At 67.3% G+C, this 54,575-nt stretch carries 57 protein-coding genes and 2 riboswitches (2 of these 59 only partly in view); of the genes, 37 read left to right on the top strand and 20 right to left on the bottom strand.

What is annotated here, in order from left to right:
* A protein-coding gene (locus AC1RMY_RS12435) for an electron transfer flavoprotein-ubiquinone oxidoreductase (RefSeq protein WP_492864826.1) crosses the window boundary here: on the bottom strand, window positions 1–853 show its 5' portion. 827 nt of this gene lie to the left of the window's left edge; only the first 853 of its 1,680 coding nucleotides appear in the window; the start codon lies at window positions 851–853; its stop codon lies off the left edge, out of view.
* 178 nt (window positions 854–1,031) lie between these two features.
* Here AC1RMY_RS12435 and AC1RMY_RS12430 point away from each other — a divergent pair, with 178 nt between their 5' ends.
* Both AC1RMY_RS12430 and ypfJ read left to right on the top strand, forming a co-directional pair.
* Window positions 1,032–1,880: a uracil-DNA glycosylase gene (locus AC1RMY_RS12430; protein ID WP_492864824.1), complete on the top strand. Its 849-nt coding sequence runs from the start codon at window positions 1,032–1,034 to the stop codon at window positions 1,878–1,880.
* A gap of 75 nt (window positions 1,881–1,955) precedes the next feature.
* Window positions 1,956–2,843 (top strand): KPN_02809 family neutral zinc metallopeptidase, encoded by an 888-nt coding sequence (gene ypfJ, locus AC1RMY_RS12425; protein ID WP_492864822.1) that lies wholly within the window; start codon window positions 1,956–1,958, stop codon window positions 2,841–2,843.
* 39 nt (window positions 2,844–2,882) lie between these two features.
* On the opposite strand, the gene AC1RMY_RS12420 is transcribed toward ypfJ, so the two are convergent.
* Both AC1RMY_RS12420 and AC1RMY_RS12415 read right to left on the bottom strand, forming a co-directional pair.
* The gene (locus tag AC1RMY_RS12420) at window positions 2,883–3,722 is read right to left on the bottom strand and encodes an amino acid ABC transporter substrate-binding protein (protein ID WP_492864821.1); all 840 of its coding nucleotides are present in this window, start codon (window positions 3,720–3,722) and stop codon (window positions 2,883–2,885) included.
* 142 nt (window positions 3,723–3,864) lie between these two features.
* A complete protein-coding gene (locus AC1RMY_RS12415; RefSeq protein ID WP_492864820.1) occupies window positions 3,865–4,371 on the bottom strand; it encodes a hypothetical protein in 507 nt (168 codons plus the stop codon).
* A gap of 214 nt (window positions 4,372–4,585) precedes the next feature.
* On the opposite strand from AC1RMY_RS12415, the gene AC1RMY_RS12410 reads away from it, so the two are divergent.
* The 4 genes from AC1RMY_RS12410 (at window position 4,586) to AC1RMY_RS12395 (ending at window position 8,604) form a co-directional block, all read left to right on the top strand.
* Entirely contained in the window at window positions 4,586–5,707 is a 1,122-nt protein-coding gene (locus AC1RMY_RS12410) for a PA0069 family radical SAM protein (RefSeq protein WP_492865308.1), read from the top strand.
* Window positions 5,708–5,900: 193 nt separating this feature from the next.
* Complete coding sequence (rnhB, locus tag AC1RMY_RS12405) at window positions 5,901–6,512, top strand: ribonuclease HII (RefSeq protein ID WP_492864818.1); 612 nt, start codon at window positions 5,901–5,903, stop codon at window positions 6,510–6,512.
* A gap of 173 nt (window positions 6,513–6,685) precedes the next feature.
* Window positions 6,686–7,891, top strand: coding sequence for a site-specific DNA-methyltransferase (locus AC1RMY_RS12400; protein WP_492864816.1), 1,206 nt, complete (start codon window positions 6,686–6,688; stop codon window positions 7,889–7,891).
* Window positions 7,892–7,989: 98 nt separating this feature from the next.
* Window positions 7,990–8,604, top strand: a complete 615-nt coding sequence (locus AC1RMY_RS12395) for a LysE family translocator (RefSeq protein WP_492864815.1) — start codon at window positions 7,990–7,992, stop codon at window positions 8,602–8,604.
* Between the two features lie 12 nt (window positions 8,605–8,616).
* Here AC1RMY_RS12395 and mutY read toward each other — a convergent pair whose 3' ends face one another.
* Complete coding sequence (gene mutY / locus AC1RMY_RS12390; RefSeq protein WP_492864813.1) at window positions 8,617–9,702, bottom strand: A/G-specific adenine glycosylase; 1,086 nt, start codon at window positions 9,700–9,702, stop codon at window positions 8,617–8,619.
* 163 nt (window positions 9,703–9,865) lie between these two features.
* On the opposite strand from mutY, the gene AC1RMY_RS12385 reads away from it, so the two are divergent.
* Window positions 9,866–10,345, top strand: a complete 480-nt coding sequence (locus tag AC1RMY_RS12385; RefSeq protein ID WP_492864811.1) for a VOC family protein — start codon at window positions 9,866–9,868, stop codon at window positions 10,343–10,345.
* Between the two features lie 26 nt (window positions 10,346–10,371).
* On the opposite strand, the gene AC1RMY_RS12380 is transcribed toward AC1RMY_RS12385, so the two are convergent.
* Window positions 10,372–11,034 (bottom strand): TetR/AcrR family transcriptional regulator, encoded by a 663-nt coding sequence (locus AC1RMY_RS12380; protein ID WP_492864809.1) that lies wholly within the window; start codon window positions 11,032–11,034, stop codon window positions 10,372–10,374.
* A gap of 81 nt (window positions 11,035–11,115) precedes the next feature.
* Between AC1RMY_RS12380 and AC1RMY_RS12375 the strand changes: the two genes are divergently transcribed.
* Entirely contained in the window at window positions 11,116–11,856 is a 741-nt protein-coding gene (locus AC1RMY_RS12375) for an SDR family NAD(P)-dependent oxidoreductase (protein ID WP_492864807.1), read from the top strand.
* Window positions 11,857–12,004: 148 nt separating this feature from the next.
* On the opposite strand, the gene AC1RMY_RS12370 is transcribed toward AC1RMY_RS12375, so the two are convergent.
* Window positions 12,005–12,202 carry a hypothetical protein gene (locus tag AC1RMY_RS12370; RefSeq protein WP_492864805.1) on the bottom strand — a complete coding sequence of 66 codons (198 nt, stop codon included), beginning with the start codon at window positions 12,200–12,202 and terminating at the stop codon, window positions 12,005–12,007.
* A 232-nt stretch (window positions 12,203–12,434) separates the two neighbouring features.
* Between AC1RMY_RS12370 and AC1RMY_RS12365 the strand changes: the two genes are divergently transcribed.
* The 8 genes from AC1RMY_RS12365 (at window position 12,435) to AC1RMY_RS12330 (ending at window position 20,201) form a co-directional block, all read left to right on the top strand.
* The gene (locus tag AC1RMY_RS12365; protein WP_492864803.1) at window positions 12,435–12,914 is read left to right on the top strand and encodes a DUF721 domain-containing protein; all 480 of its coding nucleotides are present in this window, start codon (window positions 12,435–12,437) and stop codon (window positions 12,912–12,914) included.
* 146 nt (window positions 12,915–13,060) lie between these two features.
* Complete coding sequence (locus AC1RMY_RS12360; protein ID WP_492864801.1) at window positions 13,061–13,681, top strand: DsbA family protein; 621 nt, start codon at window positions 13,061–13,063, stop codon at window positions 13,679–13,681.
* Window positions 13,682–13,840: 159 nt separating this feature from the next.
* Complete coding sequence (locus tag AC1RMY_RS12355; RefSeq protein ID WP_492864799.1) at window positions 13,841–17,296, top strand: chromosome segregation SMC family protein; 3,456 nt, start codon at window positions 13,841–13,843, stop codon at window positions 17,294–17,296.
* Between the two features lie 258 nt (window positions 17,297–17,554).
* The gene (locus AC1RMY_RS12350) at window positions 17,555–17,905 is read left to right on the top strand and encodes an AtpZ/AtpI family protein (protein ID WP_492864797.1); all 351 of its coding nucleotides are present in this window, start codon (window positions 17,555–17,557) and stop codon (window positions 17,903–17,905) included.
* A gap of 46 nt (window positions 17,906–17,951) precedes the next feature.
* A complete protein-coding gene (locus AC1RMY_RS12345; protein WP_492864795.1) occupies window positions 17,952–18,713 on the top strand; it encodes a F0F1 ATP synthase subunit A in 762 nt (253 codons plus the stop codon).
* A gap of 63 nt (window positions 18,714–18,776) precedes the next feature.
* On the top strand, window positions 18,777–19,004 hold the full coding sequence (locus AC1RMY_RS12340) for a F0F1 ATP synthase subunit C (RefSeq protein ID WP_043231023.1): 228 nt from the start codon (window positions 18,777–18,779) through the stop codon (window positions 19,002–19,004).
* 91 nt (window positions 19,005–19,095) lie between these two features.
* On the top strand, window positions 19,096–19,713 hold the full coding sequence (locus tag AC1RMY_RS12335) for a F0F1 ATP synthase subunit B family protein (RefSeq protein ID WP_492864793.1): 618 nt from the start codon (window positions 19,096–19,098) through the stop codon (window positions 19,711–19,713).
* An 11-nt stretch (window positions 19,714–19,724) separates the two neighbouring features.
* Entirely contained in the window at window positions 19,725–20,201 is a 477-nt protein-coding gene (locus AC1RMY_RS12330) for a F0F1 ATP synthase subunit B family protein (protein ID WP_492864791.1), read from the top strand.
* 379 nt (window positions 20,202–20,580) lie between these two features.
* On the opposite strand, the gene AC1RMY_RS12325 is transcribed toward AC1RMY_RS12330, so the two are convergent.
* Window positions 20,581–21,831: a L,D-transpeptidase family protein gene (locus AC1RMY_RS12325; RefSeq protein WP_492864789.1), complete on the bottom strand. Its 1,251-nt coding sequence runs from the start codon at window positions 21,829–21,831 to the stop codon at window positions 20,581–20,583.
* 29 nt (window positions 21,832–21,860) lie between these two features.
* On the opposite strand from AC1RMY_RS12325, the gene AC1RMY_RS12320 reads away from it, so the two are divergent.
* Together AC1RMY_RS12320 and AC1RMY_RS12315 are read left to right on the top strand one after the other, a co-directional pair.
* Window positions 21,861–22,271 carry a type II toxin-antitoxin system Phd/YefM family antitoxin gene (locus AC1RMY_RS12320; protein WP_492864788.1) on the top strand — a complete coding sequence of 137 codons (411 nt, stop codon included), beginning with the start codon at window positions 21,861–21,863 and terminating at the stop codon, window positions 22,269–22,271.
* Complete coding sequence (locus tag AC1RMY_RS12315) at window positions 22,268–22,753, top strand: type II toxin-antitoxin system VapC family toxin (RefSeq protein WP_492864786.1); 486 nt, start codon at window positions 22,268–22,270, stop codon at window positions 22,751–22,753. Before AC1RMY_RS12320 ends, AC1RMY_RS12315 begins: the two co-directional genes overlap by 4 nt.
* On the opposite strand, the gene gcvPB is transcribed toward AC1RMY_RS12315, so the two are convergent.
* From gcvPB to AC1RMY_RS12285, 6 genes are all read right to left on the bottom strand, one after another.
* Window positions 22,699–24,273, bottom strand: a complete 1,575-nt coding sequence (gene gcvPB / locus AC1RMY_RS12310) for an aminomethyl-transferring glycine dehydrogenase subunit GcvPB (RefSeq protein ID WP_492864785.1) — start codon at window positions 24,271–24,273, stop codon at window positions 22,699–22,701. The two genes, AC1RMY_RS12315 and gcvPB, sit on opposite strands and share 55 nt — an antisense overlap.
* The gene (gcvPA, locus tag AC1RMY_RS12305; protein ID WP_492864783.1) at window positions 24,273–25,613 is read right to left on the bottom strand and encodes an aminomethyl-transferring glycine dehydrogenase subunit GcvPA; all 1,341 of its coding nucleotides are present in this window, start codon (window positions 25,611–25,613) and stop codon (window positions 24,273–24,275) included. Before gcvPA ends, gcvPB begins: the two co-directional genes overlap by 1 nt.
* Window positions 25,614–25,770: 157 nt before the next feature.
* Complete coding sequence (gene gcvH, locus AC1RMY_RS12300; RefSeq protein ID WP_492864781.1) at window positions 25,771–26,145, bottom strand: glycine cleavage system protein GcvH; 375 nt, start codon at window positions 26,143–26,145, stop codon at window positions 25,771–25,773.
* Window positions 26,146–26,186: 41 nt separating this feature from the next.
* The gene (gcvT, locus tag AC1RMY_RS12295; protein WP_492864780.1) at window positions 26,187–27,347 is read right to left on the bottom strand and encodes a glycine cleavage system aminomethyltransferase GcvT; all 1,161 of its coding nucleotides are present in this window, start codon (window positions 27,345–27,347) and stop codon (window positions 26,187–26,189) included.
* A 51-nt stretch (window positions 27,348–27,398) separates the two neighbouring features.
* Window positions 27,399–27,509, bottom strand: a riboswitch (glycine riboswitch).
* Window positions 27,510–27,609, bottom strand: a riboswitch (glycine riboswitch).
* Between the two features lie 108 nt (window positions 27,610–27,717).
* Window positions 27,718–28,341 carry a hypothetical protein gene (locus AC1RMY_RS12290; RefSeq protein WP_492864778.1) on the bottom strand — a complete coding sequence of 208 codons (624 nt, stop codon included), beginning with the start codon at window positions 28,339–28,341 and terminating at the stop codon, window positions 27,718–27,720.
* Entirely contained in the window at window positions 28,338–28,847 is a 510-nt protein-coding gene (locus AC1RMY_RS12285; RefSeq protein WP_492864776.1) for an invasion associated locus B family protein, read from the bottom strand. The genes AC1RMY_RS12290 and AC1RMY_RS12285 overlap by 4 nt, the downstream gene beginning before the upstream one ends.
* Window positions 28,848–29,268: 421 nt before the next feature.
* On the opposite strand from AC1RMY_RS12285, the gene coxB reads away from it, so the two are divergent.
* From coxB to AC1RMY_RS12225, 12 genes are all read left to right on the top strand, one after another.
* Complete coding sequence (coxB, locus tag AC1RMY_RS12280) at window positions 29,269–30,153, top strand: cytochrome c oxidase subunit II (RefSeq protein WP_492865306.1); 885 nt, start codon at window positions 29,269–29,271, stop codon at window positions 30,151–30,153.
* A 91-nt stretch (window positions 30,154–30,244) separates the two neighbouring features.
* Window positions 30,245–31,876 (top strand): cytochrome c oxidase subunit I, encoded by a 1,632-nt coding sequence (ctaD, locus tag AC1RMY_RS12275; protein ID WP_492864774.1) that lies wholly within the window; start codon window positions 30,245–30,247, stop codon window positions 31,874–31,876.
* A 145-nt stretch (window positions 31,877–32,021) separates the two neighbouring features.
* A complete protein-coding gene (locus AC1RMY_RS12270) occupies window positions 32,022–32,969 on the top strand; it encodes a heme o synthase (protein ID WP_492864773.1) in 948 nt (315 codons plus the stop codon).
* Window positions 32,966–33,139, top strand: coding sequence for a cytochrome c oxidase system small membrane protein (locus AC1RMY_RS12265; RefSeq protein WP_492864771.1), 174 nt, complete (start codon window positions 32,966–32,968; stop codon window positions 33,137–33,139). The genes AC1RMY_RS12270 and AC1RMY_RS12265 overlap by 4 nt, the downstream gene beginning before the upstream one ends.
* On the top strand, window positions 33,139–33,759 hold the full coding sequence (locus AC1RMY_RS12260; RefSeq protein ID WP_492864769.1) for a cytochrome c oxidase assembly protein: 621 nt from the start codon (window positions 33,139–33,141) through the stop codon (window positions 33,757–33,759). Before AC1RMY_RS12265 ends, AC1RMY_RS12260 begins: the two co-directional genes overlap by 1 nt.
* Before the next feature lie 52 nt (window positions 33,760–33,811).
* Window positions 33,812–34,669 carry a cytochrome c oxidase subunit 3 gene (locus tag AC1RMY_RS12255; RefSeq protein ID WP_492864767.1) on the top strand — a complete coding sequence of 286 codons (858 nt, stop codon included), beginning with the start codon at window positions 33,812–33,814 and terminating at the stop codon, window positions 34,667–34,669.
* 66 nt (window positions 34,670–34,735) lie between these two features.
* Complete coding sequence (locus AC1RMY_RS12250; protein WP_492864765.1) at window positions 34,736–35,113, top strand: DUF983 domain-containing protein; 378 nt, start codon at window positions 34,736–34,738, stop codon at window positions 35,111–35,113.
* On the top strand, window positions 35,110–35,886 hold the full coding sequence (locus tag AC1RMY_RS12245; protein ID WP_492864764.1) for an SURF1 family protein: 777 nt from the start codon (window positions 35,110–35,112) through the stop codon (window positions 35,884–35,886). The genes AC1RMY_RS12250 and AC1RMY_RS12245 overlap by 4 nt, the downstream gene beginning before the upstream one ends.
* 87 nt (window positions 35,887–35,973) lie before the next feature.
* The gene (gene thrC / locus AC1RMY_RS12240; protein WP_492864762.1) at window positions 35,974–37,389 is read left to right on the top strand and encodes a threonine synthase; all 1,416 of its coding nucleotides are present in this window, start codon (window positions 35,974–35,976) and stop codon (window positions 37,387–37,389) included.
* Window positions 37,386–38,735 carry a M16 family metallopeptidase gene (locus tag AC1RMY_RS12235; RefSeq protein ID WP_492864760.1) on the top strand — a complete coding sequence of 450 codons (1,350 nt, stop codon included), beginning with the start codon at window positions 37,386–37,388 and terminating at the stop codon, window positions 38,733–38,735. The genes thrC and AC1RMY_RS12235 overlap by 4 nt, the downstream gene beginning before the upstream one ends.
* Before the next feature lie 8 nt (window positions 38,736–38,743).
* Entirely contained in the window at window positions 38,744–39,343 is a 600-nt protein-coding gene (locus AC1RMY_RS12230; RefSeq protein WP_492864758.1) for a GNAT family N-acetyltransferase, read from the top strand.
* Window positions 39,344–39,432: 89 nt separating this feature from the next.
* A complete protein-coding gene (locus tag AC1RMY_RS12225; RefSeq protein ID WP_492864756.1) occupies window positions 39,433–42,375 on the top strand; it encodes an EAL domain-containing protein in 2,943 nt (980 codons plus the stop codon).
* 254 nt (window positions 42,376–42,629) lie between these two features.
* Here the strand turns inward: AC1RMY_RS12225 and AC1RMY_RS12220 are convergent, their stop codons facing one another.
* Window positions 42,630–43,241, bottom strand: coding sequence for a YqgE/AlgH family protein (locus AC1RMY_RS12220; RefSeq protein ID WP_492864754.1), 612 nt, complete (start codon window positions 43,239–43,241; stop codon window positions 42,630–42,632).
* Between the two features lie 182 nt (window positions 43,242–43,423).
* Here AC1RMY_RS12220 and AC1RMY_RS12215 point away from each other — a divergent pair, with 182 nt between their 5' ends.
* Both AC1RMY_RS12215 and AC1RMY_RS12210 read left to right on the top strand, forming a co-directional pair.
* Window positions 43,424–44,275 carry a protein-disulfide reductase DsbD domain-containing protein gene (locus AC1RMY_RS12215; protein WP_492864752.1) on the top strand — a complete coding sequence of 284 codons (852 nt, stop codon included), beginning with the start codon at window positions 43,424–43,426 and terminating at the stop codon, window positions 44,273–44,275.
* Between the two features lie 50 nt (window positions 44,276–44,325).
* Window positions 44,326–44,811: a peroxiredoxin gene (locus AC1RMY_RS12210; RefSeq protein ID WP_492864750.1), complete on the top strand. Its 486-nt coding sequence runs from the start codon at window positions 44,326–44,328 to the stop codon at window positions 44,809–44,811.
* Between the two features lie 89 nt (window positions 44,812–44,900).
* Here the strand turns inward: AC1RMY_RS12210 and AC1RMY_RS12205 are convergent, their stop codons facing one another.
* A complete protein-coding gene (locus AC1RMY_RS12205) occupies window positions 44,901–45,119 on the bottom strand; it encodes a hypothetical protein (protein ID WP_492864748.1) in 219 nt (72 codons plus the stop codon).
* A gap of 190 nt (window positions 45,120–45,309) precedes the next feature.
* Between AC1RMY_RS12205 and AC1RMY_RS12200 the strand changes: the two genes are divergently transcribed.
* Window positions 45,310–45,759, top strand: coding sequence for a GNAT family N-acetyltransferase (locus AC1RMY_RS12200; protein ID WP_492864747.1), 450 nt, complete (start codon window positions 45,310–45,312; stop codon window positions 45,757–45,759).
* Here AC1RMY_RS12200 and AC1RMY_RS12195 read toward each other — a convergent pair.
* The gene (locus AC1RMY_RS12195; protein ID WP_492864745.1) at window positions 45,731–46,204 is read right to left on the bottom strand and encodes a hypothetical protein; all 474 of its coding nucleotides are present in this window, start codon (window positions 46,202–46,204) and stop codon (window positions 45,731–45,733) included. The two genes, AC1RMY_RS12200 and AC1RMY_RS12195, sit on opposite strands and share 29 nt — an antisense overlap.
* A gap of 47 nt (window positions 46,205–46,251) precedes the next feature.
* Window positions 46,252–47,007 carry an SDR family oxidoreductase gene (locus tag AC1RMY_RS12190; RefSeq protein WP_492864743.1) on the bottom strand — a complete coding sequence of 252 codons (756 nt, stop codon included), beginning with the start codon at window positions 47,005–47,007 and terminating at the stop codon, window positions 46,252–46,254.
* Window positions 47,008–47,291: 284 nt separating this feature from the next.
* On the opposite strand from AC1RMY_RS12190, the gene AC1RMY_RS12185 reads away from it, so the two are divergent.
* Together AC1RMY_RS12185 and AC1RMY_RS12180 are read left to right on the top strand one after the other, a co-directional pair.
* Window positions 47,292–48,875, top strand: coding sequence for a winged helix-turn-helix domain-containing tetratricopeptide repeat protein (locus AC1RMY_RS12185; RefSeq protein WP_492864742.1), 1,584 nt, complete (start codon window positions 47,292–47,294; stop codon window positions 48,873–48,875).
* Between the two features lie 37 nt (window positions 48,876–48,912).
* Entirely contained in the window at window positions 48,913–49,197 is a 285-nt protein-coding gene (locus tag AC1RMY_RS12180; protein ID WP_492864741.1) for an acylphosphatase, read from the top strand.
* Between the two features lie 12 nt (window positions 49,198–49,209).
* Here AC1RMY_RS12180 and rnhA read toward each other — a convergent pair whose 3' ends face one another.
* The 3 genes from rnhA to ispH are packed head-to-tail and all read right to left on the bottom strand — an operon-like array spanning window position 49,210 to window position 51,608.
* A complete protein-coding gene (rnhA, locus tag AC1RMY_RS12175; RefSeq protein WP_492864740.1) occupies window positions 49,210–49,656 on the bottom strand; it encodes a ribonuclease HI in 447 nt (148 codons plus the stop codon).
* Window positions 49,653–50,618 (bottom strand): homoserine kinase, encoded by a 966-nt coding sequence (locus tag AC1RMY_RS12170; RefSeq protein WP_492864739.1) that lies wholly within the window; start codon window positions 50,616–50,618, stop codon window positions 49,653–49,655. Before AC1RMY_RS12170 ends, rnhA begins: the two co-directional genes overlap by 4 nt.
* A gap of 24 nt (window positions 50,619–50,642) precedes the next feature.
* Complete coding sequence (ispH, locus tag AC1RMY_RS12165) at window positions 50,643–51,608, bottom strand: 4-hydroxy-3-methylbut-2-enyl diphosphate reductase (protein ID WP_492864737.1); 966 nt, start codon at window positions 51,606–51,608, stop codon at window positions 50,643–50,645.
* A gap of 219 nt (window positions 51,609–51,827) precedes the next feature.
* On the opposite strand from ispH, the gene AC1RMY_RS12160 reads away from it, so the two are divergent.
* On the top strand, window positions 51,828–53,687 hold the full coding sequence (locus tag AC1RMY_RS12160; RefSeq protein WP_492864736.1) for a monovalent cation:proton antiporter-2 (CPA2) family protein: 1,860 nt from the start codon (window positions 51,828–51,830) through the stop codon (window positions 53,685–53,687).
* A 62-nt stretch (window positions 53,688–53,749) separates the two neighbouring features.
* Window positions 53,750–54,575, top strand: the 5' portion of a protein-coding gene (locus AC1RMY_RS12155; protein ID WP_492865304.1) for an MATE family efflux transporter. The gene runs 560 nt beyond the window's last position; 826 of the gene's 1,386 nt are visible here — the first part of the coding sequence; the start codon lies at window positions 53,750–53,752; its stop codon lies off the right edge, out of view.

Raw genomic sequence — 54,575 nt, 5'->3', positions numbered from 1 at the left:
GCTGGAACTCGTCGAAGGGCGAGAGCGTCGGGTTCGTGTAGTTGAGATGGACGACGAAGCCGACCGTGACCAGGTTGTCGTCGAAATGGTAGAGAAAGGAGCCGCCGCCGGTGCCGGCATCGAGCGGCCAGCCGAAGGAGTGCTGGACGCGGCCCTTGTGGAACTTCTCCGGCTTGACCTGCCAGATCTCCTTCAGGCCGATGCCGTATTTCTGCGGCTCGCGGCCGGCATCGAGGCCGAACTTGCGGATCGCGATCTTGGAGAGCGAGCCGCGCGCGCCCTCGCCCAGCAAGGTATAGCGACCGCGCAGTTCCATGCCGCGGGTGAAGCGCTCGGAGACGGTGCCGTCCCTGGCGATGCCCATGTCGCCGGTGGCGACGCCCGCGACCGAGCCGTCCTCGTTGTAGAGCAGTTCGGCGGCAGCGAAGCCCGGATAGATCTCGACGCCCAGCGCCTCGGCCTGCGCCGCCAGATATTTCGTCACGAGGCCGAGCGAGCCGACGAAATTGCCGTGGTTGTTCATCAGCTTCGGCATGCCAAAATTCGGCAGGCGGATGCCGTTGGGCGCGGTCAGGAAATAAAAGATGTCCTCGCTCACCTCGGTCGTCAGCGGGCGCGCCTCGTCCTTTCGCCAGTCCGGCAGGAGCCTGTCGAGGCCGATCGGGTCGATCACCGCGCCCGACAGGATGTGCGCGCCGACCTCGGCGCCCTTCTCGACCACGACGACCGAAATGTTCTCGTCGAGCTGCTTCAGGCGGATCGCCGCCGAGAGCCCGGCGGGACCGGCACCGACGATGACGACGTCGTAGTCCATGCTCTCGCGCGGCTCGGCCTGTGCTTGTTCGAGATCCATCCTGCCCTCCGAAGGCCCGCGCGGCCTCAAAGCCCAATTAGTTTATATATGAACTATCTCGCCCGCCCGTTCAAGGCGGGTAGAATGACAGTCTGGAAACCCTCTATCCAAGCGTGCGGTTCAATTTGCAACCGGATCGGCTCGCGAAGTCGCAGCCAGCCGTGATAGACAGGCAACGATGTCCCTGACCGCAGCGCCCGACCCCGCCGAGCTTGTCGCCTGGTATGCCGATATGGGCATCACCGAGGCGCTGGATGAGGCGCCGCATAATCATTTCGCAGCCGCCGCTGCAGCGAACGGCGCCCCGCGCGTCCGTCCGACGCTGCCGCCGCGCGCCGGGCAGGCCCCTGCTGCCGTGATGCGACCGAATGCTGCGGCCGCCACGGCGCCGGACGACGCCACGCTCAGCGCCAAGGTGCTGGCGCAGGAGGCGATGACGCTCGACGCGCTGAAGGAGGCGCTGGCAAAATTCGAGGGCTGTGCGCTGAAGGCGACCGCGAAAAACCTGGTCTTCGCCGACGGCAACCCGGAGGGCCGCGTGATGATCGTCGGCGAGGCGCCGGGCGCCGACGAGGACCGCATCGGCCTGCCCTTCGTCGGACGCTCCGGCCAATTGCTCGACCGGATGCTGGCGGCGATCGGGCTGAGCCGCAAAACGGATGTCTATATCGCTAACCTGCTGCCCTGGCGGCCGCCCGGCAACCGCACGCCGACGCCGCAGGAGGTGGCGATCTGCCTGCCCTTCATCCAGCGCCAGATCCAGCTCGCCGATCCCGACATCCTGATCTGCATTGGCGGGCCTTCGGCGCAGGGGCTGCTCGGCTTCTCCGGAATCCTGGCCTCGCGCGGCAAATGGACAGAGTACGACACCGGCACGCGACGCATCCGCGCCATGGCGACGCTGCACCCGGCCTATCTGCTGCGCCAGCCCCTGCAAAAGCGCCTCGCCTGGCGCGACATGCGGGCGCTCAAGGCCGCGCTCGACGCCTCAGCGGGCGCCGGAACCGCGGGCGACAGCGCGGGTTGAATGACGGCTTGAGTTCCTGCCCTCTCTCGCTGAGATTGCAGGAAGGATAGCGGGCAGGCTCGCGAGGATGACGCCATGCAGTGGGAAGACTATCGCCAGTCCGAGAATCTCGAGGACCGGCGCGGCGGCGGCGGCGATTTCGCCGGACTTCCGGGCGGGCGCGGCGGCCTCGGCATCGGCACCATGGTCGTGCTCGGCCTCGTCGGCTGGGCTCTCGGCATCGATCCGCGCCTGCTGATCGGTGGGGCGGAGCTGATCGGCGGCATCGGCGGGCGGCAGGCGCCGACGCAGGAATCGCGCCGCTCCTCGGGGCCGCCGCAGGACGAGATGGGCCGCTTCGTCTCGGCCGTGCTGGCGCAGAACGAGGACATCTGGTCGAAGATCCTGCCGCAGCAGGCGAACATGCGCTACGAGCCGCCGCGGCTCGTGCTGTTCTCGGGCGTCGACCGCTCGGCCTGCGGCACCGCGCAATCCGCGATGGGGCCGTTCTATTGCCCGCCCGATAAGCGCGTCTATCTCGACCTCTCCTTCTTCCAGGAGATGCAGCGCAAGCTCGGCGGCGGCGGCGACTTCGCCTATGCCTATGTGATCGGTCACGAGGTCGGCCATCACATCCAGAACCTGATCGGCATCCTGCCCAAGGCCAACGCCCTGCGCGAGCGCTCGGACGAGCGGCGCGCCAACGAGATCTCGGTCCGGATCGAGTTGCAGGCGGACTGCTTCGCCGGCGTCTGGGCCCACAACATCCAGGCGATGGGGCGCATCGACCAGGGCGACATCGAGGAAGCGATGCGCACCGCGGCGGCGATCGGCGACGACAAATTACAGAAGGCCTCTCGGGGCGAGGTCGTGCCCGATTCCTTTACCCATGGCTCTTCGGCGCAGCGCCAGCGCTGGTTCAACACCGGCTTCCGCACCGGCTCGATGCAGAGCTGCGATACATTCAAGGCGCAGCAGCTCTAGAATATCCGCCTGCTCAGGGCCGAGCGGTCGAAATCCGCGCTATTTCGGGACGCCGTTGATGACGAAGAGCGCGCGGATGAACTGGTCGGGCGGGAAGCTTCCGAAGCTGCGGGCATAGATCTGCTTCACGCGATCCGTACGATAGAGTTCGGCCAGCGTGGCATCGACAAGCAGGCGCAGCTTCTCATCGCCGCGCGGTAGGGCCAGCGCATAGGTCTCGAAGGTGAAATACTGGTCTGACAGCTTCATCCCGGCGCGGTTCTGGCTGTTGGTCAGGTGATAGCTGAGGATGCCGCGATCGGCGAAATAGGCATCGACCCGGCCTGCAGCCAGGCTCCGGACACCATCTGGATGGGTCTGCATCGGGACGAGCTCGGCCTGGATCTTCAGTTGCGCCAAAGTCGCCTTCAGGACGTCCTCCGTGGTCGTGCCCCGCAGCACGCCGATCCTTTTGCCGCGCAGATCCTCGAGCCGATACACTGCGTCGGCCCGGTGAAGCACTCCGGCGCCATCGATGAAGGTCGGAAGCGAAAAATCGACGATGGCGCGGCGCGACATGGTCATGGACGTCGGATCGCAGAGAATGTCGATCTTGCCGTCGCGCAGCGCGTCGAATCGCGATGCAGACGAGACTTCGACATAGTCGATCTTCAGCGCAGGGATCGCCTGAGAATTCCTCACCGCATCCGCAACTTCACGGCAGAGGTCGACGATGTATCCGGACGGCTCGCCGCTGGTGGTGCGATAGGAATATGGCGGCGCATCGGCCCGGATTCCGAGCCGCAGCGTGCCGGTCTCACGGGCCCGCGCCAGCGTGTCGGCCGTCGAGCTTGCCGTCGACATCGCCGTGCACAGCAGCGCGATCCACAACATTCGCATGGCCGCCATCCCCCTTGGGCAAGGGTGCAGAATAGACCAGCCGGATGGGATTTAAAAACGTCGTTTCCGGCGGCTTGCGCGCTCCGGAGCGATGCCCCTCGCCCGAGGAGGGGAAGGCACGCCGTGCCCTGCCGCCCTGCCTTCAGCCCGAGGCGGCGCGCTCGCGCCTGACCGAAAGACGGCGCGGCGCGGCGCCGAGGCGTCCCGTCAGAACCTGTCCCTTCGGAACGATCAAACCCGGACGCAGCCGACGAGGGCCGAAGGAGATCGCCGCACGCTCGCGCAGCGAACCCGCGAAGCCGCGCAGCGGGATCAGAGCGGGCATGTCCGGTGCCACGATCAGATGCCGCTCGACGGCCTGGGGCCAGTGCGGCTGCGGGACATCGCCGGCTTCGAGCAGGAACAGCCAGTCCCCGCGGGCCTGGGCCGCGCCGAGATGCCAGCCCTCCGCCCCGCCGGCGCGCAGATAGCTCGCGCCCGTCGCATCGGCCAGGCGTTCGATGTCGGCATGGCCCGCTGCATCGATCACCACGGCATGGCCGAGGAATCCGTCGGCGACCGCCGGGATCAGGACGGAAAAGGTCGCGGCGAGCGATTCAGTCGATCCGGCGACGCGCGAACCATCGATGCGTATGACCGCTGTGAGCATGCGCAATCCCTTATGGCGCAGCGCAGCATGTCGCAATCCTGTCACTTGCAATACGTTCCCTTTATGTTCACATAGAACATCAAAGAAGTCGCCGATTCCCGGCGATTTTCAGGGATGGTTCGGCGCCATGAGCCAGAGCAGACCCGTATCGCGGCCGAATCCGGCACAGCCGCTGAAACGGCAGGACAGTGCTCCCATGTCGGTTTCGGCTCCGATGCCGCTCTCGGCTCGCGTGGCGCCGAGCGAACCGCTGGCCTATGCCGGCCATCGCATCGATCCCGAGCGCCGGCGCGGGCGCGGCGCGACGATCAATCCGGGTGGACGCTACGAGGCCGAGCAGCGCTTCGACGAAGATGACGGCTGGGGCTCGCTCGGCGAATTGCCTGCGTTCAAGACGGAAGTCTCGATAGAGAAGCCGCGGACGATCATCACGCGAAACGACTCCCCCGACATTTCCTTCGACCGCTCGATCAACCCCTATCGCGGATGCGAGCATGGCTGCGTCTACTGCTTCGCGCGGCCGAGCCATGCCTATCTCGGCCTGTCGCCGGGGCTCGACTTCGAGAGCAAGCTGACGGCGAAGCCCGATGCGGCGCTGCTTCTGGAGAAGGAGCTTTCAGCCCCATCTTACCAGCCGCGCACCATCGCGATCGGCACGAATACCGACGCCTACCAGCCGATCGAGCGCAAGCTCAGGATCATGCGCCAGATCCTCGAGGTTCTGCAGCGTTTCAACCATCCGGTCGGCATCGTGACGAAGTCGGCGCTGGTCCAGCGCGACATCGACATCCTCGCTCCAATGGCGGCGAAGGGGCTGGCCAAGGTCGCGATCTCGGTGACGACGCTGGACCCCAAGGTCTCGCGCGGCATGGAGCCGCGCGCCGCCTCCCCGGCCAAGCGGCTGGAGACGATCAAGGCGCTGTCGGAAGCCGGTATCCCGGTGACGGTGCTGGTCGCGCCGATCATTCCAGCGATCAACGAGCATGAGATCGAGCGCATCCTTGATGCCGCCAAGGCGGCCGGTGCGCGTGAGGCCGGCTATGTGCTGCTGCGGCTGCCGCTCGAGGTGAAGGATCTCGTGCAGGACTGGCTGCTGACGCATCATCCCGACAAGCTGCGCCATGTCGTCTCGCTGATCCGCTCGACGCGCGGCGGCAAGGACTACGACGCCGCCTGGGGCCAGAGGCAAGTCGGCTCGGGGCCTTACGCCTGGATGATCGGCCGGCGCTTCGAGATGGCGGCCGAGCGCCTCGGCTTCAACGGCGCCCGATTGCGCCTGCGCAACGACCTGTTCCTCAAGCCGGAGAAGGAGAAGGCGCAACTCAGCCTGTTTTGAAGGAGTTGGCAGAACCAGACCGTCATGCTCGCCCCTGTGGCGAGCATCCACGTCTGGAACACAGCCCTCGCCGGACGAAGACGTGGATGGTCGGGACAAGCCCGACCATGACGAGGAGCGCGCCGGCCGGGATAATATGGATAGCCATGTCTAGGGCATGGCCCGCGGGCAACGGATACTGCATAAGCCCGCCATGACCGCCCACTTTCTTCGTGAAGCCCATGCCATCTCCAAGGGCCTCTGGCCGCTCGCCGGTGTCGACGAGGTCGGGCGCGGGCCGCTGGCCGGACCGGTGGTGGCGGCGGCCGTGATCCTCGATCCCGCCAAGGTGCCGGCCGGCCTCGACGATTCGAAGAAGCTGAGCGCGGCACGGCGCGAGGAGCTGTTCGCGATCATCGCGGAGACGGCGCTCGCCATCGGCGTCGCCAGCGTCACCGCCGCCGAGATCGATGCGATCAACATCCGGCAGGCGACGCTGCTCGCGATGCGGCGCGCGGTTTCGGCGCTGCCCGTGCGGCCCGCGGGCGTGCTGGTCGACGGCAACGACCCGCCAGTTCTGGCCTGCCCCTGCGAGGCCGTGATCGGCGGCGATGCGGAGATCGCCTCGATCGCGGCGGCGTCGATCGTCGCCAAGGTGACGCGCGACGCGATGATGGCGCGGCTGTGCCGACTCTATCCCGCCTATGGCTTCTCGGCCCATGCCGGCTATGGCACGCCGCAGCATCGCGCCGCCCTGCAGGCGCATGGCCCTTGCCGCGAGCACCGCTATTCCTTCGCACCGGTGAAGGGGATCTGGCGGCGCTGAGAGGCGCCCGGCCGGCATTAACCCGCCCTTAGGAATTCGCCTTATCCGCCAAGGGGCTGGGCAAAAACTGCAGCCCCAGAATGGGACGCATTTTTTTCATCGCGGAAACCCGGCTTTTACCCTGTCCCGCCAATATCGCGACTGTTGAAGTTGCGTAACGGTCTTGGGTCGACATGGGTATTTTGCGTACCGGGACCACCAGTGCCGCCGTCCGGATTCAAGTTCCGCGTACCGGACGGCCCGCACTGGACTCCCGGATGAAAACCAAGGGCGGCCTCGCCGAAAAGATCGGCCTCGCTCCGGAACTCCCGCTCGATCAGGTCCTCGTCGGCGACTGCGTCGCCGCGATCGAACGCCTGCCGGCGGCCAGCGTCGACCTCGTCTTCGCCGATCCCCCCTATAATCTCCAGCTCGGCGGCGATCTGCGCCGGCCCGACGACAGCCTCGTCGATGCCGTCGACGACGACTGGGACAAGTTCTCTTCCTTCGCCGAATACGACGCCTTCACCCGCGCCTGGCTTTCCGCCTGCCGCCGCGTGCTGAAGCCCGATGGCGCGCTGTGGGTCATCGGCAGCTATCACAACATCTTCCGCGTCGGCTCGATCCTGCAGGACCTCGGCTACTGGATGCTGAACGACATCGTCTGGCGCAAGGCCAACCCGATGCCGAACTTCCGCGGCCGGCGCTTCACCAACGCGCATGAGACGCTGATCTGGGCGGCGCGCGGCGAATCTTCCAAATACACCTTCCATTACGAGGCGCTGAAGGGCGGCAATGACGATCTGCAGATGCGCTCGGACTGGTACCTGCCACTCTGCACCGGCGAGGAACGCCTGAAGGACGGCGCCGGCGCCAAGGTGCATCCGACTCAGAAGCCAGAGGCCTTGCTCGCCCGCGTCATGCTCTCGGCCAGCAATCCCGGCGACGTCGTGCTCGATCCCTTCTTCGGCACCGGCACGACCGGCGCCGTGGCCAAGGCGCTCGGCCGTCGCTTCATCGGCGTCGAGCGCGAGACGGTCTATGCCGAGGCCGCGCGCAAGCGCATCGCCGAGATAACGCCGCTGCCGCCGGAAGCGTTCTCGACCGCGCCCTCCAAGCGCAGCGAGCCGCGCGTGCCGTTCCTCTCGCTCGTCGAGGCCGGGCTGGTGAAGGCCGGCGAGACCGTCACCGACGAGAAGCGCCGCCACAAGGCGGTGATCCGCGCCGACGGCACGCTGATGCTGGGGCCGGCAGTCGGCTCGATCCACAAGGTCGGGGCGCTGGCGCAAGGCCTGCCAAGCTGCAATGGCTGGACATTCTGGCATGTCGAGCGCCCGGCCGGGCTGACGCTGCTCGACAATCTGCGCGGGGAGATCCGCGCCCAGATGGCGGCGGCCTAGAGTCGGATTCGATCTGCGCCGTAGTTCGATCGTACGCTCTCGCAATCGCCATCTGGCACGTTCCCTGCTCGGCTGATGCCGTTCACGGGAGCCTGCTCATGGATCTATCGACGCTTCTCGCCTTCGCCGCTGCCTTCTTCGTCTTCGCGGCGAGCCCCGGCCCGGACAACATGACCATTGTCGCGCGCACCCTCTCGCATGGTGCGGCCTCGGGCATCGCCTACGGGTTGGGCACGGTCGCCGGCATTCTGATCTTCCTGGTGCTCGCCGCCTTCGGACTGTCGGTCGTCGCCGCCGAGATGAGCACGGTAATGACGGTGCTGCGCTATGCGGGCGCCGCCTATCTCGTGGTCATGGGCATCATGCTCTGGCGCGCCGAGCCGCGCCTGCCGACGGAAGCGAACGCGCCCGAGCGGCGCGGGATCGCCGCCGTCTTCCTGACCGGAGTGGCGCTGAACCTCGGCAACCCGAAGATGCCGCTGTTCTACCTCGCCCTGCTGCCGCATGTGGTCGGCCCGAGCCTGACGCCCGCACAGATCGCGACGCTCGCCTTCGTCATCCTCGCGGTCGAGGCCGTGGTGATCGGCGGCCATGTCCTGCTCGCCGGCCGCGCGCGGCGCTGGCTGCGGACGCCCCGGGCGGTCAAGCGCATGAACCGGACGGCCGCCGGCGTGATGGTCGGGACGGGGGCGCTCGTCGCCGTCACACGATAGCACCCGCGTCGGTCAGCCGGCGTCGCGCTGGCCTGACCCGGCTCTCAGGCCGGCGGCCTCGAGCCCGACACCGACGACCTTCGTCATCAGCCCTGGCAGCGGCTCCCGCCCGATTGCGGCGATGGGCGTGAAGCGCATGCCCGCCGGCGCAGACATCGTCACCGCCGCTCGACCGAGGAAAACCGTCAATTCCAGAGGGAAATGCGTGAAGACATGGCGCACTGGCGGGGCGAGTTCGCGCCAGCGAGTGACCACCGGCGCATCCTGCGCAGCGCCGTCCAGCTCGTAATCGGCACGCCATTCGCTGGTCGGCACCTCCGCCATGCCGCCGAGCAGGCCTTTCGGCGGTCGCGTGCGCAGCAGCAGTGCGCCATCGTCCCGCAGTAGGACGAAGGCGGCGCCGTAGCGCGTGACGCCCGCCTTCTTCGGCGCCTTGCGCGGGAAGCTCTCCTGCGTGCCCTCGGTACGGGCGATGCAAGGGGAGCGCCAGGGGCAGAGGCCGCAGGCTGGGTTGCGCGGTGTGCAGATGGTGGCGCCGAGGTCCATCAGGGCTTGAGCAAAATCGCCCGGCCGATCCCGCGGCATCAGGGCCAGCACGCGCTCGCGCACCAGCGGCCGAGCACCGGGCAGCAAATCCTCGATCGCAAAGAGCCTGGTCATGACGCGCTCGACATTGCCGTCGACCGCCGCCGCCGGCCGGTCGAAGGCGATCGCGGCGACGGCGCCGGCCGTATAGGCGCCGATGCCCGGAAGGCTGCGCAAACCCTCCTCGGTATCGGGAAAGCGGCCGCCGTGAATGGCCATCACCGCGATGGCGCAGGCATGGAGATTGCGGGCGCGCGAGTAATAACCGAGCCCGGCCCAGGCCTGCATCACCTCCTCGGACGGCGCCGCGGCGAGCGCGGCCACCGTCGGAAAGCGCGCCATGAAGCGTTCATAGTAGGGCCTGACCGCCGTGACCGTGGTCTGCTGCAGCATGATCTCGGAAGCCCAGACCCGATAGGGGTCGGCTCGCTCGCCCGCTGTCGCACGCCAGGGCAGCGCGCGGCGGTGGCGGTCGTACCAGGAGAGGAGATCAGCGGCAGCGGCGGCAGGCATCGGCCGGTCTATATCGCGTTCACCGAGGCGGGCAAGGCGCTCATGCTGCGCGATCGGGCTCCTCTCCGGCATCCCGGCGGAACGCCGACGGGTCCAAAGCGTTCGACATGAAAGCACAGTATCGCAAACAGGGTCGGGAAACGCTCAGAGAGAAGGACAGGCCATGCCCATCGCCAAGAACACGATCTGCCTGTGGTTCGACAAGGAGGCGGAGGCTGCGGCCCGCTTCTATACGCAGACCTTTCCGAACAGCACGATGGGCGCGGTCCACCGCGCACCAACCGACTACCCATCCGGCAAGGCCGGCGACGTGCTGACGGTCGATTTCACCGTCGCCGGCATCCCCTGCATCGGGCTGAACGGCGGCCCCACTTTCAAGCACAGTGAGGCCTTCTCGTTCCAGATCGCCACGAACGACCAACAGGAAACCGACCGCTACTGGGATGCGATCGTCGGCAATGGCGGCCAGGAAAGCGTCTGCGGCTGGTGCAAGGACAGATGGGGCATCTCCTGGCAGATCACGCCACGCGTGCTGACCGAGGCCATGGCTACCGGCGGCGAGGACGCAAAGCGCGCCTTCACCGCGATGATGGAGATGAAAAAGATCGACGTCGCCACGATCGAGGCGGCCAGGCGCGGCTGAGGAGTCGGCACCGGGACCGACGCATTTCAGATCGGGGGGGCGCCCGGCCAGGCTCGGAGGGCTTGCCTCGCGATCGCCTCGAGTTCCGCGCGCGTGGCTCCGTCGCGGGCCTGGATCGACATGCCGTTCTGGACGGCGGTGAAAAAGCGCGCGAGGACAGGAACGTCGGTGTCCGCACATAGCTCGTCGTCCGCCACAGCCAGGCCGAGACGCTGCTCGATTCGCGTCACGGCCAACGCCCGGGCGGCCCGCACGCGCTCTCCGAGCTCGACATGGCCCTCGCTGCCGACGGCGGAGAGCGTCACCATGCAGCCGCGTGGATCGTTCTGGCCGCAGGAGCCGGTGAGCGCCGCGGCGGAATCCATCAGCAGTGCCTCGACAGCCTCGTAGGCCGTCGAGGCGCGGCGGAAATTGCCCCAGACCAGAGTCTCGAAGCGCTCGCCGAAATGGCGCAGCGCCTCGGCATAAAGCTCATCCTTGGAGCCGAAGGCGGCGTAGAGGCTGGGCGAGCCGATGCCCATCGCCTCGGTCAGATCGGAAATCGAGGTCGCAGCGTAGCCCTTGCGCCAGAACAGCCGAGTCGCCGTATCGAGCGCGGCCTGCCGATCGAAGGCGCGCGGACGGCCGCGGGAACGCGCCGTCCCGTTCAAAACTCCGACGTCCGGATTCTGTCCACCCAATTTCTGCATCGGTCGTTATATAAATATCTTGACGCGGCGATGCAACGCACCTAGCTATTTTTGTATCGACCAACACAGAAAGATACGATCATGAGTGAACTGACCGGCAAGCGCGCCCTCGTCACCGGCGCGGCGCGCGGCATCGGCGCGGCGATCGCCCTGGCGCTGGCGGAGAAGGGCGCCGATGTCGCCATCACCTATGAGCGCTCGGCCGAGCGCGCCGCGGAAGTGGTGCGCGCGATCGAGGCCAAGGGCCGGCGCGGCTTCGCGATCCAGGCGGACAGCGCCGATGCGGAGGCGGTCAAGCGGTCGGTCGACGAGGCGGCTCAGAGCCTCGGCGGCCTCGACATCCTCGTGAACAATGCCGGCATCGCCCGTGGCGGCCCGGTGGCCGAGCAGAGCCTCGCCGACATCGACGCGCTGCTCGCCGTCAACATCCGCTCCGTTGTGCTCGCCTCGCAGGCCGCGATCAAGCATCTGCCGGAGGGCGGGCGCATCGTCTCGATCGGCTCCTGCCTCGCGGAGCGCGTCCCCTTCCCGGGCGTCACGGTCTATTCGATGACGAAATCGGCGCTGCTCGCCTTCACCCGTGGGCTCGCCCGCGAACTCGGCCCGCGCGGCATCACGGTCAATCTGGTGCATCCGGGGCCGACCGACACCGACATGAACCCCGCCGCGGGAGGGCAGGCGGACGGCCAGCGCGCGATGACGGCGCTCGGCCAATACGGCAAGCCGGAGGATGTCGCGGCGGCCGTCGCCTTCCTGGCGAGCCCCGCCGCGCGGCAGATCACGGGCACGGGTATCAGCGTCGATGGCGGGGCGAACGCCTGAGGCGGGACGCTATTCCTTCTCTCGGATGAGGCGTGGGGAGTCGGGTTGGGGCGCAGCGTCGCTGTTGCGTCCCAACCCGCAACAGGCCCTCATCTCTCCCTCGCCCATCCGGGGCCAGGGTCGCACTCGGGCAATTCCGGTCAGAGTTTCAGGACGCATCCCAAAAGTCGGCCGGAAGCGCTTCGTCGTTTAGAAGCATAATTTCGAGCGGCGACACTGTTGTCGTCGCCGCCATCGATGATGGGGGTGGGGCCGTCGCGAGTTGTGCAGCGACAAAAATCGCGGCACCGGCGAGCGCGCACACTCCGAGTAGGCGTATCGGCTTCGACATTTTGAGACCGGCCATCGCAGGGCCTCCTGGGTCTGGGTTTTGGGAGCGCCAACGCGGCTCAACCATGTCCCTTGATCAGGGCATTGAACGTGATCTTCCTCACGGAAGGTGCGCGGTCTGCGACGATCGCCGCGGCCGGGCAATCGAGGAGGGGTAGCGCCCTATCGGACCGCCCCTCTCCACCACTCCACCACTCCACGTCCCTCGTCCCGCTTGCACCCCACCCTCACGCGCCCCACAATGGCGCATGGCCGCATCGCCCCTCGCAGACCTGATCGACGACTTGCTCGCGCCCGCGCTCGCGGCGCAGGGTTTTGCCGGGCGCGCCATCGTCTCGCTCTGGCCGGAGATCGTCGGGGAGCGGCTGGCGGCACGGACGCGGCCGCTCAAGATCGACTGGCCGCGCCGCCGCCCGGCGCCGGGCGAGGCGTCCGAGCCGGCGGCGATGGTGGTGCGGGTCGAAAGCGCCTTCGCACTCGAAATGCAGCAACTCGGGCCGATCGTGCTGGAGCGGGTCAATACGCATCTCGGCTGGCGGGCGGTCGGCAAGCTCGTGCTCAAGCAAGGGCCGGTCGAGGCGCCCGCGCCGAAGCGTCCGCCTCCTCCGCTCGATCCGGAAATCGCAGCGCGTGTCGAGCAGCAGGTCGCTGGCGTGACCGACCCGGCCCTGCGCGCCTGCCTCGAACGGCTCGGCCGCCATGTCGCGCAACGCAAGGCGTCGAGGTGATCGACACGGCTTCGTGAGCGAGCCCAACCGGCGGCGGTGACGATCTTGCCACAATCGTCGCGGCCTCTATGTTCCGCGCATCAGATTTGGGTCCCGGCGATCGCAAATCGACCTTACAACCTTTGCACTTCTCGGGAATGACCACGATGACGAACAGGCGACAGCTTTTAACCGGCGCAGCCGGGATCGCGGCGGCCGCGATGCTGGGCTCGCCAGCCGCCTACGCGCAGAGCGATCTCTCCACGCCCGGCCCGCTCGGCGATGTCTGGCTCGGCCCGGCGGACGCCAAGGTCACGATCATCGAATACGCCTCGCTGACCTGCGGCCATTGCGCGGCGTTCCACAAGGACACCTGGCCGGCGCTGAAAGCGAAGTACATCGACACCGGCAAGGTGCGCTTCACGCTGCGGGAATTCCCGCTCGATCCGCTGGCGACGGCCGGCTTCATGCTGGCGCGCTGCAACGGCAACGACAAATACATCGCGATGACCGACCTGCTGTTCAACCAGCAGAGGGCCTGGGCCTTCACCGACAAGCCGGTCGATGCACTCTCGTCGATGGTCAAGCAGGCCGGTTTCACACAGGATTCGTTCGAGGCCTGCTTGAAAAGGCAGGATATCTATGACGCCGTCACAGTCGTGAAGGATCGTGGGGCCAAGGCCGGAGTGGATTCGACGCCGACCTTCTTCATCAACGGGCAGAAGCGTTCAGGTGCGCTCTCGATGGCCGAATTCGACAAGATACTGCAACCGCTCGTCGGCGGCTGAGGGCGCGCGTTTTTTCAACATCCTCCCCGTCATCCCGGACGCAGCGCAGCGGAGCTCCGGGAGTCATCGTAGAGCGCGGTTCCCTATGATGGATCCCGGAGCGGCGCGGCTGCGCCGCCGGTCCGGGATGACGGGCGCGGTTGTTGCAGGGGCACGCCGATGCAGCTGACGCGCCTCAAGCTCACCGGCTTCAAGACCTTCGTCGAGCCGACGGAATTCCTGATCGAGCCCGGGCTGACCGGCGTCGTCGGCCCCAATGGCTGCGGCAAGTCCAATCTCGTCGAAGCGCTGCGCTGGGTGATGGGCGAAAGCTCGTTCAAGAACATGCGCGGCTCGGGGATGGACGACGTCATCTTCGGCGGCTCGAACGAGCGCCCGGCCCGCAACATGGCCGAGGTCGCGCTGACGCTTGACAATGCCGACCGCAGGGCGCCCGCCGCCTTCAACGAGACCGACGTCCTCGAAGTCACTCGCCGGATCGAGCGCGAGGAAGGCTCGACCTATCGCGTCAACGGCAAGGAGGTGCGGGCGCGGGACGTACAGCTTCTGTTTGCCGATGCCGCGACCGGCGCGCGCTCGCCGGCCCTCGTCCGGCAGGGCCAGATCAGCGAGATCATCTCGGCCAAGCCGCAATCGCGCCGCCGCATCCTGGAGGATGCCGCCGGAATCGCCGGGCTGCATAGCCGCCGCCACGAAGCGGAGCTGCGGCTCAAGGGCGCCGAGGAGAACCTGACGCGGCTGGAGGACGTGCTCGGCGAGATCGACGGGCAGATCGAGGCGCTGCAACGCCAGGCCCGTCAGGCCTCGCGCTATCGCAGCCTCGCCGCCGACATCCGCAGGGCCGAGGCGACGCTGGCGCTGATCGCGCATCACGAGGCGCGGGCGCAGGAAGCTCATGCCCGGAAGGCGCTGGAGGAGGCGCTGCGTGGCGTCGCCGACCAGACCGGCACCCAGGCGGAGGCCGCGAAACGCCAGGCCGTCGCCGCCCATGAGCTGCCGGCACTGCGCGAAGGCGAGGCGTCAGCCGCCGCCGGGCTGGTGCGGCTCAAGCGCGGGCTCGACGAATTGGAAGCCGAGAACCGGCGCGCCAAGCAGCGGGCCGAGGAGCTCGGCCGGCGGCTCGCGGAATTGCAGGGCGACCTCGCGCGGCAGGAGAGCGTCGCGCGCGACGCCGCCGAAAGCCTGGCGCGCCTGTCGGAAGAGGATGCTGCGCTCGCCCGCGATGGCGAGGGCGCGGCCGGAGGCACCGAAGCCGCCGCGGCCGCGCTCGCGGAGGCCGAAGCCGCGCTGGCTGCGGCGGAAGCCGATCACACGGCCTCTCAGGCCGCCCTGTCTGAACTCGCCGCGAAGCGCGGGGCGCTGGAGCGGGCGCTGCGCGAAACCAGGGAACGCGAAGCCCGCGCGGCTTCCGAGCGCGAGCGCCTGCTGCGCGATCAGGCCGCGCTCGATGCCAGCAGCGCGGCAGTGCCGCTGGAAGCTCTGCGCAACGCCGTCGCGGCCGGCGAAACGACGATGCGCGACAGCGACGCCGCGGCCGCAGCCGCGCGCTCGGCACTGGCGGCCCTCCGCGAGCGCGAGACGCAACTGCGCGCGCCGCTGGCGGAGGCCGACCGCACGGCGCAGCGGCTCGAGACCGAGATCCGGACGCTGCAGAAGCTGCTCGCACCGGCGAGCGGCGGCCGCTGGCCGGCAATCCTCGATTCGGTCAGCGTGGCCAAGGGCTACGAGGTCGCGCTCGGCGCGGCGCTCGGCGACGATCTCGATGCGGCGACCGATCTCTCCGCGCCCAGCCACTGGCGTGACACCGGACCGGGCAGCGACGATCCTGACCTGCCTGCGGGCAGTCAGGCGCTGGCTGCGCATGTGCGCGGCCCCGCCGCCCTTAAGCGGCGCCTCTCCCAGATCGGCATCGTCGCGCGGGCAGACGGCCCAAGACTGCGCGAACTTCTCAAGCCGGGACAGCGGCTGGTCTCGCGCGAGGGCGACATCTGGCGCTGGGACGGATTCACCGGCGCGGCCGAAGCGCCCTCCCCCGCCGCGCGCCGCCTGGCCGAGAAGAACCGGCTGGGCGATCTCGAACGCGAGGCGCAACGCGCGCGGGAAACGGCGGAAACGGCCCGGGAATCGCTCGAAGCGGCGAGCGCAGACGCCAGGACAGCCGCACAGGCGGAGACGACGGCGTTGGACGCCGCGCGGCTGGCACGCAGGACGCTCGACCAGGCGCGCGAGCAGCTCACGGTTGCCGAGCGCAAGGCGGGCGAAGCCGCCGCGCGACGCTCGGCCCTGACGGAGGCGATAGACAGGCTCGGGCGCAGCATCGCCGAAACATCGAGCCAGATTTCGACGCAGGAGGCGGCGGTCGCCGCCCTGCCGCCGACGGCCGAACTCGAAAGCACGCTGCTGAAGGCGCGTGTCGGGCTCGGCGAGCAGCGCATCGCGGCCTCCGACGCCCGTGCCCGGGTGCAGACCCTGTCCCGCGAAGCGGAGTTGCGCGCCGCGCGACGCGCGGCCATCGCCGCCGACGTAAAGGCCTGGCACGAACGTGCCGCCGCAAGCGGCCAGACCGCGGAGGAGACGAAACGCCGAATCGAAACGGTCGGCGCCGAGCGGACGGCGCTGCTGGAGGCGCCCGACACCTTCCTGACCGAACGGCGCCGGGTCGTCGCCGAGATCGAGAGCGCCGAGACACTGCGGCGCGCGGCGGCCGATCGCCTGGCGCTGGGCGAGGCGGCGCTGGCCGAAGCCGACCGGCAGGCGCGGATCGCACTGGAAGCACTGGCCGGCGCGCGCGAGATCAGGGCTGCCGCCGAAGCCAAGCTGGAAGCGGCACACCAACGTGTGGCCGATGTGACGAGGCAGATCGAGGATGGGCTGGAGACGGGCCTCGACGGCCTGTGGGCGATGGCGGGGCTCAAGGCGGGCGAGAATCCGCCGGATCAGGAGGATGTCGAGCGGCGCCTGTCCGGGCTCAAGGGCGAGCGCGAGCGGCTCGGCGCGGTCAATCTGCGGGCCGAGGACGAGTTGACCGAGGTCAAGGGCAAGCGCGAGGGGCTGACGACGGAGCGCGACGACCTCAGCGAAGCGATCAGGCGATTGCGCCAGGCGATCGGCGCGCTCAACCGTGAAGGACGCGAGCGGCTGCTCGCCGCCTTCGAGATCGTCAACGGGCAGTTCCAACGCCTGTTTGCGGTGCTCTTCGGCGGCGGCACGGCGGAACTGAAGCTGGTCGATGCCGAGGATCCGCTCGATGCCGGTCTCGAGATCTTCGCCCGCCCGCCCGGAAAGAAGCCGCAGGTCATGACGCTGCTCTCTGGCGGCGAGCAGGCGCTGACCGCGACCGCGCTGATCTTCGCGGTGTTTCTGACCAATCCCTCGCCGATCTGCGTCTTGGACGAGGTCGATGCTCCGCTCGACGACGCCAATGTCGAGCGCTACTGCGACCTGCTCGACGAGATGGCGCGCGATACCCAGACGCGCTTCATCCTGATCACCCACAACCCGATCACCATGGCGCGGATGGACCGGCTTTTCGGGGTCACCATGGCCGAGCGTGGCGTCAGCCAGATGGTCTCAGTCGATCTCGCAACGGCCGAGCGCATCCGCGAGGCCAGCTGAATGCTTCCGGCTGCAATTTCGCCAAGACCGGTTGAAAAAAGGCCACAATCGCAATCGCAATGCGGCAAGAATGTCGCACTTGCCCTGAATTTATAGATATTCCAATGCGTTAGCCCTTATCTGCCTGCCTTGACAGCTTGGGGGGCGGGCAATAAAGGAGGCCGTGCTGACGACGGCTCGATGCGCGGGCTCGGACAGGGATCGTGTAGTTTTTTGCAGGATCGTGGCCATTCCACGGTCAGGTATGGAGCTGCTGCCATGTCCGAACCCGACAAAAACGCTTCAGACTCGGAGTTGCGCGCAAGACTGGGTTCTTTGAAGGCCGCCCTCGGGAAGGCCGAAAAGAACGAAAAGCCGGGCGCGAGCCAGGCTGGACCGGACGGGGCCCTCGCAGGCGCCATGTCTTCAGGCTTTCGTGCGGCGACAGATCTCGCAGGCGGCATCATCGCAGGCGCCCTTATCGGGGTCCTCGCAGACCGGTGGCTGGGAACGTCCCCGTTCCTGCTGATCGCCTTCCTGGTGATCGGCTCCATCGCAGGGCTGCGCTCCGTCTATCGGCTCGGCTCGCGTCCGACCTCCGGGTCCAAGGACGGCGCGCCGAAGAAATGACCGAGGCTGGCGGCCGCATGGCCGCACGACAAGGGGCTGGAGAAACATGGCGGCTGGCGGCGGAATCGATCCGATCCACCAATTCGAGATCAAGCCGATCGTCGGCTTGCGGCCGTTCGGCCTCGACCTGTCCTTCACCAACGCATCGCTGCTGATGGTCCTGGTCGTGGCCGTGATCTCTGCGATCATGATCTATGGCTCGAGCCAGCGTTCGGTCGTGCCCGGCCGGCTGCAGTCGCTCGCCGAGATGATCTACGAATTCGTCGCCTCCACCGTCACCGGCGTGATGGGCAAGGACGGCATGAAGTTCTTCCCACTCGTCTTCTCGCTGTTCATGTTCGTGCTGTTCTCCAACATGCTCGGCATGATCCCCGGTTCCTTCACCGTCACCAGCCATATCGTCGTGACGGCGGCCTTCGCTTTCCTGGTGATCGGCACCGTGCTGGTCTACGGCGTCGTCAAGCATGGCAGCCATTTCTTCGGCCTGTTCGTGCCGTCGGGCGTTCCGGGCTGGCTCCTGCCCTTCATGGTGCTGATCGAGGCCGTTTCCTTCGTGTCGCGGCCGATTTCGCTCTCCCTGCGCCTGTTCGGCAACATGCTCGCCGGCCATATCGCGCTGAAGGTGTTCGGCGGCTTCGTCGTTGCGCTGCTCGCCGCCGGCGGTGCCGCGACGATCATCGCCCCGCTACCGCTGCTTCTGGCGGTCGCGCTGACCGCCCTCGAATTCCTCGTCGCCTTCCTGCAGGCCTATGTCTTCGCGATCCTGACCTGCGTCTATCTCAACGACGCCCTGCACCCCGGCCACTGAGCCAGTCAGGGTTCGCGAGAGCTTTCAACCCCGCCTTCTAGCTTTTCACACTGGAGAAAGACCATGGATCCCGTTGCAGCCAAGTACATCGGCGCTGGCCTCGCCTCGCTCGGCATGGGCCTCGCCGCCATCGGCGTCGGCACCATCTTCGGCAACTTCCTCTCGGGCGCGCTGCGCAACCCCTCGGCGGCCGACGGCCAGTTCCCGCGCGCCTTCATCGGCGCGGCGCTCGCCGAAGGTCTGGGCATCTTCGCCTTCGTCGTGGCGCTCGTCCTGCTCTTCGTGGTCTGACGCGCTTCGACTACCGCCTTCATGTCGCGCCCGGCCACCCGTTCTCGGGTTCGGGCGCGGCTTTTCATTTCCTTCCGCTGAAAGGCAGCCCATGCCGGTTCGATCTTCACGGCTCGTCAGGCGCGGATGGGCCGGTCTCGTCGCCTCAGTGCTGCCCGCCGCGCTGATGGCGGGAACGGCAGCAGCCGCGACGTCGCCCCTGAGCGGCGAAAAGGCCGCCTTCCCTCCCTTCGACGCCTCGACCTTCTCGGGTCAGCTCTTCTGGCTCGCCGTCACCTTCGGCGCGCTCTACTGGCTGATGTCGAAGGTCGCCCTGCCCCGCGTCGGAGCGATCCTCGAAGAGCGCGCGGACACGATCTCGCGCGATCTCGACAATGCCGCCCAGATGCAGGCCAAGGCAGAAGAGACCGCCAAGGCGTATGAGACCGCCCTGACCGAGGCCCGCAAGAACGCGCAGGGCATCGCCCAGGCGTCGCGTGACGCCGGCGCCAAGGCGTCGGACGAGCGCCGTCATGCCGTCGAGGCCGAGCTTTCGGCGAAACTCGCCAAGGCCGAGGCCACCATCGCCGCTACCAAGACCAGCGCCATGAGCAATGTGCGCGGGCTCGGCAGCGAGGTCGCGATTGCGATCGTCGAGAAACTGACCGGCAAGGCTCCGAGCGCCAGCGAGGCGTCCGAGGCGGTCGACCAGGTTCTGGCGCGCGGCTGAGGAGAAGACAGATGGATACTTTCTGGGTCGGCGTCGCCTTCTTCATCTTCATCGGCATCCTCGCCTATTTCGGCGTGCCGAAGGCCATCGTCGCCGCGCTCGATTCACGTGGCGAGAAGGTGGCTCAAGAGCTCGCCGAAGCGCGCCGCCTGCGCGTCGAGGCCGAGAAGCTGCTCGCCGAGTACGAGACCAAGCGCAAGGCGGCCGAGTCCGAGGCAGCCAGCATCGTCGCCGCCGCCAACGAAGAGGCCGAGCGCCTCGCAGCCGAGGCGGAAGCCAAGCTGAACGATTTCGTCGCTCGCCGGACCCAATCGGCGGAAGACAAGATCGCCCTCGCCGAGAGCCAGGCCGAGGCCGAGGTTCGCGCCGCCGCTGCCGAGGCTGCGACGCGCGCCGCCGAGGTGATCATCCGCGCCCAGGTCGGCGGCAAGACCGGCGATACGCTGTTCGCCGCCGGGCTGAACGAGGTGAAGGCGAAGCTGAACTGAGGCGTAAGCGCCTTGGCTGGTCCAAGGCCAGGAACGAGACAGTCACATCGACGCCGCGGCCTTCGGGCCGCGGCGTTTTTCGTTGTGCAGAGCGGAGCCGCGGAGACGAGCCGGTCATCCCCGACGCAGCGACGCGAACATCCGGAATCCAAGCCTGAACCTCGACTGGAAGCGCTCTGGAAGAAGCCGGGATCAAGCTTCCCGCCAACGCCCAGGTGGACGAGGCCAAGCTCCCCCAAAAGGTGGTTCCTGTGCCTTCTGCGCCGTCTGCCGGAAACCACCAGCGCTGCGAAGCCACCAAGCGCTCGCTCAACGCATCTTGGATTGCTTCCCGCCACGCTCGCGATGAACCCGGCGGTGCCGGCCGGCGCCTGCGAACTCAGTTCGCGGCGGTCTTCGCTGGCGGGCGCGGGATCGGCTTCGGCTCGCCCGTCGCGATCGGCTTCGCCTCCGGCGGCGTGGCCGGCTTGGGCTTGCGGCGCTGGATCGTCGAGGTGACGATGCCCTGCGGCGTGTCGAGCCCGTAGATGTCCTCGCGGAACTGGACCAGGCCGTCCGCGCCCTGCCAGCCGGTAAGATAGACCCAGGCGACCGGCACGGCCTTCTTGAGCGGGATGTTCTTGCGCTCGCCCTTGGCGATCTCGGCCTCGATCGCCGGCGGCGTCCATTCCGTGCCCTCGAGCAGCCAGGCGCCGAGGTCGCGCACGCCCTCGACACGGGCGCAGCCCGAGGAATTGAAGCGGACATCGTTGCGGAAGAGGGACTTCTTCGGCGTATCGTGCAGATAGACCGCCTCGCTGTTGGGCATGTCGATCTTCATCTGGCCGAGCGAATTGTCCGGCCCCGGATCCTGCCGCACCGTGAAATAGGGCGAGGTCAGCGTGGCCCAGTTGACGGTCGCGGGATCGATCTCGCGATTCTCGGCGCCGAGCAGCTTCATGTGCGACTTGGTGAGGAAGCCCGGATCCTTGCGCATATGGGCGATGATATCGGCCTTCACGATCGAGGTCGGCACCGTCCAGGTCGGGTTGAGGTTGACCGAGGTGATGTTGGCCTGGAGCACCGGCGAAGGCCGGTCCGGCCGGCCGACGATGGCGAGGTGGCGGCGCTGCACGGTACCGTTCTCGACCGCCTCGACGCTGGCGCCGGGAATATTGACCACGACATAGCGGCTGGCGAAGTTGAAGCCGTTGCCCTTCAGCCGCTCCAGCGTGGCGGTGAGCTGGTTCAGGCGGATCTCGACCGGGGTGTTCATAGCCTTCAGCGTCAGGCGGCCGACAGTCCCGAGATCGGAGAGGCCATGGCGGATCTGGAAGCGCTTCACCGCCGCGACGACATCGGCGTCGTAGACATCGCCCGGCAGGGCCTCGGGCGGCAGGTCGCCGCTCAGCATCAGGCGTTGCTTCAGCGCCGCGACATCGGGGCCCTGCGCGTCCGGTTTCAGCGCCGTGACGCTGCCGGGCACTTTGGGCCAGCCGCCGCGACCGGCGATGTCCTCATGGGCGATCAGCGCCTCGAGGGTGCGGTCATAGGTGTTGGGGCCATAGCTCGGCTCATTGGCGCGCGCGCCCGCAGCCCCCAACAATAAAGCGAGGGCGGCGACGGAGGCTTGGACGAAACGCACGGCCATGGACGAATCCCACACTGCGTCAATGACGCATGACCGAAGCATCCCTCGCACATGGTCAAGGAAGCCTTAAGGCGGCGCGGAGATTTACGTATCGGAATGTTGCCGCCAGCATATTGCTGCTGCCGCATAGCTTGACTACTATGACCATAACGGTCATCTCGATTACGGAGGCACAGATGCGCGTAGCAGCCAAGGACAATTGGACCGTCGCATCCGCCAAGGCACGGTTCTCAGAGCTGATCGACAAGGCGAAGAACGAGGGGCCTCAGACCGTCACACGCAATGGAAAACCGGCTGCGGTTCTGGTCTCCATCGATGAATGGGAGCGGAAATCGAACCGCAAGGGAACCTTCGCCGATTTTCTGCTCAACTCGCCACTGCGCGACTCCGGAATCGATCTGACGCGGGATGATCAGCCGCCGCGCGATATCGATCTGTGAGATTCCTTCTCGACACCAACGTCATCTCGGAAGGCCAGAAGCCCGCGCCCAATGCCGACGTCATCCGATTCTTGGCCGAAACGGATGAAGACCGTTTCCATCTGAGCGTCGTGACCATGGCGGAACTGCATCGCGGGCTCGCCCTGATGCAAGCCGGCGCACGCCGGGATCGGCTGGCCGGCTTTATCGAGACGGACTTGCCTGCGCGCTTCGGCGAGCGGCTGTTGCCGTTCATCTTGCCGACGGCGGTCGCTTGGGGCCATGTCATGGCGCTGTCGCGTCGCAGGGGACTGAACCTGCAGATGATGGACGCGATGCTGGCCGCAACCGCGATTACGCATGACCTCATCCTGGTCACACGCAACGTGCGAGATTTCGCAGGTCTCGACCTGCCGCTCCACGACCCTGGCGGACCGCCTAAGCGACGCTACTCCGCGGCCTCCGCCACCGGCGCCGGCTTGACCCATTTTAGAACCGGCTGACGGGCGGCGCGGGTCTCGTCGAGGCGGCGGATCGGGGCGTGATGCGGGGCGCTGGTGAAGCGCTCCTTGTCGTTGCCCTTGGCGGCCATGGCGAGGTCGCGCAGCGTCGCGATGAACAGGTCGAGCGAGGCCTTCGATTCCGATTCGGTCGGCTCGATCAGCATGGCGCCATGGACTACGAGCGGGAAATACACCGTCATGGGGTGATAGCCCTCGTCGATCATCGCCTTGGCGAAATCAAGCGTCGAGACGCCGGTGCCCTTGAGCCATTCGTCGTCGAACAGCGCCTCATGCATCGAGGGATGATCGGGGAAAGGCAGCGACATCAGGTCCGAAAGACCGGCGCGGATATAGTTGGCGTTCAGCACCGCGTCCTCTGAGGCCTGCTTCATGCCGTCGGCGCCGTGGCTAAGCATATAGGTCAGGGCGCGGACATACATGCCCATCTGGCCGTGGAAGGCGGTCATGCGGCCGAAGGGCTTGTTGCCCTCGGGCGCCTCCTCGCGCGTCTCGATCAGATGCGGCTTGTCGTTCTCGACATGGATGAAAGGAACGGGTGCGTAGGGAGCGAGGCGCTCGGACAGCACCACCGGGCCAGCGCCCGGCCCGCCGCCGCCATGCGGCGTCGAGAAGGTCTTGTGCAGGTTGATGTGCATAGCGTCGACGCCGAGATCGCCGGGCCTGGCCTTGCCGACTATCGCGTTGAAATTGGCGCCGTCGCAGTAGAAATAGGCGCCGGCCTCGTGCAGCGCCGCGGCGATCTCGACGATCTGCGGCTCGAAGATGCCGCAGGTGTTCGGATTGGTCAGCATGATCGCGGCGATGTCCGGCCCGAGCAGGGCCTTGACGTCCTCGACCGCGACTGTGCCGTCCTCGCGGGCGGGAACAGAGCGTACCGAAAAGCCGATCAGGGCCGCCGTCGCCGGGTTGGTGCCATGAGCCGATTCGGGGACGAGCACGACATTGCGGGTCGCGCCCTCGCCCTTGGCCTCGATCGCTGCCTTGATCGCCATCATGCCGCAGGCCTCGCCATGGGCGCCGGCCTTCGGCGACAGTGCCACGGCCGGCATGCCGGTCAGCGTCATCAGGTAGCGCGACAGCTCGAGCATGACCTCGAGGGCGCCGGGCACGGTCGAGAGCGGCTGGAGCGGATGCACGTCGGAGAAGCCGGGCATGCGGGCCGTCTTCTCGTTGAGACGGGCATTGTGCTTCATCGTGCAGGAACCGAGCGGGAAGAGCCCCGTGTCGATGCCGTAGTTCTTCTGGCTGAGGCGCACATAGTGGCGCATCGCCTCGGGCTCGGAGAGGCCGGGCAGGCCGATTTCGCCCAGACGCGCATGCTTGCCGAGACGCGCATTGAAGGGCGCGGGCTTGTCGATGTCGACGCCGGTCGTCTCGTGATGGCCGATCTCGAAGATCAGCGGCTCGATCTGCTGCAGCGCCTTGTTGCCGGTGAAGGTAGCGTGTTCCTCATGCGAGGTTCCGCCAGCCTGGGTAGGACGTCCCTGACGGTTCAACATCACAGCACCTCCACGAGCGCCGCCACGAGGGCCGCCCGGTCTTCATCCGTGTTGACTTCGGTATTGGCGATGATCAGCAGGTCGTCGAGCCCGGCATGCGGCAGGAGCCGCGAGACCGGCACGCCAGCGAGGATGCCCTTGGCGGCCAGCACCTCGACGACCTCGGCGGCGGGCTTCTTCAGCTTCACCGTGAACTCGTTGAAGAAGGTCTCGTTCAGCACCGTGACGCCGGTCACGCGGGACAGCGCATCGGCGAGCTTGACCGCATTGGCGTGGTTGACCTCGGCGAGGCGAGTGAGGCCCGCCTGCCCGAGCAGCGTCATATGGATGGTGAAGGCGAGCACGCAGAGGCCTGAATTGGTGCAGATGTTCGAGGTCGCCTTGTCCCTGCGGATATGCTGCTCGCGGGTCGAGAGCGTCAGCACGAAACCGCGCTGGCCGTCGGAATCAACCGTTTCGCCACAGAGCCGGCCCGGCATCTGGCGGATGTATTTTGACTTGGCGGCGAAGAGCCCGACATAGGGGCCGCCGAAATTCAGCGCGTTGCCGATCGACTGGCCCTCGCCGACGACGATGTCGGCATCCTGGGCGCCCGGCGGCACCACCGCACCGAGCGATACGACCTCGGTGAAGACAGCGATCAGCAGCGCGCCATGGGCGTGCGCCTTCTCGGCGATCGGCCTCAGGTCGCGCAGATTACCGAAGACATCGGGCGACTGCACGACGACGCAGGAGACGCTGTCGTCGATCTGCGAGAGGAGGTCCTCGCTCGCGGCGACATCGGGCTTCAGCGCAACGATCTCGTCATTCGCCATCTCGGAGAGTGTCTTCACCACCTCGGTGTAATGGGGGTGGAGACCTCCGGAGAGCACGGCCTTGCGGCGCTTGGTGACGCGATGCGCCATCAGCACGGCCTCAGCCGTGCCGGTCGAGCCATCATACATCGAGGCATTGGCGACCTCCATGCCGGTCAGCGCCGCGATCTGGGTCTGGAACTCGAAGAGATACTGCAGCGTGCCCTGCGCGATCTCGGGCTGGTAGGGCGTGTAGCTGGTCAGGAACTCCGAGCGCTGGATCAGGTGATCCACTGTCGCCGGGACATGATGCTTGTAGGCGCCGGCGCCGACGAAGAAGGGCACCGCGGATGCGGCGGTGTTCTTCGCGGACATGCGGGCCATGATGCGCTCGACCTCGAGCTCGCCCTTGGCGCGCGGCAGATCGAGCGGGGCCTTGAGCAGCTTGCCGGACGGCACGTCAGAAAACAGCGCGTCGACATCGGGCACACCGATGCGCGCGAGCATGTCCTCGCGATCGGTGTCGGTCAGGGGGAGATAGCGCATGGCAAATGTCCGTTTGCGGGTGTTGGCGCCGAACCGTTTGAAAACCGCGCCGTCATCCCGGCGAAGACCCGGGATCCATCGAAGGGCGGCGCGCTCTACGATGGATCCCGGAATTGCGCGGCGTTGCCGCTAGTCCGGGATGACGCCGAGGGTCGGATCAGAGCGTCTTGATGTAGTTCTGGTACTCGGCCTCGCTCATGAGGCTGTCGAGTTCGGCGGCGTCCCTGAGCTTGATCTTCAGGAACCAGCCCTTGCCGGCGGGATCCTCGTTGACGGTACCTGGCGCGCCTTCGAGCTCGCTGTTGACCTCGACCACCTCGCCGGAGACCGGCGCATAGACCTCCGACGCGGCCTTGACGCTCTCGACTACCGCGGCCTCACCGCCCTTGGTCAGCGCCTTGCCGACGCTCGGCAGCTCGACGAAGACGACGTCGCCGAGTTGGCCCTGAGCGTAGTCGGAGATGCCGACGGTGCCGGTATCGCCCTCGATGCGGATGTATTCGTGGTCCTTGGTATAGCGGGTCTCGGACATGGGATCAGGTCTCCGGAGCGGGAAAACGGGTGTCAGTCGGGTCAGCGCTTGTAGCCGTTGGGAACGAAGGGCATCGCGGCGACGACGGCCGGCAGCGGCTTGCCGCGCACGATCAGGTCGAGCCGCGTGCCGGGCACACTATGGGCCTTGGCGACATAGCCCATGGCGCAGGGCGCGTTCAGCGTCGGGCCGAAGCCGCCCGAGGTGACCTTGCCGACGATCTCGCCCTCGGGGGTCGCGATCTCGGCGCCTTCGCGGGCCGGGGCGCGGCCTTCCGGCAGCAGGCCGACGCGGACGCGCGAGACGCCCTCGGCGAATTCCCGCTGGATGCGGGCCGCGCCGGGGAAGCCGCCTTCCTCGCGGCGGCGCTTCTGGATCGACCAGCTCAACGCCGCCTCGACCGGCGAGGTCGTGGTGTCGATGTCGTGGCCATAAAGGCAAAGGCCTGCTTCCAGCCGCAGCGAATCGCGCGCTCCGAGCCCGATCGGCTTGACGGTGGCGTCGAGCAGGAGCGTGTCCCAGATCTCGCCGATCCGCTTGGCATCGGCCGAAATCTCGTAGCCGTCCTCGCCGGTGTAGCCGGAGCGGCTGACATTGGCCTTGATGCCCGCGACCTTCATGGTCCGCGAGGTCATGAAGCCCATCTGCGCCGCCTCGGGCGCGATCGCCGCCAGCGCCGCCTCGGCCGCCGGGCCCTGGAGCGCGATCAGGCCGCGATGCTCGGCCTTGATCAGCTTCACATTGGCGGGCAGGCGCGCCTCGATATGGGCGTAGTCGTCGGTCTTGCAGGCGGCGTTGACGACGAGATAGAGCGCTCCGTCCTCGTCGGGGTCGACCGAGCGCGTCACCATCAGATCGTCGAGGATGCCGCCCTCCTCGTTGAGGAGCTGCGAATAGCGCTGCTTGCCCGGAGCCAGGTTGACGATATCGGCGGGAATCAGGGCTTCGAGGGCGCGCGCCGTGGTCTCGTGGTCAGGCCCGACCAGGAAGCACTGGCCCATATGCGAGACGTCGAAGAGACCGGCCTTCTCGCGCGTCCAGTTGTGCTCGGTCAGGATGCCTGTCGGGTACTGCACCGGCATGTCGTAGCCGGCGAAGGGCACCATGCGGGCGCCGAGCGCGACATGGCGGGAATGGAGCGGTGTCTTCAGCGCCGGTGCGGTTGCACTCTCGGCGGCAGCTTCAGCAACATCGGCAGCCATGGACGGCCCCTTCCAGAGTCGAGCGCAAGCCCCGGACGGAACTGTCCGGAACGCGCCCCCTCTGTCTTGGAACCTGAGAGATTTCCCCGTACCGGCCTAGCAGCGCCGGACAGGTTACACCCGTCGGTGGGCGGAGTTTCCCCCGCCGCTTTCCAGAGTGCCAGTTCCCACGCGGTCCGTTTGCCTGAGCGTTTCCGGGGCGGTTGCGCCTTCGGCGCCGGAACCGGACAAGTCCGGCCCCGGTCTCTCCCGCGGGGATGTTGCGGCTGCAGGCACAGATACAAGACGGCGGCCTTGAGTCAATCGCGGCGCTGCCCGGTTTGTCGGCAATCCCCGCGACTCTTTATTGCGCTGACGTCGCCTACTGCGCCTAGCGGCGGCGGGCGCGCGCCGGCGTGGCTCCGCCGGCGCCGAGGCCGACGATGATCTCGACGTCACCGCGGCCAGCCGGAACGACGATGCCGTCCTCGACATGCGAAAAGTCGACGCCGCCCTGGCCGGACGCCACCGTGCCGCCAACGCGGGCGGCGCGGCGGGCGATCTGGGTCGTCCCACGCGACACCACCGTCGTCAGCGTCGCGCCATAGTTGCCGGCGCCGCCGGCAGGGCCGAGCAGCACGCGCCCCTCGATGCCGACCTTGAGGCGGAAGCCACCATTGCCGGTGGGCGTGCATTCGCGCGCGACGTTCAGGATCGAGATCTGGTGGCGCAGGCTGCCGCTGTCCTGCCCGGACTGGGCCCGAACCGCAGCGCCGCCATCGGCGATGATGACCTCCGGGCAGACCTGCTGCTCGTCTTCCTCTTCCTGCCGCTGCTCCCTCGACACCGGCGTGGCCGGGGGCGGCGTCGTCGACTGGAACATCACGACATTGGCGACCTTCTGCATCGCACTGGGCTGGCCCGAGGACGAGCTCGAAGAACCGCAGCCGGCCAACGCAAGGCAGAGGAACGGCAAGGCAAGCAGGCCTTGCCGGCGAAGGAGCATATCACTCACGGCAGGGTCTCCACGCCGGGGCCAAAACCGTTGAGGGAGACGGGAACGCCCACCCCCTCTTCCGGCGTCTGAAACACGATGAAGGTGGCGTTCTTACCACCCTTGAGCTGGCCGAGCAGGTTGTCGTCCATGACGACCTCGGCGACGCAGCCCGTGGTCAGGCAGCGCACGAAGCCGGCGCGGCCGATATCCTTGTCGTCGATCTTGAGGCCAAGACCGGAGGGCAGCAGCACGCCGAGCGGGGCGACCACACGCAGCAGCCGGCTCTTCTGATCGGCCGTCTTCAGCACGATGACGAGCAGCGTCAGATTCGGCCGGTCTTCGGCCGCGACGTTCTGGACGAGCGCGCATTGCTCGGTCTTGGCGCCGGGCGGCACCTCGCAACGCATCTGCCAGTCGCCATGCGTCGACTTGACCGCACCCTGGGCCTGCGCCTGGCCCGCGCCGAGCGCAACCCCCGCCAGCGCAAGGGCCGCCGCGCAGACAGGCCCGATGATCCTACCCATCCCTGCGATTCCTCCAAACCGGCGACCATCGCCGGACGTGCATCCCAAATCCTGCACCTAGAACTTGCGCGCGAAGCAAAGCGCGCAATTCAGGCAGAAAGCCGGCCCCGCCAGACGGAATCCCGCTTCACCCCACCATGGAGTGCGTTGGGACCATGCAGGCCCGGTCCTGTCAAGGCGAGAGCCGTCGTCGCCTGGCCGGTCCCACCAGGCCTCGCGCGATTATGCCGCACAGGATGCGTTGGCGCCCCGCATTGCCCCACTGGCGCAAGCGTGATGTTTGATTTATCGCAATCTCGAAGAGCAAGGTGACCTCGCGGTCGCACTGGCCACGCATGGATAAAACGCCTTCATGAGCGCTCCCGGTGGGGGCTTCTGGCGGGTGGCCGTGCTGGGCATGATGAGGAGCTATGTCGGATCGATGCGTTTTCTGAGCAAGACCCCAGCCATTCTGGCCGCATCGGCCCTTGCCGTCGCGGCGACGACGCTCCTGCCCGGTAGCGCCATGGCTGGAACCGGCATGCCGAGCCCGTGGCAACTTAACCTGCAGGGCGCGGCGACCGAGGTCGCCCACTACATCCACTGGTTCCACGACTGGCTGAACGTCATCATCTTCGCCATCTCGATCTTCGTGCTGGGGCTGCTGGTCTACATCGTCTGGCGCTTCAACGAGAAGGCCAACCCGGTCCCCTCCAAGACGACCCACAACGCCCTGCTCGAGGTCGCCTGGACGGTGATCCCGGTGCTGATCCTGGTCGTGATCGCGATTCCCTCCTTCCGCCTGCTCAAGCTCCAGCTCGAGGTTCCGCCGGCCGACGTCACCGTAAAGGTGACCGGCAAGCAGTGGTACTGGTCCTATGAATACGCCCAGGACGGCGGCGCCTTCGGCTTCGATTCGCTGATGCTCGACGAGAAGCAGCGCGCCGAGGCGATCGCATCCAAGAGGATTGCCGCCGACGAGGCCCCGCGCCTGCTCGCCGTCGACAACGAGGCGGTGGTGCCGGTCGGCAAGGTCGTGCGCGTGCAGGTCACCGGCGCCGACGTGATCCACAAGTTCACCGTGCCCTCCTTCGGCATCAAGATCGACGCCATCCCCGGCCGCCTGAACGAAACCTGGTTCAAGGCCGACCGCGAGGGCATCTATTACGGCCAGTGCTCGTTCATCTGCGGGCAGAACCACGCCTATATGCCGATCGCCTTCCGCGTCGTCAGCCCCGAGCGCTATGCCGCCTGGATCGCCGAATCGAAGCAGAAATTCGCCAATGCCGGCGACGCCGCCGGCAAGGTCGCCGCTGCCGGCGAGTGACTGCCCTTAACCTGCCACGGGCCAAAAGGCCCGCGGCGAATCTGATTTGACTGACTGTCGCGAAGCGATTTCGCACGAGGAGACCAAGGCGATGGCAACAGCGGCTCCGCACGCTCACGCCCACGGACATCATGACGAGGAACACGCCCATCCGACCGGATGGCGCCGCTGGCTGATGTCCACCAACCACAAGGACATCGGCACGCTCTACCTGATCTTCTCGATCATGGCGGGGCTCGTCGGCGGTTTCCTCTCGATCATGATGCGCATCGAGCTGCAGCAGCCGGGCCTCCAGATCTTCGCCAACGGCCAGAGCTACAACGTCTTCGTCACCGGCCACGGCCTGATCATGATCTTCTTCATGGTCATGCCCGCGGTCATCGGCGGTTTCGGCAACTGGTTCGTGCCACTGATGATCGGCGCGCCGGACATGGCCTTCCCGCGCATGAACAACGTCTCGTTCTGGCTGACGGTCGCCGCTTTCGTGCTGCTGATCATGTCGATGTTCATGGAAGGCGCCCCCGGCGCCCATGGCGTCGGCACGGGCTGGACGATCTACCCGCCATTCTCATCCTCGGGCCACCCGGGCCCTTCCGTCGATTTCGGCATCTTCGCGCTGCATCTCGCGGGCGCGGCCTCGATCCTCGGCGCGATCAACTTCATCACCACCATCCTGAACATGCGCGCTCCCGGCATGACGCTGCACAAGATGCCGCTCTTCGCCTGGGGCGTGCTGGTGACGGCCTTCCTGCTGCTGCTGGCGCTGCCGGTGCTCGCCGGCGCCATCACCATGCTACTGACCGACCGCAATTTCGGCACGACCTTCTACGATCCGGCCGGCGGCGGTGATCCGATCCTGTACCAGCACCTGTTCTGGTTCTTCGGCCACCCCGAAGTGTACATCATGATCCTGCCGGCCTTCGGCATCATCAGCCACATCATCTCGACCTTCTCGAAGAAGCCGATCTTCGGCTATCTCGGTATGGCCTACGCCATGGTCGCGATCGGCGTCGTCGGCTTCATCGTGTGGGCGCACCACATGTACACCGCCGGCCTCTCACTCAACACGCAGCGCTACTTCGTGTTCGCGACGATGGTCATCGCGGTGCCGACCGGCATCAAGATCTTCTCCTGGATCGCGACGATGTGGGGCGGCTCGATCCGCTTCACCGCGCCGATGGTCTGGGCGATCGGCTTCATCTTCCTGTTCACCGTCGGCGGCGTGACCGGCGTGGTGCTGGCGAATGCCGGCGTCGACCGCTCGCTGCACGCGACCTACTACGTCGTGGCCCACTTCCACTACGTGCTGTCGCTGGGCGCTGTGTTCGGCATCTTCGCGGGCTTCTACTACTGGTTCCCGAAGATGAGCGGCTATGTGATCCCGGACTGGATCGGTCAGTTGCACTTCTGGGTCGCCTTCTTTGGCGCCAACCTGCTGTTCTTCCCGCAGCATTTCCTCGGGCTCGCCGGCATGCCGCGTCACTATGCCGACTATCCGGACGCCTTCGCGGGCTGGCATTTCTGGTCGTCGATCGGCTCCTACATCTTTGCCTTCGGCCTGCTGATCTTCTTCTACGGGCTGTTCGTCGCCTTCACGAAGAAGCAGCTTGCCGGCGACAATCCGTGGGGCGAAGGCGCGACGACGCTGGAGTGGACCCTGTCCTCGCCGCCGCCGTTCCACCAGTTCGAGACGCTGCCGCGCATCACCGGCTCGGACCACTGATCTGAAGAGGCGGCGGGCTTTCCGGCCCGCCGCCGCCCCTCCCCCGAGCGCCTCACCGAAGGCGTTCCGGAGATGGGCGGCACAGCCGCTGAACAAGGCCGACGGGCGCATTCGAGCGCCTTCAGGAATCGAAACGACGAAGCCCATGTCCGCTGCCTTCGACACCCGCAACGACGGCGTCGCGCTGACCTCCACCGGCGAGGCGCGCGACTTCTTCGCGCTGCTCAAGCCGCGGGTGATGTCGCTCGTCGTGTTCACGGCGCTGGCCGGCATGGCGACGGCGCCGGGCTCGGTGCATCCGGTGATCGGGCTCGCCTCGCTGCTGGCGATCGCAGTCGGCGCCGGCGCCTCCGGCTGCCTCAACATGTGGTACGACGCCGATATCGACGCACTGATGAGCCGCACCGCCAAGCGCCCGATCCCGTCCGGACGCGTGTTGCCCTCCGAGGCACTCTCCTTCGGCCTGACCTTGTCCGTCGGCTCGGTGCTGGTTCTCGGGCTCGTCGCCAACCTGCTCTCGGCGGCGCTGCTGGCCTTCACGATCTTCTTCTACGCCGTCGTCTATTCGATGTGGCTGAAGCGCTCGACGCCGCAGAACATCGTCATCGGCGGCGCGGCTGGCGCCTTTCCGCCGATGATCGGCGAGGCCGTCGTCACCGGCGATCTGGGCCTGCATTCGATCGTGCTGTTCGCGATCATCTTCCTGTGGACGCCGCCGCATTTCTGGGCGCTGGCCCTGGTGAAATCCGCCGACTACGCGCGCGCCGGCATCCCGATGATGCCGAACGTCGCCGGCCCGGCCTCGACGCGCCGCCAGATCGTGCTCTACTCGCTGGTGATGGCGCCCGTCGCGGTGCTGCCGGCCCTGATGGGCTTCGGCGGGCTCGCCTATCTCGCCGTCTCCGTCACGACGGGACTTGCCATGATCGCGCTCTCCATCCGCGTCTGGCGGACGACCGAGGGCCCGGCCGCGACCAAGGCCTGCTATACGCTGTTCGGCTTCTCGATCTTCTATCTCTTCAGCCTCTTCGCCGTGCTGCTCGTCGAGAACGGCTTGGGCCTGATGTGGGCGCTGCCGAAGGTGTTGGGATGAGCGAGTCGCGCCGGAAGCCGCCCGCGCCGCCCGCCTTCTCGCCGGAGGACATGGCGCGCCGCAGACGCCGCTCGATCGCGCTGGCGCTCGTGCTCGGCGGCCTCGTCGTGTTCTTCTTTGTGGTGACGCTGGTGAAGACCGGCCCCGCCATCCTGAACAGGCCGCTGTGATGAACGCAGCACCACAGTCCCCTAAGAATCCCGCCCCGAAAAACCTCGGCCGCACGGCGCTGATCTGCGCCGGCGTCGTCATGGGCATGACCGGGCTCTCCTTCGCGGCTGTGCCGCTCTACGACATGTTCTGCAAGGCGACCGGCTTCGGCGGCACACCGAAGGTCGGCACGGCAGCGGCCGGCACGATCCTCGACCGGACGATGTCGGTGCGCTTCGACGCCAATGTCGCGCCGGGGCTGGGCTGGAAGTTCGAGCCCGAAAGCCCCGAGATCAGCTTACGCGTCGGCGAGACGAAGACGGTGTTCTACAAGATCACCAACAGGACCGATCGCGCCTCGACGGGCATCGCGAGCTACAACATCGCGCCGGAAAAGGGCGCCGCCTTCTTCGTCAAGATCCAGTGCTTCTGCTTCACGGAGCATACGCTGCAGCCGGGCGAGAGCCTGGAAGCGCCGGTCGTCTTCTACATCGACCCCGAGATCGCGGCGAATCGCGAGCTCGACGGGCTGAAGGCGATCACGCTTTCCTACACCTATTTCGCCTCCAAGGCGGGGCAGCCGCTGGCCCAGGGCGGGGGCAACCCCGCTAAGGGTGACGCGGCAAAGTCGAACCTGTAAGTAACGGCGCCGGAAACGAGCGCTGCAAAGTCGGACGCGGAGACTGATAACGATGGCCGGGGCCCATACCAAGAACCACGACTACCACCTCGTCGACCCGAGCCCCTGGCCGCTCGTCGGCTCGATCAGCGCGACGATCATGGCGACCGGCGCCGTGATGTGGATGAAGGCGCTGACTCTGGGCGGCATGAAGCTCGGCCCGCTGGTCTTCGGCATCGGTACGCTCGGGGTGCTCTACACCTTCCTCGCCTGGTGGATGGACGTCGTCCGCGAGGCCGAGCATGAGGGTCACCACACCCGCGTCGTGCAGATGCACCACCGCTACGGCATGCTGATGTTCATCGCCTCCGAGGTGATGTTCTTCGTCGCCTGGTTCTGGGCCTTCTTCGATGCGAGCCTGTTCTCGGGCGAGGCGATCAACTTCACCCGCAAGGAGTTCACCGGCGGCGTCTGGCCTCCGGTCGGGATCCAGACCTTCGACCCCTGGCACCTGCCGCTGCTCAACACGCTCATCCTGCTGACCTCAGGCACCACAGTGACCTGGGCGCACCACGCCCTGATCCATGGCGACCGCAAGGGCCTGAAGCAGGGCCTGTGGCTGACCGTGATCCTCGGCATCCTGTTCACGATCTGCCAAGTCTACGAGTACTCGCACGCCTCCTTCGCCTTCAGCGGCCACATCTACGGCGCGACCTTCTTCATGGCGACCGGCTTCCACGGCGCGCATGTCATCATCGGCACCATCTTCCTGGCGATCTGCCTGTACCGGGCCTATCTCGGCCACTTCAAGCCGCAGCAGCATCTCGGCTTCGAGTTCGCCGCCTGGTACTGGCACTTCGTCGACGTGGTCTGGCTATTCCTGTTCGCGGCGATCTATGTCTGGGCGTCCGGTACGCCGGCCGCTCACTGAGGCGCGCCGCCCGACAGAAACCTTGGAAGGCGGCCTCGGCCGCCTTTCGCTTTTCGGGAGGCCGCCATGGCCGACGACCACCAGCACATGCTGCCCTCGCCGTATTCAACCGGCCTTGCCGGCCGCTGTCCTCGCTGCGGCGAGGGCAAGCTGTTCGAGGGTTTCCTGAAGGTGCGGCCACGCTGCGCGGCCTGCGGACTCGATTTCAGCTTCGCCGATTCCGCCGACGGTCCGGCCGTGTTCATCATGCTCATCGCGGGCTTCGCCGTGCTGGGCGCGGCGCTCTATGTCGAGATCGCCTATGAGCCGCCGATCTGGCTGCATCTGGTGATGTGGCTGCCGCTGGCGGTGATCGTCTGCCTCGCGCTGCTGCGACCGATGAAGGGCCTCGCGGTTTCGCTGCAATATGTCCACAAGGCCGAGGAAGGCAGGCTGGAGAAGTGAGCGAGGCAGCCTCCCCTGTCGGGCATACCTGGCGCTTGCTCTGGCCCGCGCTGCTGTCGCTGCTGGGCGTCGCGCTTCTCTGCACGCTCGGGGCCTGGCAGATCGCACGCATGGCCGAGAAGCGCGTCTTCATCGAGCGGCTCTCCGCACAGGCGGCCGGTGCTCCGGCGCCGATGCCGGCCTCAAGCACCTGGGCCACGCTCGACCCGGCCAGGCTCGACCTGACCCGCGTGACGGCGCAGGGCAGCTTCATCGACGGTCCTGTCGCCAGCGTACGCACCACCATTGCCTCAGGCGGCCCCAGCACGCGCCAGCTCTCCGGCTTTGGTCGCTGGATCTTCCAGGGTTTCAGGCTGGCCGATAGTGGCGTCGTGCTGGTCAATCGCGGCTTCGTGCCCGAGAGCCGGCTCGCGGAGATCAAGCCGCTGAGTGGCCCCGCGAGCGTGACCGGCTTCCTGCGGGCGCCGGAAGGGCGAAGCTCCTTCACGCCATCCGACCTGCCGGCGCAGCGCGAGTTCTACACTCGCGACCCGGCCGCAATCGCCGCTTCGCTCAGCCTCGGCCCGGTCGCGCCATTCTATCTGGAAGCGGAGCGCCAGGGCGATGCGTTGACCCCGCCGGCCGGCGTCGATGCGAAGGAGTTGATCGCGCGCATCCCCGACAACCACCTCTCCTATGCGCTGACCTGGTTCGGGTTGGCCGCGACGCTCATCGGGGTGTTCGCGGCCTTTGCCTGGCAGGGGCGCAGGAAGGCCCACGAGGCGATGGACTGACGCCGGTTCGCTTTTGCCCAAACCGGCGGAGCGGCCTATAGCTTTTGGCAAGTTCACGTCACGCCCAGATCACCGAGACCCGACGCCGTGCTGCATGTGTCCACCCGCGGGGAAGCGCCCGCCCTTTCCTTCTCCGACGCCCTGCTCGCCGGGCTCGCCCGCGATGGCGGGCTTTACGTTCCCAAGGCCTGGCCGAACGTAACGACCGACGAGATCGCCGGCTTCTCCGGCCGGAGCTATGCGCAGGTGGCCGAACGCATCGTCGGCGCGCTCGCCGATGGCGACATCGAGGGCGCGGCGCTGTCTGCGATGATCGCCGAGGCCTACGCCACCTTCCGGCACCCGGCCGTCTGTCCGCTGAACCAGATCGGCGACAATCTCTTCGTGCTGGAGCTGTTCCACGGGCCGACGTTGGCCTTCAAGGACGTGGCGATGCAGCTGCTGGGGCGGTTGATGGACCATGTGCTGAAGCTGCGCGGCGAGCGCGCCACTATCGTCGGCGCGACCTCGGGCGACACGGGCGGCGCGGCGATCGACGCCTTCAAGGGGCTGGAGAGGGTCGACGTCTTCATCCTCTACCCGCAGGGCCGCGTCTCGGACGTCCAGCGCCGGCAGATGACGACGGTCGAGGCCGACAACGTCCATGCCATCGCCGTCGAAGGCACCTTCGACGACTGCCAGAACCTGGTGAAGGCGCTGTTCAACCACCACGCCTTCCGCGACGAGATCGGGCTCTCGGGCGTGAATTCGATCAACTGGGCCCGGATCGCGGCGCAGGTGGTCTACTACTTCACCTCGGCCGTCTCGCTGGGCGCACCCGGCCGCAAGGTGTCCTTCGCGGTGCCGACCGGGAATTTCGGCGACGTGCTCGCCGGCTTCGTCGCCAAGCGCATGGGGTTGCCGGTCGAGCGCCTGCTGATCGGCACCAACAGCAACGACATCCTGGCGCGGACGCTCGCCAGCGGCGCCTATGAGATGAAGGGTGTGCACGCCACGACCTCGCCCTCGATGGACATCCAGATCTCGTCCAACTTCGAGCGGTTGCTGTTCGAGGTGCATGGCCGCGACGGCGCGGCCGTCCGCCGGCTGATGCAATCGCTGCAGCAATCCGGGCGCTTCGAGATCGGGCCGGAACCGCTGGCGGCGATCCGCAGCGAATTCGACGCGGTCGGCATCGACGAGGCCACGACAGCGGCCGAGATCGACCGGACCTGGCGCGAGGCCGGCTATCTGCTCGATCCGCATACCGCGGTCGGCGTCGCGGCTGCGCGCGGCGGGCTCGCGACGGATCCGGCGACGCCGATGATCGTGCTCGGCACCGCGCACCCGGCCAAGTTCCCGGCAGCGGTGAAGGCCGCCAGCGGCGTGACGCCGGCCCTGCCCGCCCATCTCGGCGACCTGATGGAGCGCAAGGAGCGCTTCACCCTGCTGCCGAACGACCAGGGAGCGATCGAGGCCTTCGTCCGGAGCCATGCTCGGGCGGTGCGGGGAGCGGCCGCATGAGCGCCGAGATGAGCGCGACCGGGCCGGCCGAGATCGCCGAGGTCGCGGCGGCCAGCCCGCGCGGCGTGCACGATCCCGAGGTCGGACTCACGACGCTGCCCTCCGGCCTGCGCATCGTCTCCCAGCGCATGGACCACGCCTCGACGGTTTCGCTCGGCATCTGGATCGGATCCGGCTCGCGCGACGAGCTGCCCCATGAGCATGGCCTCGCCCATCTGCTCGAGCACATGGCCTTCAAGGGCACGGCCCGCCGCAGCGCGCTGCAGATCGCAGAGGAAATTGAAAGCGTCGGCGGCGATCTCAACGCCGCGACATCGGTCGAATACACCTGCTACACGGCGCGCGTGCTCGGCTCCGACCTGCCGCTGGCCGTGGACATCCTGTCCGACATCCTGACCGCGTCGACGCTCAGCGAAGAGGAACTGAAGCGCGAGAAGGGCGTGATCCTGCAGGAGATCGGCGCCGTCCAGGATACGCCCGACGACCTCGTCTATGACCGCTTCCTTCAGGCGGCCTTTCCCGACCAGCCGCTCGGCCGGCCGATCCTCGGCACGGCGAAGACGGTGAAGGGCTTCACGCCGGATGCCATCCGCGCCTATCTCGCGCGCAATTACCATGCCGGCAACATGGTGCTCGCAGCTTCCGGCGCCGTCGATCATGACGAACTCGTCGCGCTGGCGAAGACCCATCTCGCCGCCTTGCCGGCCAGCCCCGCGATCCCGCCTGCGCGTCAGGACGGGCGCTATCTCGGCGGCGAGGCGCGGGTCGGCAGCGACGAGGAGCAGGTCCATCTCGTCCTCGGCTTCCCCGGCCAGGCCTTCAAGGACGGCGCGCACTATCCGCTGCAGATCTTCTCCTCGGTGCTGGGCGGCGGGCTGTCGTCGCGGCTGTTCCAGGAGGTGCGCGAGCGGCGCGGGCTCGCCTATGCGATCGACGCCTTCCACTGGCCGTTCTCCGATTGCGGCGTCTTCGGCATCGGAGCCGGCACCGCACCGGAGGATGTCGGCGAGTTGATCGAGGTCGCGCTCGCCTGCCTGCGGCAGGCGGCGGAAGATACGACCGAGGCGGAAGTGGCGCGGGCGCGGGCCCAGATGAAAGTCGGGCTGCTGGCCTCGCTGGAAAGCCCCGGCGGCAAGCTCGAGCAGATGGCGCGACAGGTGCTGCTGTTCGGCCGGGCGATTCCGCGCGAGGAACTGGCTGCGCGGCTGGATGCCGTCACGCTCGACGATGTGCGGGCGGCCGGACGCTCGCTGCTCGGCCACCAGCCCACGGTCGCGGCCGTCGGCCCCCTGCAGGGGCTGCCGTCGGCCAACAGGCTGCGGCATGCGGCACGGGCAGCGGAATAGGTCCGGCCATGGCGCTCTTCCGCTTCTCCACCGAGCCGCCGACGCGCCCGCTGGTGCGGACACAGAACCTGATTCTGCGCGCACCGCAGGCGACGGACTATGCCGCCTGGGCCGTGCTGCGGATGGAGAGCCGGGCCTTCCTGACGCCATGGGAGCCGGTCTGGAACGAGGATGACTTGACGCGGACCTCGTTCCGCCTGCGGGTCAAGCGCGCCGCCCGCGAGATCGCCGCCGACGAAGCCTATTCGCTGTTCATCGTCGATGGACGCTCGGAGACGCTGCTCGGCGGGCTGACGCTGGGCCTGGTCCGGCGGGGCGTCGCGCAGGCCTGTACGCTGGGCTACTGGATGGGAGAGCGTCATGCCGGCAAGGGCCATATGACCGAGGCGGTGCGCGGCGCGCTGCGCTTCGCCTTCCAGGATCTCGCGCTGCATCGCGTCGAGGCCGCCTGCCTGCCCAACAACGAGCCCTCCCGGAGGCTGCTCCAGCGCGTCGGCTTCCAGCAGGAGGGTATGGCCAGGGCCTATCTCCGGATCAACGGAAACTGGGCCGACCATTTGCTCTATGCCGCTCTGGCGAGCGACCGGCTGCCGGGCGAAAGCCGGTGACGACAGAGGGCCCTACATGGCCACCGGCCGGGGCCGCGGATGCCTTGCCCTCGCCACGAGCCGCCGATAGGACTGACGCCCGACCACGCATGACTGTTCCCTGCCCCAGATTCGAGCGCAGCTTGACCCTTCCCGACCGACTTCTCCGGTTCGGCCTCGGCCTTGCCGGCCTTGCGCTCTGGCTCGTGTTCGCGGCGGCTAGTCCGGCAGCCGCGGTCGAGGCCGTGCGCGTGCCGGTCGACGCCACCGTGCTCGACCTGACCAACGTGGTCGAGCGCAACCGTTCCGACGGCGACGTCATCCAGATATCGACCGCGCCGGGCTCCGACGGCATCGTGCGCCGCATCGCGGTCAGGGCACGCGAATCCGGGGCGCGGCCGGACTGGATCGTGTTCGCGCTGACCAATGATTCCGACGAGCAGATCGACCGCCTGCTCGTCGCGCCGTTTCACCGGCTGATCGGCTCGGGCGTGATCTGGCCGGATCTCGGCGACCGACGCATCGAGGCGGTGACCGCGAGCCAGGGCCTCAGCCCCGAGCGCGAGGTGAGCCCGGATGCGGACGTTTTCCTGATCACGCTCGACCCCGGCACGACGGTGACCTTCGTCGCCGAGCTCAAATCATCCAACCTGCCGCAGCTCTATCTCTACGAGCAGGAAGCCTATCGCCAAAAGACCAACGGGCTGACCCTCTACAAGGGCATCATCATCGGCATCGCCGGCCTGCTGGCGCTGTTCCTGACGATCATCTTCGTGGTCAAGGGCGCGGTGATCTTTCCCGCCGCGGCTGCGCTCGCCTGGGCTGTGCTGGCCTATGCCGGGCTCGATTTCGGCTTCTTCCAGCGCATCTTCCCGCTCACACCGGCGATCGAGCGGATCTACCGCGCCGGCGCCGAGGTGGTGCTCGCGGCGACGCTGCTCGTCTTCCTTTTCGCCTATCTCAACCTGGCGCGCTGGCATGTGCGCTACAGCCACGTCACCATCGTCTGGATGCTGGGCCTCGCCGCGCTCGTCGGGCTTGCCGTCTTCGACGCTCCGATGGCTTCGGGCATCGCGCGCATCTCGATCGCGGCTGTGGCTGCCGTCGGCTTCGTGCTGATCCTGCATCTTGCGACGCATGGCTATGAACGGGCGGTGATGCTGATCCCCACCTGGTTCCTCCTGGCGATCTGGGTGACCGCGGCCGGCTTCACCGTCACCGGGCAATTTCAACGCGATCTCGTCGCGCCCGCCTTGCTGGGCGGCCTCGTGCTGATCGTGCTGCTGATCGGCTTCACCGTGATCCAGCATGCCTTCGCCGGCAGCGGCCTGTCGCAGGGCCTCGTCTCAGACACGGAGCGAAGGGCGCTGGCGCTGTCGGGCTCGGGCGACCTCGTCTTCGACTGGGACGTCAGCGCCGACAAGATCTTCGTCTCGCCGCAGATCGAGACATTGCTCGGCCTCGCGCGCGGGGCGCTGGAAGGCTCGGCCGCACGCTGGTTCGAGCACATGCATGTCGCCGATCGCGACCGCTACCGTGTCTCGCTCGACGCGGTGCTGGAGCAGCGCCGCGGCAAGCTCAATCTCGACCTGCGCCTGCGCGCGGCCGGAGGCAACTACCACTGGTTCAACCTCAAGGCCCGGCCGGTGATCGGCTCGGACGGCGAGGTGATCCGCGTCATCGGCACGCTCGCCGACGTCACCGAGCAGCGCACCGCGCAGGAGCGCATGCTGCACGACGCCGTCCACGACAACCTCACCGGGCTGCCCAACCGCAAGCTGTTCCAGGACCGGCTCGGGGCCGTCTTCGGCTTCACCCGCGCCGACGAGACCATCCGCCCGACCGTTCTGGTGATCGACATCGACCGCTTCAAGCAGGTCAACGAATCCGTCGGCTTCTCGGCCGGCGACTCGATCCTGCTGACGCTGGCACGGCGCCTCGGCCGGCTGCTGCGGGCGCAGGACACGCTGGCGCGCATCGGCGGCGACACTTTCGCGATGATCCTGGTTTCGGAGCGCGACCCCGAGCGCATTCTAGCGCTGGCCGAGCTGGTGCGCCGTGCCGTCTCGACGCCGATCACCTTCGCCGAGCGCGAGATCCTGCTGACGCCCTCGGTCGGCCTTGCCCTGTTCGACCCGGCTCCGGCCGCCCGCAAGGACGATGCGCTGAAGAACGCCGAGCTCGCCATGGCCCATGCCAAGCGCCAGGGCGGCAACAAGATCGAGGTCTTCGTGCCGGCGATGCGGACCGACCGCAACGATCGCCTCGCGCTCGAAAGCGACCTGCGCCGGGCGATCGAGCGCGGCGAGATCCAGGTGATGTATCAGCCGATCGTCCGGCTGGAAGACCGCACCATCGCGGGCTTCGAGGCGCTGGTGCGCTGGGACCATCCGCGCGAAGGCCGGCTGATGCCGCAGGACTTCCTCGCCATCGCCGAGGAGACCGGGCTGATCGTCGATCTCGGCGTCTACGTCATGGATCGCACCGCGCGGGAACTCGAAGCCTGGCAGGCGGCGCTCGAGGTCGAGCCGCCGATCTTCGCAAGCGTCAATGTCTCCAGCCGGCAGCTGCTGCGCCATGACCTGCTGCATGACGTGAAGACCGTGCTGGCGCGCCGGCGCATCCTGCCGGGCACGCTGAAACTCGAGATCACCGAGAGCCTGGTGATGGAGAACCCGGAATATGCCGCGCAAATGCTGTCGCGCATCCGCGATCTCGGCGCCGGCCTCTCGCTCGACGATTTCGGCACCGGCTATTCCTCGCTGTCCTATCTGCAGCGCTTCCCTTTCGACACGATCAAGGTCGACCAGAGCTTCGTGCGCCAGATGGGCAGCGGCAAGCCGCCGGTCATCCTGCGCTCGATCGTCCAGCTCGCGGCGGATCTGCGCATGGATGTCGTCGCCGAAGGGGCGGAGAGCGAGTCGGATGCGATCGAGCTCTACCAGCTCGGCTGCCAGTACGCGCAGGGCTACATCTTCGGCCAGCCGATGACCGCGGCCGAAGCACGTCGGCTGATGGGCGCCACGGCCGCGAGTTCCAGTGAAGCGGCTTAACCAGGTCGCCGGTCTTTCCGGGGCAGGCCGAAGGCCTGAGCCCGGAACCCATGAACACGACATGGTTGGCTGACCGCGCGCCGTCATTGCAAGTGCAGCGAAGCAATCCAGGGTGAACTGGGTTGAACCGTTCAGCCCACTTCCCCCTGGATTGCTTCGTCGCCTCGCTCCTCGCAATAACGCTGGAGGATCGTGGTGTTCATGGGTTCCGGGCTCCTCGCTAGGCGAAGTCCCGGAATGACGGATGCGGCCTCTCAGGCGTGCCCGGCCTCGCTCGACAGGAAGGCCGGGTCGATGCCGATCTTGCCCAAGGCGCGGCTGTACTTCGTCTCGATGCCCTCGTCGAAAAGCAGGGCCGGGTCGGCGGCGCAGTGCAGCCAGCCATTGGCCTGGATCTCGGATTCGAGCTGGCCCGCGCCCCAGCCGGCATAGCCCAGCGCCAGCACCGCGTTCTCCGGCCCGCTGCCGATGGCGATCGCCCTGAGGATGTCGAGCGTCGCGGTCAGGCAGATGCCGTCATCGATCGGCAGCGTCGCCGATTCCAGAAAGAAATCCGCCGAATGCAGCACGAAGCCGCGCTTGGTCTCGACCGGCCCGCCGCGCAGGACCTGCAGGCGTTCGGCCTGACTCGGCAGACGGATCAGTTCCTCGGAGGGGATGACGTCGAGCTGGACCAGGAGATCGGGAAAGCGGGTGTCGGCCGCCGGCTTGTTGACGATGATGCCCATCGCCCCGTCCTCGGAATGGGCGCAGATATAGACCACGCTGCGGCTGAAGCGCGTGTCGGCCATGCCGGGCATCGCGATCAGGCACTGCCCGTCGAGATAGCTGCGGCCGCCGAGGCGCTGATTTGAGCCGATCTTCATGCGAGCATGCTAGATCACTTTGGCCCATGCTGGGAACAGGGGTTTGCGTCGGAAAATCGATGACCGCCATTGTGCCCCAATGCTGATCCAGCATGCCCGCTCACAAGGCCCATCACGTGATTGTTCGACGAGGCTCGATGGTTTTGGTCGCAATTTCCAAGCGCAGCGCATAAATCTCGATCGTGAAATACATTCTCTCTCTCCTGGTCTTCGCCGCAGCGCTGCTGGATGGTCGCGCGCATGCGCAGGAAGCCGCGATGTCGCCCTGGTCGAAGACCGACCACGCGTCGCTGCGCCTGATCGCGGGCGCGACTGCCGCGTCCGGCAAACAGCGAGTCGGCGTCGAGATCGTGATGGCGCCGGGCTACAAGACCTACTGGCGCAGCCCCGGTGATTTCGGCGTGCCGCCGGTCTTCGACTGGAGCGGATCGACCAATATCGGCGGACTCGACGCACGCTGGCCGGCGCCCGAACGCTTCCAGGACGCGAGCGGCTACTCCGTCGGCTATGTCGGCGAGGTAGTGATCCCCGTCTCGGTCCAACCGGTCGACCCGAACAAGCCGGTCATGCTCGTGCTGAAACTCGACTATGCCGTCTGCGACAAGATCTGCATTCCTGTGAAGGGCGAGGCCCGGCTCTGGCTGGAACCGGGTGTGACCTCGGTGACCTCGCCGCGTCTGGAAAGCTTCGAGGCGCGCGTGCCGATCCCTCTGAAGCTCGGCCCGCACAAGGACAAGATCTCCGTGCTGGAAGCGAAGTTCGACGAAGGCGCCATTGATCCGGGCCTTCGCCTGGTCCTGCAGGCCCCGCCGGACGGCATGGTCCAGGACGTGTTCATCGAAGGGGCCGGTATGTGGTCCTTCGGCAAGCCAACGCTGCGCCGGCAGCCGGACGGCACGACGGTCGCCCTGCTGCGGATCATCGAGCAGCCCAAGAGCGCGACCGGACCGGTGCCCTTCATCATCACCGTGCGCGGCAAGCCATCGGCCATCGAAACGCGGCTCGAACTCGACATCCCCTCGCCCAAGCCCTAATCCCTGAGCCGGGCGGCGGGTTGCCGCAGGCTTCACGGAGAACAGGCACGATGACCATCAAGGTGGGTGACAAGCTTCCGCAGGCGACATTCCGCGTCATGACCGCCGATGGTCCTGCCGCCAAGACCACGGACGATCTGTTCAAGGGCAAGAAGATCGTGCTCTTCGCCGTTCCCGGCGCGTTCACGCCGACCTGCCACAAGAACCATCTGCCCGGCTATCTGGCCAAGGCAGCCGACATCAAGGCCAAGGGCGTCGACGCGATCATGGTGACCAGCACCAACGACGTCTTCGTCATGGACGCCTGGTCGAAGGCGACCGGTGGCGCCGGCGTGATTGAGTTCCTTTCGGACGGCAATGCCGATTTCGCCAAGGAGATCGGCCTTTCGCTCGACGGTTCGGGCTTCGGCCTCGGCACCCGCTCGCAGCGCTATTCGATGATCGTCGACGACGGCGTCGTCACCTCGCTCAATGTCGAGGAAGGCCCGGGCAAGGCCGACATCTCCGGCGCCGAGGCCCTGCTCGCGAAGCTCTGAGCGCAACCTCCGACCGAAGGCCCGCGTCGCCCGATGAGGCCGGCGCGGGCCTTCTGCATTGCGGCCCGATCAGCGCCGCAGCGTGCGGGTCAGATGCCCGGCGCGCCGAGCTGATAGTCCTTCTGCAACTGCGCGTCGCTCGAGGGCATGATCGCCTGGCATTCGCCCCAGTAGAAGGAGCCCGGCTCCCGATTCACCGGATCGGCGCAGATGGTCGCGAGCTGCTGCTGCCGCGACTGGGAGGTCTGGCAGGCTGGCAGAAGCACGGCGATTGCGATCGACAGACAGATCGGCCGGACATGTCGCATCACCGCGCTCCTCTTGCATCGCTACATCGGTTCGTCTCGTCGTCCAGCGGATTTCTGGCATCTCGCGCCTGGCGCGACAAGTCGCCGATGTTCGACCCAGCGTAGGCCTGCTTGATCGATACGATATCGTCTTGTCATGAGACAGGCGGCCGGGCCGGCGTTAGGCTGGGACGTTCTGCCGGAGCCTGCCATGACCGAGATCACGATCCGCCCGCTCGCCACCTCCGACCGGGCGCAGTGGGAGCCGCTCTGGCAGGGCTATCTCACCTTCTACAAGGCCTCGCTCGGGTCCGAGATCACCGAGGCGACCTTCGCCCGGCTGACCGGCGGCGCCGAGCCGATGGGAGCCTTCGTCGCCGAGCGCCACGACCAGCTGATCGGCATCGTGCATTGGGTGATCCACCGCTCGACCTGGAACATCCGGGACGTCTGCTATCTGCAGGATCTGTTCACCGCTCCCGAAGCGCGCGGCACCGGCGCTGGGCGCGCCCTGATCGAAGCGGTGAAGCAGATGGCGCAGGCCAAGGGCTGCTTCCGCGTCTACTGGCAGACCCATGAGAGCAACCTGCAGGCGCAGGCGCTCTACGACAAGGTCGCCGACAAGTCGGGCTTCATCGTCTACCGCCAGCCGCTGGGCTGATGGGCACGGCGCTGGCGACCTTTTCCGCCGAGGCACGACGGATCGCCCAGAGCGTCAGCACGATCCCAAGGATCGCCGGCAGGGTCACCGCCGGGAAATCCCGGGCTATGACCGCGGGCGAGCAGATGCCGACCGCGACCTCCCAGAAGTGGAAGAGTGCATGCGCGCTCAGCCACAGGGTCGCCGCGGCCCAGAGTCCGACGCGGCGCTCGGGCATGGCCATGCCGAGACCGAAGGCTGCGCCCAGGAAGAGCTGGATCATCCCGATGTCGCGGATGAAATGCTGGTTGTAGAAGCCGGTATCGGTCACGCCCGGGACCAGTTCGTACCACGACAGCGGATTGACCAGCATGAAGAGGCCATTCGCCGAGAGGAAGACGGCGTTGAAGGCCACCATTGCGACGATGGCCGCTGCAATGGCGCGGTTGTCAGGGATGATGGTCATGGTTCAGGCCCTCTCGCATCGGGATGAGTGGCTGTCGGCTCTCGCGCTCAGGCCCGCGCTTGTGACGCGTCGAGCCACTCCGCGAAGCGGGTCGGCCCAAGGCGGGGGTTGGCGCCGGGCGTCAGCGACCTGTCGTCCAGCTCCGCGCCGAAATAGCGGGCGCGGACATCGGCGATCACCTGGCGCCGGTCTCCCTTGGCAGTGAGGAACTGCCGGGCGATCGCATCCATCGGGATCGGCTCGGGCCCGGCTACCTCGACGGTACCGTTTACCGGCGCACCGACTGCGATATCCGCCAACACGGCCGCGACATCGGCGGCAGCGATCGGCTGGAACAGCGCCGGCGACAGGCGGAACGCGTCGCCGTCGGCGCTCGACTGGATGATGGCATTGACGAACTCGAAGAACTGCGTCGCCCGCAGGATCGTGTAGGGGATGCCCGACGCCTTGATCAGGCTCTCCTGGGCGAGCTTGGCGCGGAGATAGCCGCTATCGGGATTGCGCTCGCTGCCGACCACCGACAGCGCTATGTGATGCCCCACGCCGGCGGCGGCTTCGGCAGCCAGCAGGTTGCGGCCCGATGTCTCGAAGAACTCCAGCACGGCCTTGTCCTCGAAGGATGGCGAATTCGCCACGTCCACGACGACTTGAGCGCCGGAAAGCGCTTCGGCGAGCCCCTCGCGGGTGATGGTGTTGACGCCCGAATTGGGCGACGCCGCCAGGACCTCATGTCCGGCCTGGCGAAGCCTGCCGACGAGATAGGTTCCGATGAGGCCGCTGCCTCCGATGACCACGATCTTCATGATTCTCTCCTCTGTGTGACCAGCGGCCGCGTCATCGCGACCCGATGAGAGGAGAATGCCTGCGAGCAGGCCGGAAGACCTTGCCGCGACCTTGAGCCGAGATTGAATTTCCCTTGGCGGACCGTCCAAAAGCACCGAGATCCCATCGGCTTCTCCTTGATGAGAAGCCGCACCGGGAGCTGTGCCCGGATCTGGGCGCCATGCTATCAACTGCCTACCCAGTGGCAGGTCGCGGCAGCCGCATCGAAGGTCTGCCAATCGCCATCGGGTTACGGAGCACCGACGTGCAATTTCTCTTCGAAGGCCATGTGCTCGACCCCGAGCGACGGGAGCTGACGCGGGGCAGCGAGGTCATCGCGATCGGACCGCAGGTGTTCGACCTCCTGGCCCATCTCGTGCGCAACCGCGAGCGCGTCGTCAGCAAGGACGACCTGCTGGACGCCGTCTGGGGTGGCCGGATCGTCTCCGAGTCGACTCTCACCAGCCATATCAACGCGGTGCGCAAGGCCGTCGGCGACAGCGGCGAGGAGCAGCGGCTGATCCGTACGATCGCCCGCAAGGGGTTCCGCTTCGTCGCCGAGGTCGAGGAAGCGCCGTCGCCCGGCGGACGCGATGCGGCGAAGCCCGAGCCGGCCGCGTCGGGCACCGCGTCAGCACCGCCGCTGGCTCTTCCCGACAAGCCCTCCATCGCCGTGCTGCCGTTCCAGAACATGAGCGGCGACCCGGAGCAGGACTACTTCGCCGACGGCGTCGTCGAGGACATCATCACGGCTCTGTCGCGCCTGCGCTGGCTGTTCGTCATCGCCCGCAATTCGAGCTTCACCTACAGGGGGCGGGCGGTCGATGTGAAGCAGGTCGGCCGCGAGCTCGGCGTCGGCTACGTGCTGGAAGGCAGCGTTCGGAAGGCCGCCACCCGCGTCCGGCTCACCGGCCAATTGATCGACGCCACGACCGGCGCGCATCTCTGGGCCGAGCGCTTCGAGGGCACGCTCGACGACATCTTCGAACTGCAGGACCAGGTCGCAGCGAGCGTCGTCGGCGCGATGGCGCCGCAGCTGGAGCGCGCCGAGATCGAACGCGCGCAGCGGACGCCGACCACGAGCCTCAACGCCTATGACTGCTATCTGCGCGGGATCGCGAACCTGCAGCAGGGCAACAGGGAGGCGATCGGCGAGGGGCTACGGCTGCTCGAGCAGGCGATCGCGCTCGATCCGGATTTCGCCTCGGCCTATGGCATGGCGGCCTGGTGCTATTTCTGGCGCAGGGTCAACGGCTGGATGACTGATCGCGCACAGGAGACCGCCGAAGGCGCCCGGCTGGCCCGCAGAGCCGTCGAGCTCGGCCGGGACGATGCGGTGGCGCTCACCAGGGGCGGCCATGCGCTCGCCCATCTCACGGGCGACCTCGACGCCGGCATCGCCCTGCTCGACCGGGCGGTCGTGCTCAATCCAAATCTGGCGGCGGCCTGGTTCCTCGGCGGCTATCTGAGGGTCTGGCACGGGGAGACGGAGGCGGCGATCGCGCATTTCGCCAAGGCCATGCGCCTGAGCCCGCTGGACCCGGAATTGTATCGCATGCAGGCGGGAATGGCCGTGGCGCATCTGTTCGCCGGGCGCTTCGACATCGCCTCGTCATGGGCCGAAAAGGCGTTCATGAACCTGCCGAGCTTTCTGATGGTGGGCTGCATCATCGCGGCGAGCCATGCGCTGGCCGGCCGGATGGAGCCGGCGCAGCGGGCCATGGAGCATCTGCGCCAGCTCGATCCCACGCTGCGCATCTCGAACATGAAGGACTGGCTCCCGATCCACCGACCGGAGGATTTCGCGACGTTCGCGGATGGCCTGCGAAAAGCCGGGTTGCCGGAGTGAGAGCCCGACCGGCCGTCGACGTGTAGGAGGACTCGAAATGGATCTACACATCGTCATTTCCGGGCTGGTTCAGGGCGTCGGGTATCGGCAATGGCTGTGCGGGCGCGCGCTTGCATCCGGCGTGACCGGCTGGGTGCGGAATCGGGCCAATGGGACGGTGGAAGCCGTGCTGTCCGGACCGTCCGAGAGCGTCGAGGGATTGATTGCCGAAGCGATGAACGGGCCGCGGGGCGCCCGGGTCGACGACATCCGCCGGCGTGAGGCCGAAGCCTCGCTATTGGCTCAGACCCGTGACGCGTTCTTCATCGCTCCGAGCATCTGATAGGCTGCGCCCTCAGCGTCCTGGCTTGAACGGCGCCATGCCCGCCCGCGCCAAGGCGTCGGCGCGCTCGTTCATTTCGTCGCCGGCATGGCCCTTGACCCATTTCCACTCGATCTTGTGGCGGCCCAGTGCGGCATCGAGGCGCTTCCAGAGTTCCTCGTTCTTGACCGGCTTCCTATCGGCGGTCTTCCAGCCGTTGCGCTTCCAGCCATGGATCCAGGCGGTGATGCCCTGGCGCAGATACTGGCTGTCGGTGTGGAGCGCGACGGTGCAGGGCCGCGTCAGCGTCTCCAGCGCCGAAATCGCGCCCATCAGCTCCATGCGATTGTTGGTGGTCATGGCCTCGCCGCCGGAGAGCTCCTTCTCCTTGCCCTTGTAGGACAGGATCGCACCCCAGCCGCCAGGCCCCGGATTGCCCGAGCAGGCGCCGTCGGTCCAGACTTCGACCGTATCGCTCATCGCTTCAGCCCATAGTCCCGGGCGTCGGCGACGCGCTGATGGAAGGCGAGCTTGCGGTCGTATTCGAGCGGGTCGTGCGGCTTGACCAGCGCACCCGGCGGCACGTTCAGCCAGTCGACCAGCCGCGTCAGCAGGAAGCGCAGGGCCGAGCCGCGGCAGAGCTGCGGCAGAGCGTCGACCTCGCCTTTCGTCAGCGGGCGCACGCTCTCATAGCCGGCGAGCATAGCCTGGCCCTTGGTCAGGTTGAAGGAGTTGTCCGCCTCGAAGCACCAGGAGTTCAGGCAGATGGCGAGGTCGAAGGCGAAGGCGTCTGTGCAGGCGAAGTAGAAGTCGATCAGGCCGGAAAGCTTGTTCTGGATGAAGAAGACGTTGTTGGGGAAGAGGTCGGCATGAATGACGCCGCCGGGCAGATCCCGCGGCCAGCTCGCTTCATGCACCGCGATCTCGGCATGGAGGCGCTGCAGCAGGCCGGGCGACACCTTGTCGGCGGCAGCGCCGGCCTGGTCGGCGAGCGGGCGCCAGCCCGGCACCGACAGCGAATTGACCCGCGACATCGCGAAATCGGCGCCCGCCTGATGCAGCAGCGCGAGGCCGCGCCCGACCTCTCCGCAATGCATGGCGTTGGGGCGGCGCACCGAGAGCCCGTCCAGGAAGGTAACGATCGCGGCGGGGCGGCCGGCCAGCCGGCCGACAGCCTGCCCATCCGGCGTCTTGACCGGCTGCGGGCAGATCAGGCCGCGCTGCGCGAGATGCTCCATCAGGCCGATAAAGAAGGGCAGATCGGCCACATCGACGCGCTCCTCATAGAGCGTCAGGATGAAGAAGGCCTGGGTCGTGTGCAGCAGGAAGTTGGAGTTGGAGACGCCTTCCGCGATGCCCTTGGCGGAGAGCAGATCGCCGATGCCATAGCGCGCGACGAAGGCCGCCATCTCGTCATCAGGGACTTCGGTATAGACGGCCAAGGCTTCGCTCTTTCGGGTGGATGCTTACTCGGCCGCAGCCGGCGCGTCGCGCAATTCGCGCGGCAGCGGGAAGAAGACATTCTCGTCCGCCGTCGAGACGGTTTCGACGCGGACCTCGTAGCGCTCCGCGAAGGCGTCGATGATCTCCTCGACCAGCACCTCGGGCGCGCTCGCGCCGGCGGTGATGCCGAGGCTGCGAATGTTGCCGAAGACCGACCAGTCGATCTCGTCGGTGCGCAGCACGAGCCGCGCGACCGGGCAACCGGCACGCTCCGCGACCTCGCGCAGGCGCTGGGAGTTGGACGAGTTCGGCGAGCCGACCACGATCAGCCCCTCGACCAGCGGAGCGACGCGCTTCACCGCCTCCTGCCGGTTCGTCGTGGCGTAGCAGATGTCCTCCTTGTGGGGGGCGATCAGCTCCGGGAAACGCTGCTGCAGCGCCTCGACGATCTCGCGGGTGTCGTCGACCGAGAGCGTCGTCTGCGTGACGAAGGCGAGTGGCTTGCCGGCCGGCGGCTCAAGCGTCGCGACATCGTCGAGCGTCTCGATCAGCGTGATCGCGCCCGGCGGCAACTGCCCCATGGTGCCGATCACCTCGGGGTGGCCGGCATGGCCGACGAGCAGGATGTGGCGGCCGCGCTTGTGGTGGACCTCGGCCTCGCGATGCACCTTGGTCACCAGCGGGCAGGTCGCATCGATGGCGAAGAGGTTGCGCTGGTTCGCCTCCGCCGGCACGGATTTCGCCACGCCATGCGCCGAGAAGATCACCGGCCGCGTCGCGTCGGGAACCTGGGAGAGCTCGGCGACGAAGACCGCGCCCTTCCGCTTCAGCGATTCGACAACGTACTTGTTATGGACGATCTCGTGGCGGACGTAGACCGGCGCACCATGCAGGGCGAGCGCCTTCTCGACCGCGTCGATCGCACGCACGACGCCGGCGCAGAAGCCGCGCGGCGCGCAAAGCAGAATGTCGAGCCGCGGCTTGGTCACGAAAGAAATCCGATGGACGTCGCGCCTTCTTTCGGCGTCGGGCCGGCGATGTCAAGGAATGGCGGCGTCGCGGGCCATGTCCGCCAGTCACGGCCCAAGCCGCGGCGAAGCCCTCGCAGGATCGGCTACGACACACTAGATTGCGCGCTCCGGCCAGCGCGCCTGCGGCGTGCCGACGACCTCCGCCAAACGAGCACGTCACTCCAACCAGGGCAAGCCATGGCCGACGCCTCCCACACCAGCTACCTGCCGCCGATCCTGACCTTTTGCGCCGGCGCGGTGGTCGCCGTGCCGCTGTTCCGCAAGCTCGGCCAGTCCGCCGTGCTGGGTTATCTGGCGGCGGGCATCGTGATCGGCCCGTCCGTGCTGGCGCTGATCCGCGATCCGGATACGATCCGCGGCGTCGCCGAGATCGGCGTCGTCCTGCTGCTCTTCCTCGTCGGCCTCGAATTGCAGCCGTCGCGGCTCTATTCGATGCGCAAGGACATCCTCGGCGCGGGCCTGTCGCAGATGGCGCTGAGCGCCTTCGTGATCGGCGGCGTCGGCTGGTGGTTCGGCCTGTCGGCGGGCGGTGCCGTGGCGGTCGGCCTGGCGCTGGCGCTCTCGGCAACCTCGATCGCCCTGCAGGTGCTGGAGGAGCGCGGTGACGGCCACGAGGCTTATGGCCGGCGTACCTTCTCGATCCTGCTGTTCCAGGACATCTCGATCGCGCCGGCGCTCGCGCTGCTGCCGCTGCTGGCGACGACAGGCGGCGCCGCCGGCGGCCCCGGCGGGACGGCGGCCGGCATCGGGCTCGCATTTCTCGCAATCGCCGCGATCGTGCTGGCCGGGCGCTATGTGCTGAACCCGTTCTTCCGCATCCTGGCCAAGGCCGGTGCCAAGGAGGTGATGACGGCAGCCGCCCTGCTCGTCGTGCTCGGGGCGGCGCTGCTGATGGAACAAGTCGGACTCTCTATGGCGATGGGCGCCTTCCTCGCGGGCGTATTGCTGGCGGAATCGCATTTCCGGCACGAGCTCGAGGCCGATATCGAGCCGTTTCGCGGCGTGCTGCTCGGGCTGTTCTTCATGGCGGTCGGCATGTCCCTGGACCTGCAGCTCGTGCTCGACAATGCGCTGCTGCTCGCAGTGGCCGCGCCCCTGCTCGTGCTGTTCAAGATCGTCGTCGCCGCGACGATCCTGCGCGTCTCCTGCTCCTCGACCATGGAAGCGCTCCGCGCCGGCGCGCTTCTGTCGCCTGCGGGCGAGTTCGCCTTCGTGCTGCTGCCGCTCGGCGTCTCGCTCGGGCTGCTCGCCCCGCCGCAGGCCGCCGTCGCGACGGCGCTGGCGGCACTTTCGATGCTGATCGGGCCGGTCGTCGCCAAGCTGATCGACGCCTGGCTGCTGGCGCGCGTGACGCAGGAGGTCATCGAGGAGGACTTTTCAGACGCGGGGACGGCCTCCGTCGTCGTGGTCGGCTTCGGCCGCTTCGGGCAGGTGGTCACCCAGGCGCTGCTGCTCCAGCATATCGACGTGACGATCATCGATTCCGATGTCGAGCGCATCCGCTCCGCCGCCAAGTTCGGCTTCAAGATCTATTACGGCGACGGAACGCGGCTCGATGTGCTGCGCGCGGCGGGTGCGGAGAAAGCTCGCATCATCTGCGTCTGCATCGACGACCGGCATGCCGCTCTGCGGATGGTGGAGATGGCCAAGGCCGAGTTCCCGCAGGCACGCATCCATGCGCGCGCCTATGATCGCGTTCACGCCATCGACCTGATGAAGGCCGATGTCGACTACCAGATGCGCGAGACCTTCGAGTCGGCGCTGGGCTTCGGCCGCGTGACGCTGGAAGGGCTCGGCCTGACCTATGACGAGGCCAGCCTCGTCATCGAGCATGTCCGCGATCGCGACGCGCAGCGCATGGAGATCCAGTTCCACGAGGGCATCGCCGCCGGCCTGACCAAGGTGCCGCGCGTCACGCCGGAGCCGCTGGTGAAGCCGAAGGGCAAATCGAAGGCGCTGACGGCGGAGACCCAGGAGGTGATCGAAGATGGCGGGGCCGAAGTCGCGGTCGGCGGCGTCGGCGAGCCCGAGCGGTGAACGCGCGCGCCGATTCACAGGCCGCCGGTTCGAAGGAGGCCGTCTTCGTCAGCGGCTCGCTGATGCGCCATGTCGCGGTCATGACCGGGACGGGGGCGATCGGCCTGATGGCGATCTTCCTGGTCGACCTCCTGTCGCTGCTCTACGTCTCGTGGCTGGGTCGGCCGGAAGCGACGGCCGGCGTCGGCTTCGCCACGATCGTCCTCTACCTGATGATCTCGATCAATATCGGGCTGATGATCGCGGTCGGGGCGTTGACCGCGCGGGCGCTCGGTGCAGGCGACAGAGGAGCGGCGAGGCGGCTGGCGGGTTCGACGCTGACCTTGATGGCGCTCGCCGGCCTCGTCCTGAGCGCCGTCGCCCTCCCCTGCCTGCCCTGGCTGCTGCACCTGCTCGGCGCGCATGACGAATCCTATCGCGTCGCGCTGTCCTTCCTCTGGATCGTGCTGCCCTCCAATGTGCTCATGGCTGTCGGCATGGGGGCGTCGGGCGTGCTGCGGGCAGTCGGCGACGCTCGCCGCGCCATGTTCGTGACGCTGGGCGGAGGGCTGGCGACCGCCGGCCTCGATCCGCTGTTCATCTTCTGGCTCGGACTCGGGCCGGACGGGGCGGCCTGGGCCATCGTCGCCTCGCGCGTCATCATGGTGGCGACGGGGCTGCACGGCGCCATCTGCGTCCACGGCATGGTCGCGCGGCCGAGCCTCGCGGGCCTGCGCCAGGATACGCCTCGGACCTTGTTGATCGCGGGGCCGGCGATCCTGACCAACCTCTCCAACCCGATCGCCAACGCCGTCTTCGCGAGCATCTTCGCGCGCTTCGGTGACGCCGCGATTGCCGCGCTCGCCATCATGGACCGGCTCGTCCCGGTCGCCTTCGGCGTGCTCTTCG

The sequence above is a fragment of the Allobosea sp. GW822-FHT03F07 genome (assembly GCF_058801345.1).
This window is presented reverse-complemented; position numbering and strand designations above follow the sequence as displayed.

Excerpts from the sequence above, each read along its gene's own strand:
- AC1RMY_RS12430 (WP_492864824.1), top strand. The coding sequence starts at position 1,032 with ATGTCCCTGACCGCAGCGCCCGACCCCGCCGAGCTTGTCGCCTGGTAT.
- ypfJ (WP_492864822.1), top strand. The coding sequence starts at position 1,956 with ATGCAGTGGGAAGACTATCGCCAGTCCGAGAATCTCGAGGACCGGCGC.
- AC1RMY_RS12420 (WP_492864821.1), bottom strand. The coding sequence starts at position 3,722 with ATGCGAATGTTGTGGATCGCGCTGCTGTGCACGGCGATGTCGACGGCA.
- AC1RMY_RS12415 (WP_492864820.1), bottom strand. The coding sequence starts at position 4,371 with ATGCTCACAGCGGTCATACGCATCGATGGTTCGCGCGTCGCCGGATCG.
- AC1RMY_RS12410 (WP_492865308.1), top strand. The coding sequence starts at position 4,586 with ATGCCGCTCTCGGCTCGCGTGGCGCCGAGCGAACCGCTGGCCTATGCC.
- rnhB (WP_492864818.1), top strand. The coding sequence starts at position 5,901 with ATGACCGCCCACTTTCTTCGTGAAGCCCATGCCATCTCCAAGGGCCTC.
- AC1RMY_RS12400 (WP_492864816.1), top strand. The coding sequence starts at position 6,686 with ATGGGTATTTTGCGTACCGGGACCACCAGTGCCGCCGTCCGGATTCAA.
- AC1RMY_RS12395 (WP_492864815.1), top strand. The coding sequence starts at position 7,990 with ATGGATCTATCGACGCTTCTCGCCTTCGCCGCTGCCTTCTTCGTCTTC.
- mutY (WP_492864813.1), bottom strand. The coding sequence starts at position 9,702 with ATGCCTGCCGCCGCTGCCGCTGATCTCCTCTCCTGGTACGACCGCCAC.
- AC1RMY_RS12385 (WP_492864811.1), top strand. The coding sequence starts at position 9,866 with ATGCCCATCGCCAAGAACACGATCTGCCTGTGGTTCGACAAGGAGGCG.
- AC1RMY_RS12380 (WP_492864809.1), bottom strand. The coding sequence starts at position 11,034 with ATGCAGAAATTGGGTGGACAGAATCCGGACGTCGGAGTTTTGAACGGG.
- AC1RMY_RS12375 (WP_492864807.1), top strand. The coding sequence starts at position 11,116 with ATGAGTGAACTGACCGGCAAGCGCGCCCTCGTCACCGGCGCGGCGCGC.
- AC1RMY_RS12370 (WP_492864805.1), bottom strand. The coding sequence starts at position 12,202 with ATGGCCGGTCTCAAAATGTCGAAGCCGATACGCCTACTCGGAGTGTGC.
- AC1RMY_RS12365 (WP_492864803.1), top strand. The coding sequence starts at position 12,435 with ATGGCCGCATCGCCCCTCGCAGACCTGATCGACGACTTGCTCGCGCCC.
- AC1RMY_RS12360 (WP_492864801.1), top strand. The coding sequence starts at position 13,061 with ATGACGAACAGGCGACAGCTTTTAACCGGCGCAGCCGGGATCGCGGCG.
- AC1RMY_RS12355 (WP_492864799.1), top strand. The coding sequence starts at position 13,841 with ATGCAGCTGACGCGCCTCAAGCTCACCGGCTTCAAGACCTTCGTCGAG.
- AC1RMY_RS12350 (WP_492864797.1), top strand. The coding sequence starts at position 17,555 with ATGTCCGAACCCGACAAAAACGCTTCAGACTCGGAGTTGCGCGCAAGA.
- AC1RMY_RS12345 (WP_492864795.1), top strand. The coding sequence starts at position 17,952 with ATGGCGGCTGGCGGCGGAATCGATCCGATCCACCAATTCGAGATCAAG.
- AC1RMY_RS12340 (WP_043231023.1), top strand. The coding sequence starts at position 18,777 with ATGGATCCCGTTGCAGCCAAGTACATCGGCGCTGGCCTCGCCTCGCTC.
- AC1RMY_RS12335 (WP_492864793.1), top strand. The coding sequence starts at position 19,096 with ATGCCGGTTCGATCTTCACGGCTCGTCAGGCGCGGATGGGCCGGTCTC.
- AC1RMY_RS12330 (WP_492864791.1), top strand. The coding sequence starts at position 19,725 with ATGGATACTTTCTGGGTCGGCGTCGCCTTCTTCATCTTCATCGGCATC.
- AC1RMY_RS12325 (WP_492864789.1), bottom strand. The coding sequence starts at position 21,831 with ATGGCCGTGCGTTTCGTCCAAGCCTCCGTCGCCGCCCTCGCTTTATTG.
- AC1RMY_RS12320 (WP_492864788.1), top strand. The coding sequence starts at position 21,861 with ATGACCGAAGCATCCCTCGCACATGGTCAAGGAAGCCTTAAGGCGGCG.
- gcvPB (WP_492864785.1), bottom strand. The coding sequence starts at position 24,273 with ATGTTGAACCGTCAGGGACGTCCTACCCAGGCTGGCGGAACCTCGCAT.
- gcvPA (WP_492864783.1), bottom strand. The coding sequence starts at position 25,613 with ATGCGCTATCTCCCCCTGACCGACACCGATCGCGAGGACATGCTCGCG.
- gcvH (WP_492864781.1), bottom strand. The coding sequence starts at position 26,145 with ATGTCCGAGACCCGCTATACCAAGGACCACGAATACATCCGCATCGAG.
- gcvT (WP_492864780.1), bottom strand. The coding sequence starts at position 27,347 with ATGGCTGCCGATGTTGCTGAAGCTGCCGCCGAGAGTGCAACCGCACCG.
- AC1RMY_RS12285 (WP_492864776.1), bottom strand. The coding sequence starts at position 28,847 with ATGGGTAGGATCATCGGGCCTGTCTGCGCGGCGGCCCTTGCGCTGGCG.
- coxB (WP_492865306.1), top strand. The coding sequence starts at position 29,269 with ATGCGTTTTCTGAGCAAGACCCCAGCCATTCTGGCCGCATCGGCCCTT.
- ctaD (WP_492864774.1), top strand. The coding sequence starts at position 30,245 with ATGGCAACAGCGGCTCCGCACGCTCACGCCCACGGACATCATGACGAG.
- AC1RMY_RS12270 (WP_492864773.1), top strand. The coding sequence starts at position 32,022 with ATGTCCGCTGCCTTCGACACCCGCAACGACGGCGTCGCGCTGACCTCC.
- AC1RMY_RS12265 (WP_492864771.1), top strand. The coding sequence starts at position 32,966 with ATGAGCGAGTCGCGCCGGAAGCCGCCCGCGCCGCCCGCCTTCTCGCCG.
- AC1RMY_RS12260 (WP_492864769.1), top strand. The coding sequence starts at position 33,139 with ATGAACGCAGCACCACAGTCCCCTAAGAATCCCGCCCCGAAAAACCTC.
- AC1RMY_RS12255 (WP_492864767.1), top strand. The coding sequence starts at position 33,812 with ATGGCCGGGGCCCATACCAAGAACCACGACTACCACCTCGTCGACCCG.
- AC1RMY_RS12250 (WP_492864765.1), top strand. The coding sequence starts at position 34,736 with ATGGCCGACGACCACCAGCACATGCTGCCCTCGCCGTATTCAACCGGC.
- AC1RMY_RS12235 (WP_492864760.1), top strand. The coding sequence starts at position 37,386 with ATGAGCGCCGAGATGAGCGCGACCGGGCCGGCCGAGATCGCCGAGGTC.
- AC1RMY_RS12230 (WP_492864758.1), top strand. The coding sequence starts at position 38,744 with ATGGCGCTCTTCCGCTTCTCCACCGAGCCGCCGACGCGCCCGCTGGTG.
- AC1RMY_RS12225 (WP_492864756.1), top strand. The coding sequence starts at position 39,433 with ATGACTGTTCCCTGCCCCAGATTCGAGCGCAGCTTGACCCTTCCCGAC.
- AC1RMY_RS12220 (WP_492864754.1), bottom strand. The coding sequence starts at position 43,241 with ATGAAGATCGGCTCAAATCAGCGCCTCGGCGGCCGCAGCTATCTCGAC.
- AC1RMY_RS12210 (WP_492864750.1), top strand. The coding sequence starts at position 44,326 with ATGACCATCAAGGTGGGTGACAAGCTTCCGCAGGCGACATTCCGCGTC.
- AC1RMY_RS12205 (WP_492864748.1), bottom strand. The coding sequence starts at position 45,119 with ATGCGACATGTCCGGCCGATCTGTCTGTCGATCGCAATCGCCGTGCTT.
- AC1RMY_RS12200 (WP_492864747.1), top strand. The coding sequence starts at position 45,310 with ATGACCGAGATCACGATCCGCCCGCTCGCCACCTCCGACCGGGCGCAG.
- AC1RMY_RS12195 (WP_492864745.1), bottom strand. The coding sequence starts at position 46,204 with ATGACCATCATCCCTGACAACCGCGCCATTGCAGCGGCCATCGTCGCA.
- AC1RMY_RS12190 (WP_492864743.1), bottom strand. The coding sequence starts at position 47,007 with ATGAAGATCGTGGTCATCGGAGGCAGCGGCCTCATCGGAACCTATCTC.
- AC1RMY_RS12180 (WP_492864741.1), top strand. The coding sequence starts at position 48,913 with ATGGATCTACACATCGTCATTTCCGGGCTGGTTCAGGGCGTCGGGTAT.
- rnhA (WP_492864740.1), bottom strand. The coding sequence starts at position 49,656 with ATGAGCGATACGGTCGAAGTCTGGACCGACGGCGCCTGCTCGGGCAAT.
- AC1RMY_RS12160 (WP_492864736.1), top strand. The coding sequence starts at position 51,828 with ATGGCCGACGCCTCCCACACCAGCTACCTGCCGCCGATCCTGACCTTT.